Source organism: Halomonas sp. AOP12-B1-6 (genome assembly GCF_052379225.1).
Lineage (GTDB): Bacteria > Pseudomonadota > Gammaproteobacteria > Pseudomonadales > Halomonadaceae > Vreelandella > Vreelandella casei.
Genome location: NZ_JBQSYK010000003.1, coordinates 114,715 through 170,712, shown reverse-complemented (window position 1 = coordinate 170,712; position 55,998 = coordinate 114,715). Strand labels below are relative to the sequence as shown.

General features: G+C 52.4%; 54 protein-coding genes and 3 tRNA genes (2 of these 57 cut by a window edge). 44 read left to right on the top strand and 13 right to left on the bottom strand.

Annotated features, from left to right (window positions below):
* A protein-coding gene (locus ACT3TR_RS09890) for a bifunctional GNAT family N-acetyltransferase/carbon-nitrogen hydrolase family protein (RefSeq protein WP_096278934.1) crosses the window boundary here: on the bottom strand, positions 1–880 show its 5' portion. Its footprint begins 689 nt before the window's first position; 880 of the gene's 1,569 nt are visible here — the first part of the coding sequence; the start codon lies at positions 878–880; its stop codon lies off the left edge, out of view.
* A gap of 42 nt (positions 881–922) precedes the next feature.
* On the bottom strand, positions 923–1,837 hold the full coding sequence (locus ACT3TR_RS09885; RefSeq protein ID WP_444625327.1) for a DMT family transporter: 915 nt from the start codon (positions 1,835–1,837) through the stop codon (positions 923–925).
* A gap of 150 nt (positions 1,838–1,987) precedes the next feature.
* On the opposite strand from ACT3TR_RS09885, the gene ACT3TR_RS09880 reads away from it, so the two are divergent.
* Complete coding sequence (locus ACT3TR_RS09880; RefSeq protein ID WP_444625328.1) at positions 1,988–4,009, top strand: FAD-dependent oxidoreductase; 2,022 nt, start codon at positions 1,988–1,990, stop codon at positions 4,007–4,009.
* Between the two features lie 194 nt (positions 4,010–4,203).
* Positions 4,204–5,247, top strand: a complete 1,044-nt coding sequence (locus ACT3TR_RS09875) for a threonine aldolase family protein (RefSeq protein WP_444625329.1) — start codon at positions 4,204–4,206, stop codon at positions 5,245–5,247.
* Between the two features lie 39 nt (positions 5,248–5,286).
* Here ACT3TR_RS09875 and ACT3TR_RS09870 read toward each other — a convergent pair whose 3' ends face one another.
* Positions 5,287–5,802, bottom strand: coding sequence for an invasion associated locus B family protein (locus ACT3TR_RS09870; RefSeq protein ID WP_444625330.1), 516 nt, complete (start codon positions 5,800–5,802; stop codon positions 5,287–5,289).
* 304 nt (positions 5,803–6,106) lie between these two features.
* On the opposite strand from ACT3TR_RS09870, the gene ACT3TR_RS09865 reads away from it, so the two are divergent.
* Genes ACT3TR_RS09865 through ACT3TR_RS09855 form a run of 3 tightly spaced genes read left to right on the top strand, consistent with a single transcriptional unit; the run spans position 6,107 to position 10,974 of the window.
* Positions 6,107–8,029: a PrkA family serine protein kinase gene (locus ACT3TR_RS09865; RefSeq protein WP_441684746.1), complete on the top strand. Its 1,923-nt coding sequence runs from the start codon at positions 6,107–6,109 to the stop codon at positions 8,027–8,029.
* 49 nt (positions 8,030–8,078) lie between these two features.
* Complete coding sequence (locus ACT3TR_RS09860) at positions 8,079–9,365, top strand: YeaH/YhbH family protein (RefSeq protein WP_444625331.1); 1,287 nt, start codon at positions 8,079–8,081, stop codon at positions 9,363–9,365.
* Between the two features lie 43 nt (positions 9,366–9,408).
* Positions 9,409–10,974 carry a SpoVR family protein gene (locus ACT3TR_RS09855; protein ID WP_444625332.1) on the top strand — a complete coding sequence of 522 codons (1,566 nt, stop codon included), beginning with the start codon at positions 9,409–9,411 and terminating at the stop codon, positions 10,972–10,974.
* 101 nt (positions 10,975–11,075) lie between these two features.
* On the opposite strand, the gene ACT3TR_RS09850 is transcribed toward ACT3TR_RS09855, so the two are convergent.
* Positions 11,076–11,390, bottom strand: a complete 315-nt coding sequence (locus tag ACT3TR_RS09850; RefSeq protein ID WP_441684752.1) for a high-potential iron-sulfur protein — start codon at positions 11,388–11,390, stop codon at positions 11,076–11,078.
* Positions 11,391–11,787: 397 nt separating this feature from the next.
* On the opposite strand from ACT3TR_RS09850, the gene ACT3TR_RS09845 reads away from it, so the two are divergent.
* The gene (locus ACT3TR_RS09845; RefSeq protein ID WP_008958975.1) at positions 11,788–12,063 is read left to right on the top strand and encodes an Lrp/AsnC family transcriptional regulator; all 276 of its coding nucleotides are present in this window, start codon (positions 11,788–11,790) and stop codon (positions 12,061–12,063) included.
* A 73-nt stretch (positions 12,064–12,136) separates the two neighbouring features.
* Positions 12,137–13,000, top strand: coding sequence for a DNA/RNA non-specific endonuclease (locus ACT3TR_RS09840; RefSeq protein ID WP_096278953.1), 864 nt, complete (start codon positions 12,137–12,139; stop codon positions 12,998–13,000).
* A gap of 76 nt (positions 13,001–13,076) precedes the next feature.
* Here ACT3TR_RS09840 and ACT3TR_RS09835 read toward each other — a convergent pair.
* From ACT3TR_RS09835 to ACT3TR_RS09825, 3 genes are all read right to left on the bottom strand, one after another.
* Positions 13,077–13,163: transfer RNA gene (locus ACT3TR_RS09835), tRNA-Leu, on the bottom strand.
* A 45-nt stretch (positions 13,164–13,208) separates the two neighbouring features.
* Positions 13,209–13,295, bottom strand: a tRNA-Leu gene (locus ACT3TR_RS09830).
* A 98-nt stretch (positions 13,296–13,393) separates the two neighbouring features.
* Positions 13,394–13,480: transfer RNA gene (locus ACT3TR_RS09825), tRNA-Leu, on the bottom strand.
* Positions 13,481–13,729: 249 nt separating this feature from the next.
* On the opposite strand from ACT3TR_RS09825, the gene rnr reads away from it, so the two are divergent.
* From rnr to ACT3TR_RS09780, 9 genes are all read left to right on the top strand, one after another.
* Positions 13,730–16,147, top strand: a complete 2,418-nt coding sequence (gene rnr, locus ACT3TR_RS09820) for a ribonuclease R (RefSeq protein ID WP_444625333.1) — start codon at positions 13,730–13,732, stop codon at positions 16,145–16,147.
* 2 nt (positions 16,148–16,149) lie between these two features.
* Positions 16,150–16,935: a 23S rRNA (guanosine(2251)-2'-O)-methyltransferase RlmB gene (gene rlmB, locus ACT3TR_RS09815; RefSeq protein WP_444625334.1), complete on the top strand. Its 786-nt coding sequence runs from the start codon at positions 16,150–16,152 to the stop codon at positions 16,933–16,935.
* Positions 16,936–17,143: 208 nt separating this feature from the next.
* Entirely contained in the window at positions 17,144–17,521 is a 378-nt protein-coding gene (gene rpsF / locus ACT3TR_RS09810; protein ID WP_096278960.1) for a 30S ribosomal protein S6, read from the top strand.
* Positions 17,522–17,554: 33 nt separating this feature from the next.
* Positions 17,555–17,782: a 30S ribosomal protein S18 gene (rpsR, locus tag ACT3TR_RS09805; protein ID WP_007113337.1), complete on the top strand. Its 228-nt coding sequence runs from the start codon at positions 17,555–17,557 to the stop codon at positions 17,780–17,782.
* A 12-nt stretch (positions 17,783–17,794) separates the two neighbouring features.
* Positions 17,795–18,646 (top strand): hypothetical protein, encoded by an 852-nt coding sequence (locus tag ACT3TR_RS09800; RefSeq protein WP_096278962.1) that lies wholly within the window; start codon positions 17,795–17,797, stop codon positions 18,644–18,646.
* 15 nt (positions 18,647–18,661) lie between these two features.
* On the top strand, positions 18,662–19,108 hold the full coding sequence (gene rplI / locus ACT3TR_RS09795) for a 50S ribosomal protein L9 (RefSeq protein ID WP_096278964.1): 447 nt from the start codon (positions 18,662–18,664) through the stop codon (positions 19,106–19,108).
* 202 nt (positions 19,109–19,310) lie between these two features.
* Entirely contained in the window at positions 19,311–20,699 is a 1,389-nt protein-coding gene (dnaB, locus tag ACT3TR_RS09790; protein ID WP_096278966.1) for a replicative DNA helicase, read from the top strand.
* A 32-nt stretch (positions 20,700–20,731) separates the two neighbouring features.
* Entirely contained in the window at positions 20,732–21,025 is a 294-nt protein-coding gene (locus ACT3TR_RS09785) for a hypothetical protein (RefSeq protein WP_444625335.1), read from the top strand.
* A 194-nt stretch (positions 21,026–21,219) separates the two neighbouring features.
* On the top strand, positions 21,220–21,522 hold the full coding sequence (locus ACT3TR_RS09780) for a DUF6482 family protein (protein WP_096278970.1): 303 nt from the start codon (positions 21,220–21,222) through the stop codon (positions 21,520–21,522).
* Between the two features lie 18 nt (positions 21,523–21,540).
* On the opposite strand, the gene ACT3TR_RS09775 is transcribed toward ACT3TR_RS09780, so the two are convergent.
* A complete protein-coding gene (locus ACT3TR_RS09775; protein WP_441684755.1) occupies positions 21,541–21,939 on the bottom strand; it encodes a thiol-disulfide oxidoreductase DCC family protein in 399 nt (132 codons plus the stop codon).
* 196 nt (positions 21,940–22,135) lie between these two features.
* On the opposite strand from ACT3TR_RS09775, the gene hemH reads away from it, so the two are divergent.
* The 12 genes from hemH (at position 22,136) to rloA3 (ending at position 32,899) form a co-directional block, all read left to right on the top strand.
* On the top strand, positions 22,136–23,215 hold the full coding sequence (gene hemH, locus ACT3TR_RS09770; RefSeq protein WP_444625336.1) for a ferrochelatase: 1,080 nt from the start codon (positions 22,136–22,138) through the stop codon (positions 23,213–23,215).
* 219 nt (positions 23,216–23,434) lie between these two features.
* On the top strand, positions 23,435–25,786 hold the full coding sequence (locus ACT3TR_RS09765) for a putative monovalent cation/H+ antiporter subunit A (protein WP_444625337.1): 2,352 nt from the start codon (positions 23,435–23,437) through the stop codon (positions 25,784–25,786).
* Positions 25,779–26,210 carry a Na+/H+ antiporter subunit B gene (locus tag ACT3TR_RS09760; RefSeq protein ID WP_441684761.1) on the top strand — a complete coding sequence of 144 codons (432 nt, stop codon included), beginning with the start codon at positions 25,779–25,781 and terminating at the stop codon, positions 26,208–26,210. The genes ACT3TR_RS09765 and ACT3TR_RS09760 overlap by 8 nt, the downstream gene beginning before the upstream one ends.
* Positions 26,211–26,228: 18 nt before the next feature.
* Complete coding sequence (locus ACT3TR_RS09755) at positions 26,229–26,576, top strand: Na+/H+ antiporter subunit C (protein WP_444625338.1); 348 nt, start codon at positions 26,229–26,231, stop codon at positions 26,574–26,576.
* Positions 26,573–28,171, top strand: coding sequence for a Na+/H+ antiporter subunit D (locus tag ACT3TR_RS09750; RefSeq protein WP_444625339.1), 1,599 nt, complete (start codon positions 26,573–26,575; stop codon positions 28,169–28,171). Before ACT3TR_RS09755 ends, ACT3TR_RS09750 begins: the two co-directional genes overlap by 4 nt.
* Entirely contained in the window at positions 28,168–28,641 is a 474-nt protein-coding gene (locus tag ACT3TR_RS09745) for a Na+/H+ antiporter subunit E (protein WP_096278984.1), read from the top strand. The genes ACT3TR_RS09750 and ACT3TR_RS09745 overlap by 4 nt, the downstream gene beginning before the upstream one ends.
* Entirely contained in the window at positions 28,641–28,910 is a 270-nt protein-coding gene (locus ACT3TR_RS09740) for a monovalent cation/H+ antiporter complex subunit F (RefSeq protein WP_096278986.1), read from the top strand. The genes ACT3TR_RS09745 and ACT3TR_RS09740 overlap by 1 nt, the downstream gene beginning before the upstream one ends.
* The gene (mnhG, locus tag ACT3TR_RS09735; RefSeq protein ID WP_096278988.1) at positions 28,903–29,307 is read left to right on the top strand and encodes a monovalent cation/H(+) antiporter subunit G; all 405 of its coding nucleotides are present in this window, start codon (positions 28,903–28,905) and stop codon (positions 29,305–29,307) included. Before ACT3TR_RS09740 ends, mnhG begins: the two co-directional genes overlap by 8 nt.
* Positions 29,308–29,461: 154 nt before the next feature.
* Entirely contained in the window at positions 29,462–29,668 is a 207-nt protein-coding gene (locus ACT3TR_RS09730; protein ID WP_444647231.1) for a DUF2256 domain-containing protein, read from the top strand.
* A complete protein-coding gene (locus ACT3TR_RS09725) occupies positions 29,652–30,941 on the top strand; it encodes a DASH family cryptochrome (RefSeq protein WP_444625341.1) in 1,290 nt (429 codons plus the stop codon). Before ACT3TR_RS09730 ends, ACT3TR_RS09725 begins: the two co-directional genes overlap by 17 nt.
* A 92-nt stretch (positions 30,942–31,033) precedes the next feature.
* Positions 31,034–32,302: a lytic murein transglycosylase gene (locus ACT3TR_RS09720; protein ID WP_441684768.1), complete on the top strand. Its 1,269-nt coding sequence runs from the start codon at positions 31,034–31,036 to the stop codon at positions 32,300–32,302.
* A 42-nt stretch (positions 32,303–32,344) separates the two neighbouring features.
* Positions 32,345–32,899 (top strand): retropepsin-like aspartic peptidase RloA3, encoded by a 555-nt coding sequence (gene rloA3 / locus ACT3TR_RS09715; protein WP_192536250.1) that lies wholly within the window; start codon positions 32,345–32,347, stop codon positions 32,897–32,899.
* A gap of 11 nt (positions 32,900–32,910) precedes the next feature.
* On the opposite strand, the gene ACT3TR_RS09710 is transcribed toward rloA3, so the two are convergent.
* On the bottom strand, positions 32,911–33,624 hold the full coding sequence (locus ACT3TR_RS09710; protein WP_444625342.1) for a 16S rRNA (uracil(1498)-N(3))-methyltransferase: 714 nt from the start codon (positions 33,622–33,624) through the stop codon (positions 32,911–32,913).
* A 151-nt stretch (positions 33,625–33,775) separates the two neighbouring features.
* Between ACT3TR_RS09710 and phaR the strand changes: the two genes are divergently transcribed.
* The 6 genes from phaR to coq7 all read left to right on the top strand — a co-directional run bounded on the left by phaR (position 33,776) and on the right by coq7 (position 38,116).
* Positions 33,776–34,309 (top strand): polyhydroxyalkanoate synthesis repressor PhaR, encoded by a 534-nt coding sequence (gene phaR, locus ACT3TR_RS09705; protein ID WP_441684772.1) that lies wholly within the window; start codon positions 33,776–33,778, stop codon positions 34,307–34,309.
* Positions 34,310–34,375: 66 nt separating this feature from the next.
* Positions 34,376–35,662 (top strand): phosphoribosylamine--glycine ligase, encoded by a 1,287-nt coding sequence (gene purD, locus ACT3TR_RS09700; protein ID WP_444625343.1) that lies wholly within the window; start codon positions 34,376–34,378, stop codon positions 35,660–35,662.
* A 43-nt stretch (positions 35,663–35,705) separates the two neighbouring features.
* On the top strand, positions 35,706–36,146 hold the full coding sequence (locus ACT3TR_RS09695) for an acyl-CoA thioesterase (RefSeq protein WP_192536253.1): 441 nt from the start codon (positions 35,706–35,708) through the stop codon (positions 36,144–36,146).
* Positions 36,146–37,018, top strand: coding sequence for a phosphoribulokinase (locus tag ACT3TR_RS09690; protein ID WP_444625344.1), 873 nt, complete (start codon positions 36,146–36,148; stop codon positions 37,016–37,018). Before ACT3TR_RS09695 ends, ACT3TR_RS09690 begins: the two co-directional genes overlap by 1 nt.
* Before the next feature lie 30 nt (positions 37,019–37,048).
* Entirely contained in the window at positions 37,049–37,390 is a 342-nt protein-coding gene (locus tag ACT3TR_RS09685; RefSeq protein WP_096279006.1) for a histidine triad nucleotide-binding protein, read from the top strand.
* An 84-nt stretch (positions 37,391–37,474) separates the two neighbouring features.
* Complete coding sequence (coq7, locus tag ACT3TR_RS09680; protein ID WP_444625345.1) at positions 37,475–38,116, top strand: 2-polyprenyl-3-methyl-6-methoxy-1,4-benzoquinone monooxygenase; 642 nt, start codon at positions 37,475–37,477, stop codon at positions 38,114–38,116.
* 102 nt (positions 38,117–38,218) lie between these two features.
* Here the strand turns inward: coq7 and ettA are convergent, their stop codons facing one another.
* The 3 genes from ettA to ACT3TR_RS09665 form a co-directional block, all read right to left on the bottom strand.
* On the bottom strand, positions 38,219–39,880 hold the full coding sequence (gene ettA, locus ACT3TR_RS09675; RefSeq protein WP_441668515.1) for an energy-dependent translational throttle protein EttA: 1,662 nt from the start codon (positions 39,878–39,880) through the stop codon (positions 38,219–38,221).
* A gap of 184 nt (positions 39,881–40,064) precedes the next feature.
* Entirely contained in the window at positions 40,065–40,277 is a 213-nt protein-coding gene (locus ACT3TR_RS09670; protein ID WP_192536321.1) for a PA3496 family putative envelope integrity protein, read from the bottom strand.
* 184 nt (positions 40,278–40,461) lie between these two features.
* Positions 40,462–40,884 (bottom strand): PAS domain S-box protein, encoded by a 423-nt coding sequence (locus tag ACT3TR_RS09665; RefSeq protein WP_192536322.1) that lies wholly within the window; start codon positions 40,882–40,884, stop codon positions 40,462–40,464.
* Positions 40,885–41,259: 375 nt separating this feature from the next.
* Between ACT3TR_RS09665 and ACT3TR_RS09660 the strand changes: the two genes are divergently transcribed.
* The 8 genes from ACT3TR_RS09660 (at position 41,260) to ACT3TR_RS09625 (ending at position 54,018) form a co-directional block, all read left to right on the top strand.
* On the top strand, positions 41,260–41,529 hold the full coding sequence (locus ACT3TR_RS09660; protein ID WP_096279016.1) for a SelT/SelW/SelH family protein: 270 nt from the start codon (positions 41,260–41,262) through the stop codon (positions 41,527–41,529).
* Positions 41,526–42,407 carry a DMT family transporter gene (locus ACT3TR_RS09655; protein ID WP_192536323.1) on the top strand — a complete coding sequence of 294 codons (882 nt, stop codon included), beginning with the start codon at positions 41,526–41,528 and terminating at the stop codon, positions 42,405–42,407. The genes ACT3TR_RS09660 and ACT3TR_RS09655 overlap by 4 nt, the downstream gene beginning before the upstream one ends.
* 200 nt (positions 42,408–42,607) lie before the next feature.
* Positions 42,608–43,036 (top strand): hypothetical protein, encoded by a 429-nt coding sequence (locus ACT3TR_RS09650; protein ID WP_096279021.1) that lies wholly within the window; start codon positions 42,608–42,610, stop codon positions 43,034–43,036.
* Positions 43,033–43,815: a cellulose biosynthesis protein BcsQ gene (gene bcsQ, locus ACT3TR_RS09645; protein WP_444625346.1), complete on the top strand. Its 783-nt coding sequence runs from the start codon at positions 43,033–43,035 to the stop codon at positions 43,813–43,815. The genes ACT3TR_RS09650 and bcsQ overlap by 4 nt, the downstream gene beginning before the upstream one ends.
* A complete protein-coding gene (bcsA, locus tag ACT3TR_RS09640; protein WP_444625347.1) occupies positions 43,815–48,353 on the top strand; it encodes a UDP-forming cellulose synthase catalytic subunit in 4,539 nt (1,512 codons plus the stop codon). The genes bcsQ and bcsA overlap by 1 nt, the downstream gene beginning before the upstream one ends.
* A gap of 2 nt (positions 48,354–48,355) precedes the next feature.
* Positions 48,356–52,507, top strand: coding sequence for a cellulose synthase subunit BcsC-related outer membrane protein (locus tag ACT3TR_RS09635; protein ID WP_444625348.1), 4,152 nt, complete (start codon positions 48,356–48,358; stop codon positions 52,505–52,507).
* Complete coding sequence (gene bcsD / locus ACT3TR_RS09630) at positions 52,491–52,970, top strand: cellulose biosynthesis protein BcsD (RefSeq protein ID WP_441685806.1); 480 nt, start codon at positions 52,491–52,493, stop codon at positions 52,968–52,970. Before ACT3TR_RS09635 ends, bcsD begins: the two co-directional genes overlap by 17 nt.
* A 43-nt stretch (positions 52,971–53,013) precedes the next feature.
* Positions 53,014–54,018 (top strand): glycosyl hydrolase family 8, encoded by a 1,005-nt coding sequence (locus ACT3TR_RS09625; RefSeq protein WP_444625349.1) that lies wholly within the window; start codon positions 53,014–53,016, stop codon positions 54,016–54,018.
* Positions 54,019–54,021: 3 nt separating this feature from the next.
* On the opposite strand, the gene ACT3TR_RS09620 is transcribed toward ACT3TR_RS09625, so the two are convergent.
* A complete protein-coding gene (locus ACT3TR_RS09620) occupies positions 54,022–54,711 on the bottom strand; it encodes an arylesterase (protein ID WP_444625350.1) in 690 nt (229 codons plus the stop codon).
* Here ACT3TR_RS09620 and ACT3TR_RS09615 point away from each other — a divergent pair.
* Complete coding sequence (locus ACT3TR_RS09615) at positions 54,710–55,546, top strand: ABC transporter ATP-binding protein (RefSeq protein ID WP_444625351.1); 837 nt, start codon at positions 54,710–54,712, stop codon at positions 55,544–55,546. The genes ACT3TR_RS09620 and ACT3TR_RS09615 overlap by 2 nt on opposite strands.
* Positions 55,543–55,998: the start of an ABC transporter permease gene (locus tag ACT3TR_RS09610; RefSeq protein WP_444625352.1), read on the top strand. It continues 2,112 nt past the right edge of the window; 456 of the gene's 2,568 nt are visible here — the first part of the coding sequence; its start codon is at positions 55,543–55,545; the stop codon falls past the right edge of the window. The genes ACT3TR_RS09615 and ACT3TR_RS09610 overlap by 4 nt, the downstream gene beginning before the upstream one ends.

Here is a 55,998-nt window from a genome sequence, read left to right as displayed (position 1 = left end):
CGGTGAAACCGGCCAAAAAGCGAATAGCGCCCATTTGATCCTTCTGGGCATCGCGGTCTTGAAGGCCCATCAGCGGTGCATAGAACAGCTCGGGGAAGACCGCAAAATCACTCTGATAATCGGAGAGGGCATCAACAAAGTATTCGATCTGCTGAAGGGCGGCTTCTACCGAGGAGAACTCACGCATCTGCCACTGCACGGCACCTACACGCACTTGAGTCGGCTTGTTGTCGAGCACGCTGTCGGCGGGCTCAAATAAGATATTATTCCACTCCAGCAAGGTAGCGTAGCCGCGAGACTGCTCATCTTCCGGTAGGTATTTACGCAGCAAGCGTTTTACCTGGAAATCATTTGCCTGTTGGAAAGACAAAATCGGGTCATAAATCTCTTTGCGTGAGACTTTATCAATATATTGAGCGGGCGTAAGTTCATCGGCATGCTGGTGGTAGCCTGGGATACGTCCACCGGCAAGAATTGACCGCAGGTTCATCGAACGGCACAGCTCTTTACGTGCTTCGTAAAGACGTCGTCCTAGGCGATAACCCCGGTAGTCGGGATGAATCAGCACGTCTAGCCCGTACATAGCATCGCCATCCTCGTCGTTGAGGATAATTTCGCGATGACCAATAAGATCGTCATACTTGTGCGGGTTCGAAAACTCGTCGTAATCGACCTGAACCGTTAGGGCTACACCGACCAGAATACCATCATCTTCAATGGCGATTTGGCCATCAGGAAACTCCTGAATGAGCTTATCGATCGTGCGCTTTGGCCAAGCACCGCCAATATCGTGATAGACCGCGTCCATCAAGGTCTTGAGCTGATCGTAGTCATCGCTCATTAGGTTGCGCAGATTAAGATGCAGCTCTTCCAGGGACATATTAGGGCTTCCCAGCGTCAGAAATAAACGACCATTCTAGCATTATCGAGCGCGGCTCGACTTATCGGAGGTTAAATCACGTGTGAACGGACGGGTCAGCGTTTGCGCCATGATCACGCCCGCCAGAATCAGCAGCCCTCCCGTCAGATGGAAACTGGCCACCTGCTCGCCTAAAAAAACCATCGCAATCAGAGCGCTAAATAGCGGCATTAAATTGATGAAAATACTTGATTGATTGGCGCCGATTTGACGCACCGCACGCATCCATAAAAAGGTGGTAATTACGGAAGCAGGAATACCCGCATAGAGTATTAGCCCAATGTTTTGCCCATCGATGGGCGTCATTGGACCCATCAAGTACGGTGGTAGCAAGAACAAAACGGCAAAACAAACCTGCGCATAGAGCATTACCCAGGGCGGTAAGTTCATCGACCAGCGTTTGAGCATAACGCCATACAGTGCGTAGCAGGTGGCCGCCACGACCATTAGCGCATCGCCTAGCGCGACCTGTAAATGCAGCAGTGACAGCGGATTGCCACGCCCCAGCAGTACCGTAACGCCGACAAATGCCAGCAGGCCGCCGATGATGCCCCCAAGGGTGGGTGGCTCGCGAAGAATTAGTGCACTTAGCAGCACCGTTAACAGCGGCACCATTGCAGCTAGGATGCCCATATTAGTCGCGGTAGTCGTTTCTGCCGCGACATAGGCAAGCCCTTGCCATAGCCCCATACCGAGCAGCCCTAGCAGTGCAAGCTTAGGCCATTGGCGGCTAATCTCCGCGCGGTGTCGCAGCACTGTTGGTAGTACAAAGGGCGTCATTACCGCCAGTGCTAATAACCAGCGTAAAAAAGCGATGCTGCTCGGTGCAATGGCACCTACGCTAAGCTGATTAATGGTCATGTTGCCCGACCAGATGAGCACGGTAGCGAGCGGCGGTAAAAAGTAAATCAAGGGCATAGCAACGTTTCCTTATCGTTAGCCGGGTAATGTGCCGTGAATTCATACGCTGGGCAAGCGATTGGCAGACGTTAGCGGGACTATACGTGATGATCAGGATGTCATACGCTTGTTTGAATAATGTCGTCTAATAATATCTGGAGAAACCTGATGACCCGTGAACCCGCCTATCCGCATCTTTTTCGCCCGCTAACCATTGGCCATTTAACGTTGCCCAATCGCGTATTAATGGGCTCAATGCATACCAATTTGGAAGAAGCGCCTGACGGCTTTTCACGCTTAGCGGCGTTTTATGCGGAGCGGGCGCGGGAAGGGGTTAGCCTCATTGTGACGGGAGGGATTGCTCCCAACGCTGAAGGCGCGGTATTTCAGGGTGCACACGCGCTGACCCATGACGCGCAGCTGTCGGAACATCGTCAGGTAGTGGATGCGGTGCACGCAGAGGGCAGCCATTTATGCATGCAAATTCTTCACGCCGGGCGCTATGCCTATTCGCCGGATTTAGTCGCTCCTTCGGCTATTCAGGCACCGATTAATCCTTTTATGCCCCGGGCGCTGAGCAGCGACGAGGTCGAACAGCAGATAGCCGATTACGTTCGTTGCGCCCAGCTTGCACAACGGGCGGGCTACGATGGCGTTGAAGTGATGGGCTCGGAAGGCTATCTGATTAATCAATTTATCTGCCAGCGGACCAATCAGCGTGACGATGAATGGGGCGGGCCGTTTGCGAACCGGATGCGCTTTGCCGTTGAAATTGTCCGTCGCGTACGTGCTGCGGTGGGGAAACGCTTTGTGATTATCTTCCGTCTCTCGATGATTGATTTGGTTGAAGACGGCAGTACCTGGGAAGAAGTCGTCACGCTGGGGCAGGCGATTGAAGCTGCCGGGGCCGATGTGATCAATACCGGTATCGGCTGGCATGAAGCAAGGGTGCCAACCATTGTGACGAGCGTTCCGCGGGCGGCCTTTACCGAGGTCACCCGGCGCATTAAGTCGGCGCTAACGATTCCGCTCATTACCACCAACCGGATCAACATGCCGGACGTTGCCGAGCAGGTGCTGGCGCAAGGCCATGCCGACATGGTGTCTATGGCGCGGCCCTTTCTGGCGGATGCGGCCTGGGTGAGTAAGGCGCAGGCAGGCCAGGCCGAGCAGATTAATACCTGCATTGCCTGTAACCAAGCCTGTTTGGACCATACCTTTGCAGGAAAGCTGACATCCTGCTTGGTTAATCCTCGTGCCTGCCATGAAACGGAGCTAATCATTGCGCCGGCACAGGCGCCCAAGCACATCGCCGTTGTGGGTGGTGGGCCTGCGGGGCTTGCCACTGCGGTGACGGCGGCCAGTCGCGGGCATCGCGTGGTGCTGTTTGAGCGGCGTAGTGAATTAGGCGGTCAGTTTAACTATGCGCGTAAAATTCCTGGTAAAGAGGAGTTCAACGAAACGCTGCGCTATTACCAAGGCATGCTTACTAAATATGCAGTAGAGGTGCGCTTGAACACCACGGCCACGGCGCAAGCGCTAGCGGGCTTTGACGAGGTGGTGCTGGCTACGGGGGTTCAGCCTCGCGAGCTAAGCTTGCCAGGTTACGACCATGCCTCGGTGCTTAGCTACGCTGAGGCAATTGAGTCTCCTGGTCGGGTAGGGCGTAGAGTGGCGGTGATTGGCGCAGGAGGCATTGGTTTTGATGTCGCTGAGCTGTTAGCACATCAGGGGCACGCTGCGCTGGATATCGATGCCTGGTGCGACGAGTGGGGCGTTGATTTAGCCGTCGGCGAGCGAGGTGGATTAAAGGCTCCCACGCCGCCAGAGGTTCCCCGCGACATTGTGATGTTGCAGCGTAAAACGTCTAAACCGGGTAAGTACTTGGGTAAAACAACGGGCTGGGTGCATCGCGCTTCGCTTAAACAGCGTGGCGTGAAGATACTAACCGGCTGTGAGTATCTCAATATCGACGATGCTGGTTTGCATATCCGGCGAGACGGCGTTGATCAACTGCTTGCGGTGGATAGCGTGGTGGTGTGCGCCGGTCAGGAGTCCGTGCGTGATTTATTGACTCCCCTAGAGCAGGCAGGAGTGGCGGTACATATTATCGGCGGTGCTGATGAAGCCAGCGAGCTGGACGCCAAACGCGCTATTGAACAGGGCACTCGCTTAGCGGCGCTGTTATAGCAATACAAGTATGAGGGCGTATTTATAAGAAAGTGCTTAAAAAGCGCGGGTGACGTTAGCCTATAAATGGCGATAGACTAAATGATCCGTTAATAAGGGATTTCTTGGCCTATTTATTAAGCGTAACTAGGCATTAAAGGCGCTGGTGGCACCCAGCCTGCGCCGTAAGATCGCCAGATATAAGGACAAGCGTCATGACCTCGGAGTGTAGCCCGCGTTTTTTAGCCAGTGATAACACCTCAGGTATTTGCCCAGAGGCGATGGAATATTTGCTTGAAGCCAACCGTAGTGACGATCTGGCCTATGGTAACGATCTTTGGACGGCCCGTGCCGCAGACCGTTTCCGCGAGATGTTTGACTATGACTGTGACGTTTTCTTTGTTTTCAACGGCACGGCCGCCAACTCGCTGGCGCTTTCGGCAATGGGGCGCAGCTATCACAGCGTTATTTGTCATGAGCTGGCCCATATCGAAACGGATGAGTGCGGCGGCCCTGAATTTTTCTCCAACGGTGCGAAGCTGCTGACCTCGCCAGGTGCTAACGGCAAGCTAACGCCTGAAGGTATCGAGGCGCTGGTCACTAAGCGAAGCGATATTCACTATCCAAAGCCAAAAGTCGTATCGCTGACCCAGGCAACCGAGGTGGGAACGCTGTACTCCCGCGAAGAACTCATGGCCATTCGTGCCATTGCCGATAAACACGACCTGCGCCTGCATATGGATGGGGCACGCTTTGCCAATGCCTGTGCAAGCCTCAATGCCTCGCCAGCAGAGCTAACGTGGCAGGTCGGCGTAGACGCGCTGTGTTTCTCGGGGACTAAAAATGGCTTGGCATTTGGCGAAGCCATTTTGTTTTTTAATCGTGAGCTTGCCGAAGATTTCTCTTACCGTTGTAAGCAGGCTGGCCAATTGGCTTCTAAGATGCGCTTCGTATCGGCGCCGTGGCTAGGGCTGCTAGAAAGCGGCGCCTGGTTAACCAATGCCCAGCGTGCGAATGCCATGGCGCGCTATTTGTCGGAAGGGCTGCAGGCGCTGCCAGGCGTATCGCTGATGTTTCCGACCGAGGCTAACAGCGTGTTCGTTGAGTTGCCACCCCCGGCGATTGAAGCGTTGAAAGCCAAGGGATGGACCTTCTATACCTTTATTGGCGCAGGTGGCGCCCGCTTTGTCTGTGCTTGGAACACCACCGTCGAACTGCTTGATCAGCTGTTAGCCGACGTGAACGAGGTAATCGCTTAGCTCGCATCGTATGGTTTTAGCCGCCGGGCGCCGAACCGATTAGGGCGTGATCTGCTGAATGGCGCTGGTAAAGCCCATCAGTGACATGTCCATGTCAAGGCGCTGGCCGTCTGGGTCGATGGCGCTTACGGTCGCGGTTGAGCCGCCGCGCAGTTGCTGCAACATGCTCGGTTCCAGCGGCAGATCGGCGCGACAGCCCTGTTCTTGGCAGAACTGGTAGGGGAAGCCGACCGGCTCGTTGTTATCCATCTGCAGCTGCATGCCTGCCGCTAGGTTCACCCCTAGCGGCAATACAAAGGCCATCACCGGGCCATCTATCTGAGCCGAGTGGCCGACCATCGCCCGCATCAGGGGTTCATTGCTGTTTGGGTTGTTGATGATTTGGCTCATAGTGCAGCCCTGCTGCTGACTGGCTTCGGTGGGGCAGTTCACTTCCCAGTCCTGAAAGCGCTGTGTGTCGACGTTCTGGGCGTTCTGCTGGGCCAGGGCCGTTGACGTGGCGGTAGCGGCGAACAGTGGTAATAAAGCGGTCATCAGCGCGCGACGAATTTGCATGAATTCTTATCTCCTAGGATTGAACGGGCCTTCAAAAAGGGCGGCTCAAAGCGGTTGCCGTCAAGTGATTAAAGGTTACCTATATTCGAACATGTTACAAGCTCAGGGTTCCAGCGTCGCGTTTAGACGTTGGCCGCTACGTCTCGGCTGCTTTTAATCTTTTCGACCCTCTAGCGTTGAAGGTTTTAGTCATCACTTTTTGCTAATACTGACTACGCTAAAAAAGCGACACCTCGTTTGGCACGCCGTTGCGAAACACATGGCTTGGCGGTGACTGTCCGGGGATGGGCCACAGGAGAGTGCCATGAGCATCTTTGACCACGTTCAAGACCGTTTTTCCCGCGTCCAGCAAGAAGACATGAGCCTGGAAGAGTATTTGGCGCTGTGTCGCCGTGAGCCAGCGGTATATGCCAGTGCTGCCGAGCGCATGCTGGAAGCGATTGGCGAGCCTGGCGTAGTGGATACTGCTAAGGACGCGCGGCTATCGCGTATTTTTTCCAATAAAGTTATCCGCCGTTATCCTGCCTTTGCCGAGTTTCACGGTATGGAAGACGCCATCGAGCAAATTGTGGCGTACTTTAGGCATGCGGCTCAGGGGCTTGAAGAGCGTAAACAGATTCTCTATTTACTCGGCCCGGTGGGCGGTGGTAAGTCCTCGCTGGCGGAGCGCCTCAAGCTACTCATGGAGCGCATTCCGTTTTATGCCATTAAAGGCTCACCGGTTTACGAGTCGCCGCTGGGGCTGTTTTCCCCGGAAGAAGATGGCGAGCTATTAGAGAAAGAGTATGGGATTCCCCAGCGTTATTTACGCAGCGTTATGTCACCTTGGGCTGCAAAGCGCCTAAAAGAGTATGGCGGCGATATCTCTCAGTTTAGAGTCGTGCGCTTGTATCCTTCGCGTCTTCATCAGATCGCTATTTCTAAAACCGAGCCCGGTGATGAGAATAATCAGGATATCTCGTCACTGGTGGGTAAGGTTGATATTCGTCAGTTAGAGCTTTATTCCCAGGATGACCCTGATGCCTATAGCTTTTCCGGCGGCCTGTGCCGCGCTAATCAGGGGCTGATGGAGTTTGTTGAGATGTTTAAAGCGCCTATCAAGGTGCTTCATCCCTTGCTCACCGCAACGCAGGAAGGCAATTACAATCCTACCGAAGGCATGGGGGCGATCCCGTTTGATGGCGTCATCTTAGCCCACTCTAACGAATCTGAGTGGCAGGCTTTTCGTAATAACCGCAACAATGAGGCGTTCCTCGATAGGGTCTATATCGTTAAGGTGCCGTACTGCTTGCGGGTGTCGGAAGAAATCAAAATCTATCAAAAGCTGCTTGAAGATTCTTCGCTTAACGCCGCCCCTTGTGCGCCGGACACGCTGCGCATGCTGGCGCAGTTCTCTGTGCTTTCGCGGCTTAAAGCACCGGAGAACTCCAATATCTATTCCAAGATGCGTGTCTATGATGGCGAAAACCTGAAAGACACCGACCCGCGTGCTAAATCGATTCAGGAGTACCGCGACGCGGCCGGTGTGGACGAGGGCATGCAGGGGCTTTCTACCCGCTTTGCGTTCAAAATTCTGTCTAAAGTGTTCAACTTTGACAGTGTCGAAGTGGCAGCTAATCCGGTGCACCTACTCTACGTACTGGAACAGGCGCTAGAGCGCGAACAGCTGCCGTCGGAGGCATTTGAACGTTACTTAGGTTTCATAAAAGAATTTATGGCGCCTCGCTATGTGGAGTTCATTGGTAAAGAAATTCAGACTGCCTACCTCGAATCCTATAGTGAATATGGCCAGAACATCTTTGATCGCTATGTCACCTATGCCGATTTCTGGATTCAGGATCAGGAATATCGTGACCATGAAACCGGCGAGCAACTCAATCGCCAATCGTTGAATGAAGAGCTAGAGAAAATTGAGAAACCTGCAGGGATTTCGAACCCGAAAGACTTTCGTCATGAGGTGGTTAACTTTGTGCTGCGGGCTCGGGCGCAAAATAACGGCATGAATCCGAGCTGGCAGTCTTACGAAAAATTGAAAGGCGTTATTGAACATAAAATGTTCGCCAATACGGAAGAGCTGCTGCCGGTGATCTCTTTTAATGCCAAGGCTTCCCGGTCAGATCAGAAAAAGCACGAAGATTTTGTGGCAAGGATGGTCGAGCGCGGCTACACCGAGAAACAGGTTCGACTGTTATCCGAATGGTATTTGCGTGTACGCAAGTCTCAGTAAGGGGCTGCGCTTAAGAGCCGCGCTTACGTTGTACGCTTAAGGAGGTCGTATGACCTACTTTATTGATCGAAGACCAAACGCTAAACATAAAAGCGCGGTTAACCGGCAGCGCTTTTTAGAGCGCTACCGTAAGCATATCAAGCGATCGGTTGAGGAGGCCGTTAACCGCCGCTCAATTACCGACATGGAGCGCGGGGAGAAAATTTCTATTCCGGCGAAGGATATATCTGAGCCGGTCTTCCAGCATGGCCCAGGCGGTGCGCGGCATATCGTTTCGCCCGGTAATAAGGAATATATCGCCGGCGATAAGATTAGCCGACCAAAGGGTAAGGGGGATGGCAACGGAAATGGTGAAGGGGGGGCGTCGAACCAGGGCGAGGGTGTTGATGAGTTTGCTTTCACCCTTAGTCGTGAGGAGTTTTTAGAGTTTGTTTTCGATGGTCTGGAATTGCCCCACCTGCAGCGCAAGCCGCTTAAGTCATTGGAAGAAGTCAAAATGGTGCGGGCGGGGCTTTCGCGCGATGGGGTTCCTTCACGTATCAGCATTACCCGCTCGATGCGTGAAGCGTATGCCAGGCGTATTGCGATGCGGGCGCCCAATAAACGAGCGCTTAAGGACGCGGTTGAGGCACTGAATGCCGAAGAGCGTAAAGACTCAGTACTGCGCAATCCTGCCCGTATCACTGAGCTAAAAGCCGAGATCGAGCGCTTGGAAAAGCGTATTGCCAGCGTACCTTTTATTGACACTTATGACCTGCGCTATCACCAGCTCAGCGCACAGCCGCAGCCCTCTAACCAAGCGGTGATGTTTTGCATCATGGACGTTTCCGGCTCGATGACCCAAAACCACAAGGATATTGCCAAGCGCTTTTTCCTACTGCTCTACCTGTTTTTGGAGAAACACTATGAGAAAGTTGAACTGGTGTTTGTACGTCATCACACAGCCGCCAGGGAAGTAAGCGAAGAGGAGTTTTTCTACTCACGTGAAACTGGCGGCACGATTGTTTCCAGCGCGCTAAACCTCGTCAATAAAATCATCGAGAAGCGTTATCCCACTAGCCAGTGGAATCTATATGTAGCGCAGGCCTCCGATGGCGATAATTGGGATGATGATTCGAATATCTGTCGCGATTTGCTGATTAAGCAGCTAATGCCTCAGTTGCAATACTATGCCTATGTTGAAATTACTCCCCACGATCATCAATCGCTATGGCATGAGTATGAGAGCGTGGTCAATGAGTTTCCCGATCGGTTTGCGATGCGGCAAATTGTGGAAGCGGGCGATATTTATCCAGTCTTTCGCGAGCTGTTTAAGCGTCGCTTAAGCCAGTCCTAAGACCTTATATCGAGGCTAGGGACCGCGTGTAGAGGAGTGGGCTATGAGTGCGACTCGCAAACGCAGGCCGATTGCCACCGGCTCAGATTGGAACTTCGCTGTGCTGGAGCGCTTCGATGCACAGCTGGCCAGGCTCGCCGACGAGTATCGGCTGGATACTTACCCTAATCAGATAGAAGTGATCACCACTGAACAAATGATGGATGCCTACGCAAGCGTAGGGATGCCGGTTGGCTACCATCACTGGTCGTTTGGTAAGCAGTTTTTAGCGGTTGATCAAGCCTATAAACGCGGCCAAATGGGCTTGGCCTATGAGCTGGTGATCAACTCTGACCCCTGCATTGCCTATTTGATGGAAGAAAATACGCTGATGATGCAGGTGCTGGTGATGGCGCATGCCTGCTACGGGCATAACTCTTTTTTTAAAGGCAATTACCTATTTCGAACCTGGACCGACGCCTCATCGATTGTCGATTACTTGGTGTTTGCTCGACGCTACATCAGTCAGTGTGAAGAGCGTCACGGTGTGCAAGCCGTCGAGCAGTTGCTGGATGCCTGCCATGCGCTCCAAAGCTACGGTGTGGATCGCTACAAGCGGCCTTCGCCTATCTCTGCGCAAGAGGAAGCTAAGCGTCAAGATGAGCGAGAGGCCTACCTACAGACCCAGGTAAACATGCTCTGGCGCACCATTCCGGGATTGCCGGAGGGTGGCTCGCCGCTACTGGCCAGCCTGAATAGCGATGACGATCCTTTAGGCCTACATAGTGGCGGTCATTATCCTTCGGAACCCCAAGAGAACCTGCTCTATTTTATTGAAAAAAACGCGCCGCTGCTTTCGCCATGGCAGCGTGAAATCGTGCGGATTGTACGCAAATTAGCACAGTACTTTTATCCTCAGCGGCAAACGCAGGTGATGAATGAGGGCTGGGCGTGTTTTTGGCACTACACGCTAATGAATCGGCTTTACGACGATGGCGATGTCGATGAGGGGCTGATGCTTGAATTTTTGCAGTCCCACGCGGCCGTTATTTATCAACCGCCCTTTGATAGCCCGCACTACAGCGGCATTAATCCCTACGCGTTAGGCTTTGCGATTTTTATGGATATTAAGCGGATCTGTGAAGCGCCCTGCGAGGAGGATCAAGCATGGTTTCCAGACATTGCCGGGACACCCTGGCGGGAGACGCTAGAATTTGCGATGCGTAACTTCAAAGACGAATCGTTTATTCAGCAGTTTTTATCACCGAAGGTGATGCGCGATCATAAGCTGTTTCTTGTCGTGGATGATGATCAGGCTGAGACGCTTGAAGTGGCGGCTATTCACAACGAACAGGGCTACCGACGCGTGCGTGACGCGCTGGCTACCCAGTATGCGCTGTCTGTTCGCGAACCTAATATACAAGTCGCCGAAGCGGCGATTCGGGGAGATCGCTCATTGACGCTTCATCATGTGCAGGACAACCGTCGCCCGTTGGGGCGTAGCGTTTACCCCGTCATGCGCCATTTGCAGCAGCTATGGGGGTTTCCCGTTCATCTGGTTTCGCTTGAGGAAGGCCGCGTAACGCGGCGCTATCACTGGCCGATAGAGGATGAAAACAGCACTGCCTAAAGCGAGTTTTTGAAAGGTTTTTTAGCGCTGGCTCTTTAGCAGTCTCTGCCCCCATGATGAGCAGGGCAGTGTGTTATAGACGTCTCATCGGGGCCAGATGCCTAGCCTTGAGCGGTCCAGGACTGGCACCATCCGGCAGGTTCAACGCTATTCTCTGGAAAGAGCTGGCAGCCTTCATTATTAGCGCTATAGAACATGCAGTTGTCGCAGAGTTCACCCTCTTCAAAAGCCGGGTGATCACTCGCATCACTGGCAACTTCTACATAATTAAGTGCCTGCGCGTTAGGCGCTGAAGGATCAAGACGCGGAAGGCCTTGAGCAAAAGCGGTTTTAGACAGAATGCCCACACCTAGTGGAAGGGCGGCAAGCCCCAGCAGACTGTTGCGCATGAAGTCACGACGATTCTGGTTAGCCATGATTTCTCCTTATCGTCACGGTTTGACGTTTGACCACGATTGTCGGGTGGTTATCCACCTCTTGGGTCTTTTCGTTCTGTTAATTTACTTAAAACGCATCATTCAGAGCCTTCAAGTGGCTCTCAGTCAGCTTGCGGGTCATTATCGGCTAGATGCTAGCGGATGACAAAGTCTGTGCTAATAAGTCTGTGCAAATAGGTCTGTGCAAATAGGTCTGTGCAAATAGGTCTGTGCAAATAGGTCTGTGCAAATAAGGTCGTGCGCATAGAGATGAGATGGGCTAGCAATAAGCCACGCCGGCGGCAGGTGCTACGCCAGCCTTCATGTCACTGGTATACTCTGCTCGACGCCGACATTCCATTGTGAGTCGTGATTTTTTCTGTTGAGAGGGCGCACCATGCAAAACGCAGTCATTTTAATCAATACCGATAAAGGGCAAGTTAAAGCTGTCGCTGAGCGGCTGGCCGATGTTGAGGGTATTAGTGAGGTGTATTCCACCTGTGGCCGTTACGACTTGGTAGCGATTGCTCGTACCCGTGATTTTGAAAGTTTAGCCGAGCTTGTTACCGAGCGCTTAAACGCCGTTGAAGGTATCAGTGATACAGAAACACTCAACGCCATGCAGGTGCATTCGCGCCACGATCTAGAAACCATGTTTTCCCTAGGCTGGTAGGTTCTCGAAATTCACCCTTAAAATTTGCATAAAACGATAGGCGCTTTTAGGCGCTGGCTAGGGAGTAAGTCTGTTGGGAAAATCGTTTTCGCGCTGGCGTAGTAACGGTCGACGCCTGGGCATCGTTGTGCTGTTTATTGTTGCGGGTACAGGGCTGTGGGAGTTTCAGGAACGCCAACATAAAGATGCCTATACCTGGATGGGCGTGCCGACATGGGAGGCGTTTAGCCCTACAACGATGCATCGAGTGCTGCGTAACGACGGCTATTTAGTGGGCTGGTCTGATGTGCGGGTTAATCCGCTGTGGGTGAGCTATCAGGTTGAAGCGGTTGGCGACGAGACGCGAATCGGTTCGCGACCTAATTTTCAGGCGGATTGGCGCACGCTCTGGCCGATCGGCACAGGCGACTATGCGGGCAGTGGCTATGACCGAGGGCATATGGCGCCTAACTATGCCATTGCTGCTGTGCATGGCCGCAGCGCTCAGGTCGATACCTTCTTAATGAGTAACATGACGCCTCAACGGCCACAGCTTAATCGTCAGCTATGGCAGCGTTTAGAAGAAGCGGTCATGGATCATTTTGCCCCGCGTTTTGATCATTTGCAGGTTATTACGGGGCCTGTTTTTCCCGCAAATTTTATGGATAACGTGTTTAATCGTGTGGGCTTTGTAGAAGTACCAGAGGCGTTCTACAAAATTATCGTCGCGCCGCATAGTGATGCGCCATTAGCGCTGGCATTTATCATGCCGCAAGATGTCCGAGGTAATGAACCGCTTGATGATTACTTGGTGACAATTGATGAAATTGAAGCGCTTACTGGCCTTAACTTCTTTCCAGACTTGAGCGCTGACGTAGAAGCTGTTTTGGAGGGAGAGCTGCGTACGCAAGGGTGGGCGCTTGAAGAAGTATCGCGTCGGCCTGGGCGTTTTCAGTAAGTTTTAAAAAAGGGAATCTATATAGGAGGGGATGATGCGTAGTTAGGGGGGGGATGCGTACGAGACCATGTTGTCATGGTGCCCAGGAGAGGACTTGAACCTCCACGTCCATACGGACACTAGCACCTGAAGCTAGCGCGTCTACCAATTCCGCCACCTGGGCGCATCATTTACAGCTTAGATTAACGAACTACTGTTTGTGTTCGTATGGTGCCCAGGAGAGGACTTGAACCTCCACGTCCATACAGACACTAGCACCTGAAGCTAGCGCGTCTACCAATTCCGCCACCTGGGCGAACACAAAACATTTACAACAGCAATACTGCCTAGTGACGAGTACCGACTTGCTTAACACCGCACTATTTATACCAATGAATGGGTATAGAAACAGTATGGTGCCCAGAAGAGGACTTGAACCTCCACGTCCATACGGACACTAGCACCTGAAGCTAGCGCGTCTACCAATTCCGCCATCTGGGCAAGTGGCGCGTATAATACCGGGGTGATGGTTAAATGCAAGGCCTCGCAGGCGCTTTTTATAAAGCAAATTGTATAAACAACGCCTAAGACGGTTGGGTGATTGAACGCGCGGCGCTATACTGCGGCTATGACTAAACAAAACCCTATTCATTTTAGCCTCTCAAGCGCTGAAATAGCCCGCCCGCAACGCATAGCGTCTGCGCTTTTTTTACGCCTCTCGCAAATGACGTCATTAAGGATGTTGATCGCATGAAGTATTGGACGTTAAGTGATGATCCGCACGCCGAGCGCGAGGCGCACAAATACGGCAACCCAGCACCAAGCCGGGAATATCTTCTAGCCGCATTAGAAAGCTACGGCAAGCCGATTAGCCACGAAAATATGAGCCGCATGCTGGGTCTTGAAGACGAAGATCTTATCGAAGCCGTCAGGCGCCGTTTGGCCGCCATGGAGCGCGATGGCCAGGTGCTGCGCGATCGTCGAGGCGCCTACGCGCTGATTGATAAGCTCGACTTAGTTAAAGGCAAAGTGCTGGGCCATCGCGATGGCTTTGGCTTTCTGCTGCGCGATGACGGCAAAAAGCCTGATTTGGTGCTGCCGCCGCGTCAAATGCGGCGTGTTTTTCACGGCGATCACGTGCTGGCTCGCATTAGTGGTCGCGACCGTCGTGGTCGCGATGAAGCGACCATCGCCGACGTTATCGCCCGCAACACGCAAACGATTGTAGGCGTTTATCGCAGTAATACACCTGAATTTGGCATCCTGATTCCGGAAAATCCGCGCATCACGCAGGAAGTAATTATTCCTCATAGCGCCTGCGGTGGGGCACAGGATGGACAGGTGATCTCTGCCAAAATCGTTCAGCAGCCCGCTACCCGCGTACAGCCGGTAGGTGAGGTGGTTGAAGTGCTGGGTGAACGCATGGACCCGGGCATGGAAATTGATATAGCGATTCGCAGCTATGACATTCCTGCTGAGTTTTCCCCTGAGGTCATGGATCAAATTGGCGGCATTTCAGCCGAAGTGCTGGAAGACGATAAGCAGCACCGCGTTGATTTGCGTGATGTGCCGCTGGTCACCATTGATGATGAGTCTGCCAAAGACTTCGATGATGCCGTGTGCGCGTGGAAAACAAAATCGGGTGGCTGGAAACTGTTGGTGGCGATCGCCGATGTTTCCCATTATGTACGTCCTGGTACGGCGCTGGATGATGAAGGCCGCACGCGGGGTACCTCGGTCTACTTCCCTGGTCAAGTCGTTCCTATGCTGCCGGAGTTGCTTTCAAACGGCCTTTGTTCACTGAATCCGAATGTGGATCGTTTAGTGCTGGTCTGTGAGATGAATATCTCTCAGACGGGGGCGATTAGTCGTTATCGCTTTTATGAGGCGGTAATGAACTCTCATGCGCGCCTTACTTATAACAAAGTGGCGGCGATTCTTGATGAGAAAAGCGAAGAGGGCGAAGCGCTTCGCTCAGAGTACAGCGAATTAGTGAAGCCGCTGAAAAGCCTAGAAGAGCTTTACTACTTGCTGCGTGAAGCGCGTGCAGAGCGCGGCGCTATCGACTTTGATACCACCGAAACGGCGATCATTTTTAACGATGAGCGGAAGATCGAAAAAATCGTTCCGCGTAGCCGTAATAATGCCCATAAGCTGATTGAAGAATGCATGTTGGCAGCCAACGTTGCGACCGCGCGCTTCTTAGATAAGCATGATTTGCCGGCGCTTTACCGCATCCACGAGCGTCCTACACCTGAACGCCTTGATAAGCTGCGCCTGTTCCTGAACGAACTCGGCCTGTCTGTTGGCGGCGGTGATATGCCGACGCCACAAGACTATCAGGCGCTGCGTGAAGTTATTGCCGATCGTCCCGATTTCGATATCATCCAGACCGTTATGCTGCGCTCGATGAATCAAGCGGTTTATTCTCCGCAAAATGAAGGCCATTTTGGCTTGGCTTATCAAGCCTATGCGCACTTCACCTCGCCCATTCGCCGTTATCCTGACCTGTTGGTGCATCGCGCTATACGGTCGGTTATCCGCGGGCCGCGCCAGACCAACACAGTGTTACGCGTTGAGGGTGCGCCGGTTGAGCCGCCGAGCAAATGGTGCCCTTATACGTTTGAACAGATGCTTGAGCTGGGCGAGCACTGCTCGATGACTGAGCGCCGTGCCGATGAGGCCACGCGTGATGTCGAGAGCTGGCTGAAGTGTGAGTTTATGTCCGACAAGCTTGGTGAGATGTTTGAGGGCACCATTGCATCGGTTACTCAGTTTGGTCTGTTTGTACGCTTAGATGCCTTTTACGTAGAAGGGTTGGTTCACGTAACCTCGCTGCCTTCCGACTACTATCATTACGAAGCTGAAAAGCACCGCCTCAAGGGCGAGCGGACGGGCACTACTTACCGGTTAGGCGATGGCCTTACTGTCCAAGTGGCCCGCGTCGATATGGACGATCGTAAAATCGACTTTGGCCTCGGTGATGAGAAGCCTCGGCCGCGCCGTCAGCCCCGTAAGAGTCGCGGTGCAGAAGAAGGCGCTGGCTCTACAGCGGGAGGAGCGAAGGCTGCTGGTGCCAAAGCCTCTAACGGCGATCGGCCTGCTGTGCGTCGCGGCCCTCGGCGCACGCGCACTGGTCCGCGCAAGCCATCACCGAATAAGGGTTGAGCATGAAACCGGCATCGTCTCGACGGGGGCCTAAGACTCCCGATGGGTTAGATCAAGTGTATGGCGTGCACGCTCTGCAAAGCCTTCTGGATCGAGGTGAATCACCGCGTGAACTTTGGGTGCAGCAGGGCGCAGGTAGCCGCTTAAAAGAAGTCGTTGCTCAAGCTCAGGCGCGCGGTGCTCGCGTGAAGGAGCAGCCGCGAGATATGCTGGATCAGTTGACCCAGGGCGCAGCTCATCAGGGCGTCGTCGCTTTTTGCCCACCGCTGACGCCTGAGGGCGAAGAGTCGCTATGGTTAAAGCTGCGTGCCTGGCCGTCATCAACGCCGCCGCTTTTGCTGATTTTAGACGGTGTAACCGACGTGCATAATTTTGGCGCCTGCCTACGCAGTGCCGATGCCGCCGGTGCTCACGGCGTGATTGTCGCGAAAGATAAAGCGGCGCCGCTGAATGCCACCGTGCGTAAAGTGGCCTGCGGCGCTGCCGAAGTTGTTCCGGTGTACCAAGTCACCAATTTGGCGCGTACCCTCGCCAAGCTCAAAGATGCGGGCGTTTGGATAACCGGTACGGCGGGTGAGGCGGAGTCCAGCTTATTTGCAATCGATATGACTGGCCCGACCGCTCTGGTGATGGGCGCTGAAGGCAAGGGCATGCGTCGGTTAACCCGTGAAGCATGTGACAACCTCGCTAAGCTGCCGATGGCGGGTGAGGTGTCTAGCCTGAATGTGTCGGTCGCGGCCGGAATTTGTCTGTTTGAAGCTGTTCGTCAGCGGCAGCTTGCAAGTTAACCCCCGCGCCACTAAGATACACGCGCCCGTTTGTATGCAAGCGGGCGTTAGCTGTGAACAGTGGTAATTGAAATAAACGATCTGTTTGATGCTTCAGTGATTGCTTATGCGGCCACTGAACACTTCAGTTAACTCCTTGCTTCCCAGTCGTCGTTATCTGCTTTAGCAGTGGCACACTAAGGAAGCTGTCAAACCGCAAGGAGATTCCATGCGTCATTACGAAATCGTGTTTATGGTCCACCCGGATCAAAGCGAGCAGGTGCCGGCTATGGTCGAGCGCTACACCAGCATCGTTACTGAAAATAGCGGCACTGTGCACCGTCTAGAAGATTGGGGCCGTCGTCACTTGGCTTACCCGATCAACAAGATCCACAAAGCCCACTACGTGCTGATGAACGTCGAATGTGCTGGCGAGACTCTCGAAGAAATCGAGAATATCTTCCGCTTCAACGACGCCATCATCCGCAGCCTGGTTGTACGCTGCAAGGAAGCTGTTACTGAAGCTTCCCCGATGATGAAACCGGCAGAAGAAAAACGTCCGCGTCGCGAAGAAAAACCGCGCGCTGAAGAAGAAGAAACTGCCTGATTTTTTTCACTGCACGTTTTAAGGAGCTAGTCCATGGCACGTTTTTTCCGTCGCCGTAAGTTTTGCCGTTTTACTGCTGAAGGCATCAAACAGATCGATTATAAAGATCTGGACACGCTGAAGGCTTACGTCACCGAAACCGGCAAGATCGTTCCAAGCCGTATTACCGGTACCAAAGCACGCTATCAGCGTCAGCTGGCGACCGCTATCAAGCGCTCGCGCTATCTGGCACTGCTGCCCTACTCCGATAGCCACCAGTAAGCGTTTAACGTGATGCTGGCACTAGCCCGATGGCTGATGCGGGGCACGCCCTACGCTGCAGGCGTGGCGGCCCTGGCAACGCTAGTGCCTTGGCTGTTCTGGTTAGGAGCAGCCATTGCCGCGCTGATGACCTTACGTAAAGGCTTTGCGCCTGCACTACCGGTGATCATCGCAGCAGCGCTACCGGCTGGCTGGTGGTGGGCCCAGGGAGATGTGATTCCGCTTGCTAGCATATTGTTGGTAACGCTGATGGCCGTCATCCTGCGCGAAAGGATGCGTTGGGGAGAAACATTGATTGTGGGGACATTGGTCGCTGTGGTCATGGTTCAACTTGGCATTTTTTCACCGCCAGGTGGTACAGAGCTAATGCTTGAGCAATTGCGAGAAGGTTCGCAAGAAGTGGATCGCATGCTCACGGAATTTGCCAACCAAGGCTACGATACTCAAACCATTGCCGCGCTGGTAGTGGGGGGAGTTACCGGGCTCGTGGTGCTGTTGGCAGCAATAGTGTGTTTAGCGCTTGCACGAAGCTGGCAAGCTGGGTTGTACAACCCAGGCGGCTTTCGCGAAGAGTTTCACGCACTGCGCTTGAGCCCTAAAGAATTGGCCATTTTGGCCGTGATTGGGGTGGCAGGCTCGCTGTTAGGTGTCCACGCGCTGGCCATGCTTGGCTGGATTCCGCTATTGGTAGCTGGCGTTGCGTTAGTGCACGGGTTTATTGGATTAAAGGGGATGAACGGGCTGTGGCTAGTCGCATTTTATGTGCTGCTAATCACGACCTGGCCCACGATTCTCATTGTGCTGCTGTTGGGGCTGATTGATACATTCGCGAACGTTCGCGCACGCCTTGCCCGCAGCAACTGACAAGAGGTTTACGAGATGGAAGTCATTCTGCTCGACAACATTGGTAAGCTGGGCGGCCTGGGTGACAAGGTCACTGTTAAGCCTGGTTATGGTCGTAACTATTTGGTGCCTTACGGTTTAGCCGTACCGGCCACCAAAGACAATATCGAAGCGTTTGAAGTGCAGCGCGCTGAGCTCGAAGCACAAGCCGCTGAGCGTAAAGCTGAAGCTGAAGCGCGTGCTGAGCAGTTGAACGACATCGAACTGTCTTTGGTTTCCAAAGCAGGCGACGAAGGCAAACTGTTTGGTTCGATTGGTCCACGTGACCTGGCCGACGCGATTTCCTCTGCTGGCATCGATGTTGCCAAGAGCGAAGTACGTATGCCGAATGGCCCGATTCGCCAAACTGGCGAATACGACATCGCGCTACACTTGCACGCTGAAGTGGATGCCGTTGTACGCGTGGTTGTCGTCGCAGAGTAATTCTTTGCGCTGACACGTACGCCTCAAAAGGCGCGGGTTTTCCCGCGCCTTTTGTTATTTCTGGACGTTGCCTAAATTATCCAGTTCATTAGCGCCGGGTACTTTAAGGCAACATCTTGATGATGTGGGTCGTCGCGCGGTATGGGCTCGGCTAAGATAAGCATCTTTACTGGGTACGTTGTCGTATTTAAAGGAGCTTGCCATGCAGGACACGCCTTCTGCTGATAAAGAAACGGCCGCGCTAAAACTGCCGCCGCATTCGCTTGAGGCAGAGCAGTCGGTATTAGGCGGGCTCATGCTGGATAATCAGGCGTGGGATAACGTCTCTGAGCGTCTGGTGGCCGATGATTTTTATCGCTATGAACACCGATTGGTGTTCAATGTGATGATTCATTTAGCCGAATCCGCACAGCCGTTGGACGTGGTGACGATCTCTGAGGCCCTGGAAGCACGCGATCACTTGGATACCGTGGGTGGCCTGGCATTTCTGGCCGAGCTTGCGCGTAACACGCCGTCTGCCAGCAACATTCGTGCCTATGCCGATATTGTGCGTGAACGTGCCACGCTGCGTAAGCTGATCCGCGCGGCTAATCAAATTGCTGACAGCGCCTTTACGCCTCAAGGGCGTCCGGCGGATGAGCTGCTCAATGAAGCTGAGCGGTTAGTGTTCCAAATTGCTGAGGAACGCCCTAAAACGGGCGGCCCTATTGGCATGAGTGAGCTGTTAACCAAAGCCGTCGACCGTATTGATGAGTTGTTTAACCTGAAAGGTGAGATGACCGGTCTTTCGACGGGTTTTCGTGACCTGGATGATATGACCACGGGTCTGCAGCCGTCGGATATGGTGGTTATTGCCGGCCGGCCATCAATGGGTAAAACCACGTTTGCCATGAACCTGGTCGAGCATGCGGTCATCGCCAGCGACAAGCCGGTGATGGTGTTCTCGATGGAGATGCCCGCGGAATCGTTGATGCTGAGGATGCTGTCTTCGCTTGGTCGGATTGACCAAACTCGTGTTCGTACCGGTCAATTAGAAGACGAAGACTGGCCACGCTTAACCTCTGCGGTGAATCTGCTCAAAGATAAGCAGCTGTTTATCGATGATACGGCCGCATTGTCGCCCAATGAAATGCGTTCCAGGATGCGTCGAGTAGTTCGTGAGCATGGCAACATTGCGCTGGTCATGATCGATTATCTTCAGCTAATGCAGATCCCTGGCTTCAGTGAAAACCGCACCGGTGAGATTTCTGAAATTTCGCGTTCTTTGAAAGGCTTAGCGAAAGAATTTAATTGCCCGGTCGTCGCGCTTTCACAGCTGAACCGCTCGTTGGAGCAGCGTCCTAACAAGCGTCCTATTATGTCGGATCTGCGTGAGTCGGGCGCTATCGAGCAGGATGCTGATGTTATCGCTTTTGTTTATCGCGATGAAGTTTATAACCCTGACAATCCCGACAACCAGGGGATTGCCGAGTTAATTATTGGTAAGCAGCGTAACGGACCTATCGGTACGGTACATATGGCGTTTATTGGTAAATATACGCGCTTTGAAGATTTAGCCCCGGATAGCTACGGCGATTCGTTTGGCGATTAACTTGATGTGCAATGCAAAAATGGGAGTAGCAAATGGCAGGTGGATTTCGGCGCGGTAATCGGCAGCGTCTTCCTAAGCTTGAAGGTCGCGGTGAGCTACAGTCACTAGAGCGGGAAGGGCCTTTCAAAGAGTGGCTGGGTATGCCGGACCTTTATCGTTACCACCTGGTAGTGGAGGGCGAGAGATACAGCTATCAAACCGAAGACGGAGAGGTTCCCGTCACCGTGGGAGATAAAGTAGTTTTCCGCTATAAAGAAACGAAAGGCGGCAATTGGATTGATCGCAATTCACTGGGTAAAGCGATCGACCCCTCTGAATATCAGTAATTAATCGCATTTGTTGACGCTTTGGTCTGGAACTCTCTTGCACTAGCGTCGTCTTAGTTGTTGAATGTCATAAAACTGAAAGCTGTCATGAAACTGAAAGCTGTCATGACAATGTAATAATAGGGCAACTGAAATGTCATAGGGCACAGCCATGCTGTGCCCTATTTAGTATGTATCAATAACAGGAGTGAACCATGGAGTTGAAAGATCTTAAACAGTTTGTCGCCAGCCACGACAACTTCGAAATACGCGTGATTATCCATTCGGGTAGTCGTTTTTATCAAATTGAGTTAGAGGATGTTGAAGGCGAGCGCCATATGTTAATGCAGCGCAATAAGCCGATGCTGTTCCGTTCGTTAGATGATGTTTATATGGAGCTTAAGCGTGCCGAGATTCATCGTGCTTATTTAGTCCAGCACGTGCCTCACGATGAAGTCATTGGTCGCGACACGCACTACAGTGAGCCACTTACTTCGCGTATGCCGCTCGTCTTTTAACGCGTTTACGCCACCTTGCTAAGCTTTAGATTGACGTTTTTCCCACCACTGCCCGATTCGTATTCGGCGACGGGCAAAAAACCGGTAACCCGCGTTCATTAGGCCGCGTATCCCCGGCAAGCACGATATCCACACTAGCCGCCGGTAGCCCAATACTGCATACAGGGCACGGCTGGCATCCATTCCGATATACCACTTTCCCTGACTATCGTGTAAATGCAGCTGCCCCATCATGGCGGTGAATTCGCATCCGTGCGTTTGCGCGTTAAAATACTCATCCTGAATATCCACTAATGCGATGTGGTCTATGTGGTGATGTTTGGCTAGCCAGGCAATTTCTTGGCGGCAGAAGGGGCAGTGCCCATCGTGAAATAGAGTGACCGGAGGGCGGGCCTTTAATGGCGTAAAACGGTTCATAATGATTCGCCTATCGGTAGCTATTTTCAAAATAGTTATACAAGCAGTAATTGTAGTATAACTTTATGCCGACAGTATGCCGATAAGTGATAGAATTTGCGTGAGCCGCTTGGCAATTAAGTCGCCATATTTTGTGTCTTTTTATTTTTTTAATGACCTTTTTTCAATTGTTTAGGTATTTTCGGGAGTAAATGTAATGACCGAAAGCGTCGTCAAGGATCAGCCTGGGGCAGGGCGTTTAGCGCACGCGTCCAGTGATCACCCGCCGGTGCCGCGTGCCAAAGTGGGTGTTGTGCTCGCAAATCTAGGTACGCCGGATGCCACTGACTATTGGTCCGTGCGTCGTTACTTAAATGAGTTTCTCTCTGATCCGCGCGTGGTCGACTATGCCCGCTGGAAATGGCAGCCGCTGCTGCAACTGCTTGTGTTGACTAAACGCCCATTCTCGTCGGGTAAAGCGTATCGCAGTATCTGGAATAACGACAAAAATGAAAGTCCGCTACTGACCATAACTCGCGCGCAGACCGAGAAAATGACAGCGCGCTTAAAGGCGCTTTATGGTGATGATGTTGAAGTTGATTTCTGTATGCGTTATGGAAATCCTTCAACCCAAAGTGTGCTGACGCGCTTAAAAGAGAAGGGCTGCGAAAAAATCGTATTTTTCCCGCTTTATCCTCAATACGGCTCACCAACGACAGCATCGGCTAACGACCAAGCGTTTCGTACGCTGATGAAGATGAAGTGGCAGCCTTATATCCGTACGGTGCCCGCGTATTTTGACCATCCTACCTATCTTCGGGCTCTGGCTAACTCTGTGCAAGAGGCGTACGCCGAGTTGCCGACGCGTCCAACCAAGCTGGTGGCTAGCTATCACGGAGTTCCTGAACGCTACCTGAAGCAAGGGGATCCTTATCACTGCCAGTGTCAGAAAACAACGCGGCTGCTGCGCGAAACACTCGGCTTTAGCAAAGAAGAAGTGGATACCGCCTTTCAATCGAAGTTTGGCCCCGAGAAGTGGCTGGGGCCGGCTACCGTTAAGCACGTGGCTGAGTTGGCTCAACAGGGGCACAAGCACATCGCGATTATCTCACCCGCTTTCTCATCAGACTGCATTGAGACCCTTGAAGAGATAGAAGAAGAGATTCGCGATAGCTTTATGAAGGCAGGTGGTGAAACGTTTAGCTACATACCGTGCTTGAATGATCGCGACGATCATATAGAGGCACTGCTTGCCGTGATTAATAACGAATTAGCCGGATGGTTGCCTGCCCACTGATTTTTTCTAAAGCGCAATAATAGCCGTAGCGGGGGTTACTTCGCTGCGGCTATTTGCATTTAAGCGTTTGACTGGTCAGGCAAAACTGTCTGTTATAAGCTGTCTCACTTTGAAATCACTATTATTCAACGCTGGCGTTCCAGTCCAAAGGCATGGTGCCCATAGCCCTCGCGCCCGATCTAACGGTGGGGCGTTTCGTTATTTAGGAGATAATGCTAGATGCAACTTGCCATATTAATGGGTTTTTTGCTGGCTGCATCGTCGCCGTTGCTGCATCGATGGTTCGGCCAGCGCGCAAGCCTTGTGCTGGCAGTATTCCCAGCAGGGCTGGCGGCGTGGTTAGCCCTTCAGGCTCCCTATGTGATTGGCAATGGCAGCTTGCTACTCGAGTGGCAGTGGGTGCCGTCATTGGGTATCAGCCTTACGTTTTTGTTAGATGGCCTGTCGCTACTCTTCGGGCTGTTGATTACCGTCATTGGTGCTTTCGTTTTAATTTATGCCGGCGGCTATTTGAAAGATCATCCTGATCTCGCGCGGTTTCATATCGCGTTAATAGCCTTCATGGTTTCCATGCTAGGGCTGGTATTGGCCGACGGCTTATTAACGCTGTTCATCTTTTGGGAGTTAACCAGTATTACCTCGTATTTGCTGATTGGTTTTAATCATGCGGATATTGAGGCACGCAAGTCAGCGCGTCAGGGATTATTTGTGACCGTCGCCGGCGGCTTGGCGTTAATGGCTGGCCTGATACTGCTGGGCATTGCTAGCGACAGCTGGTCGCTGTCAGAGATTCTTGGTAGCGATACAGATTTACGTGAGCATGCGCTTTATACCCCCATGCTGATCTGCTTGCTGCTTGGCGCGTTCACTAAGTCAGCTCAGTTTCCGTTTCATTTTTGGTTGCCTAACGCGATGGCTGCGCCAACGCCGGTTTCGGCTTACTTGCACTCAGCCACCATGGTGAAAGCGGGTATTTATCTGCTCGCGCGGCTATATCCAGAGCTGGGCGGCACGGCGTTGTGGGTAGGGATTCTTTCCGTAGTCGGCGCGACCACGATGTTGACCGGTTCGTTCTTAGCTATTCAGCATACGAATATTAAAAAACTATTAGCCTACTCAACGATTATGGCGCTGGGCACACTGACAATGCTGTTAGGTATTGGCGGTGACTATGCGATGACCGCTTTCGTTACTTTCCTTTTGGCGCACTCTTTGTATAAAGGGGCGCTATTTATGGTCGCCGGTATTTTGGATCACGAAACCGGTACCAAGGATGTGACGCACATGGGGGGGCTACGTTCAGTGATGCCGGTAACGGCAACGATTGCGCTGATTGCTGCGCTCTCGTTAGCTGGGGTACCGCCGTTAATAGGCTTTATCGGCAAGGAGCTGAAGTTTGAGTCGGCACTCGGCGCCGACAGCTTCAACATGCTGCTGGTGATATTTGCCTTTATTGCCGCGATATTAACGATCGCGGTAGCCTTTATTATTGCGTTACGTCCTTTTTACGGCAAACGTCATCAAACACCGCTAGATCCTCATGAGGCGCCGCTCAGCATGCTAGCGGGGCCGGCGCTTTTAGCAACAGGGTCACTTTTGCTTGGTTTATGGCCTGCGACGTTAGGCGCCGATGCACTGCTGAGCGCTGCCGCGAGCTCCATTTCTGGGCAACCGAGCGACGTTTCTTTGTCGCTTTGGTATGGCGTGAACGTGGCATTAATAATGTCGATTGTCAGCCTTGGCTTAGGCTTTTTGCTGTTTAAACGCTGGGACAGCGTACGTGCCAAGTTATCCATACTGGCGCCGGTTATGCGCCATGGCCCTGAGGCCGGCTATGAGAGCGCGATGAATGGCATCGTACATTTCTCCGAGTGGCAAACGCGCATACTGCAAAACGGCTATATGCGTAATTACATTCTTATTATGCTGATTACGCTGATCGTTTTGATTAGTAACTCCATATTGCTGCGCCATTCGCCTGAGCTTGCCTTTGACCTAGACGTGCGCTTTCACGAGGCCGTTGTCGCAGGCTGTATGGTAATGGGAGCGTTGTTCGCGACCATTTCTCGATCCCGGCTTGGGGCGGTGGTGTCGGTAGGCGTGATGGGCTTCTCTATCGCGTTAATCTTTATTCTTTTCAGTGCGCCTGATCTCGCCATTACCCAGCTGCTGGTGGAAACCTTGACGGTGATTTTGCTGGTACTGGTATTGTTCCGGCTGCCGCGCTTTTCGAGTCTTTCTACCAGCCTTGAGCGTATCCGTGATGGCGCTGTCGCCGCCATGATGGGTATTTTGATTTGCCTGCTGATTATGACTTCGTGGAGTATTCAGCAGTTTGAACCTATCTCGACATACATGATTGAGAACAGCGCCCCTTTGGCCTTTGGCCGCAATATCGTCAATGTCATTTTGGTCGATTACCGGGCGCTAGATACGCTAGGTGAGATGTTTGTCTTGGCGCTCGCAGCCGTTGGCGTTATTGCCATGCTGAAGCTGCGTCATAGCGAAGGTAATGAGAATAAACCGAGTGAAAACAGCAAAGTAGCGGCTAAGGAGCCTAACAATGGTTAAGTCAGGCACCATTATCCTCAATACGGCAGCGCGTTTTTTAATGCCGCTGCAGCTGATGTTTTCCGTTTTCTTGTTGCTTAGAGGACACGATGAGCCGGGCGGCGGTTTTATCGCAGGCCTGGTGGCGGCGGGGGCATTTACGCTTTACCTGTTTGCCTTTGGCGTTAGCGCGACCAAGCAAGTGCTGCGTATGGTTGACCCCAAAGACCTTATTGGCATTGGTTTATTGCTGGGAATGATTTCCGTCGTGCCTGCCTGGTTTATGGGGCAACCGTTTTTAACCGCCCAGTGGTGGACTATTCCAATCATCGACTTTAAAGCCTCCACGCCGCTGATTTTTGATATCGGTGTGTATTTCGCGGTGCTGGGCTCAGTCACCGGTATGGTGATGACGCTGATGGAGGTCGACAAGGATGAACCTTGAGTTAACAGGAGGCTCAGCATGGAACCACTAATGGCGGTAGCCATAGGGCTGCTTTACGCAACGGCTATTTTCATGATGCTGCGTCGCTCTATCGTGAAGCTGGTGATTGGTTTAATGCTGCTTTCAAACGCGGCCAATTTGCTGATCTTTACAACGGCGGGATTGACGCGGGGCGCGCCGCCACTGATTCCTGAAGGCATAATGCAGCCGGTAGGCGCCGTCGCTGATCCCTTACCCCAAGCGGTAGTGCTGACAGCTATCGTAATTGCCTTTGGCGTGCTTGCCTTTGCGGTGGTGTTGATTCGACGTGCCTATGAAGTGGTTAAGGCTGATGATCTCGATAAGATGAAGGATACCGATACGTGAGGCCTGAAGTTGCTCTTCCCGTCCTCTTGCCGCTGCTTTCAGGGGCAATCTCTTTGTTGTTTTGGCGTTCCCGCCCCATGCAGCGCTTTTTGGCAGTGGCCGGTAATGCGGCGCTGCTGATTGTTAGTCTGTGGCTGTTCGTATCAACGCTCTCAGACGGCTACGTCACGATGCAGATGGGCAGCTGGCCCGCGCCGTTTGGCATCACGCTCATCGCCGATATGCTGAGTGCCGTCATGGTGCTGATGACCGCCGTCATTGGTTTGGCAATGGGGATCTATTCGCTGGCCACGACCGGCCGGGGGCATGAAAAATTTGGCTACTACCCTTTAATGCACCTGCTCTTAGCCGGCGTTATGGGGGCATTTTTAACCGGTGATATCTTTAACCTTTATGTGTGGTTTGAGGTAATGCTGGTGGCGTCGTTTGCGCTGCTGATTCTAGGCGGTGAGCGTGCGCAGATGGAGGGGGCGATTAAATATGTCACCTTGAATCTGCTGGCATCGGTCATTTTTTTGACCGCCGTTGGGCTTCTCTACGGGATGGTGGGGACGCTTAATATGGCCGATATTGCGCTGCGTATGGGGGAGGCTGAGCACACGGGCATGGTTGAAGTGTTGGCCGTTATGTTTATGGTGGCCTTCGGCATTAAGGCAGCCGCCTTTCCATTGTTCTTTTGGCTACCTGCTTCTTATCACACGCCGCCTGTCGCCGTTTCAGCTCTGTTTGCCGGGCTGCTCACCAAGGTCGGCGTTTATGCGCTGTTCCGCGTTTTTACGCTGATGTTTGACCAGACCATGGGCTATTTGCAGGACATTATGCTCTGGGGGGCGGTCTTTACGATGGTGACTGGCGTGCTGGGCGCGGCGGCCCAATATGAGTTTAGGCGTATTCTATCGTTTCATATTGTCAGCCAGATTGGCTATATGATCTTAGGGTTAGCGCTTTATACGCCCTTGGCGATAGCCGGTGGCGTGTTTGCCATCGTGCATAATATGGTGGTGAAAACTAACCTCTTCTTGATTAGCGGGATCACCCATCGTCTGCAGGGTACGTATCAACTCAAAAAGATGGGAGGCTTGTATCGGGAGCGCCCCTGGCTAGCCGTTGCCTTCTTTATTTCGGCTTTCTCTCTAGCGGGCATCCCGCCGCTGTCTGGTTTCTTTGCTAAATTTGTCATTGTGCGCGCAGGCCTCGAAGCTGAAGCCTATGTCGTAACTGGGATCGCGCTGGCGGTAGGTTTAATGACGCTCTACTCCATGGTGAAAATTTGGAATGAGGTGTTCTGGAAGTCGCTGCCGGAAGATAATCACGTGCCTGAAACTGTTACTCCGACAGGAGATGATGGTCGATTGTTAAAGCCAAGCCTGTGGATGATGTATTTACCGGTGATGGTGCTGGCGATGTCTTCTCTGTTGATCGGGGTATTTGCTGAGCCGATTATGTGGGTGATGACGGGCATTGGTGATCAGTTGCTTGAACCATCGGGGTATATCGAAGCCGTTCTGGGCGCTTCGGCCAGTGTAGAAGACACGTTGCTGAATTCATCAGCAGCGGACGCTGAAGAAGCGGCAACAGGAGAGGATGCGCCATGACAGGAGCTATTTGGAACTTACTATTAGGTCTGGCATGGGTCTTGTTGAGCGGTGACTTCACCGGTTTGAATCTTCTTATCGGCTTGATATTTGGCTATATCACGCTTGTTTTGATTGAGCCTCAGCTTGACTCATTGAAAGGTTACCCGGCGCGGGTGCCGCGGCTTGTGGGCTTTATCGGTTTTTTCCTGAAAGAACTGATTCAAGCCAACCTGCGCGTGGCTTTTGATATTTTGACGCCGCCTTGGCATATGAAACCTGGCGTTATTGCGCTGCCACTTTCGGCTCGTACGGAAATGGAAATCACCATGGTGGCTAACTTGATTTCGCTGACACCCGGCACACTTAGCTTAGATGTGTCTGATGATCGTAAGGTGCTGTATATCCATGCGATGTTTTTAGACGATGAAGAAGAGCTGCGGCGTAATTTAAAAGAGATGGAGCACCGGGCCCTGGAGCTATTTCGCTGATGGATACCGTTATTTTAATTAGCCAAGTGATTATGAGCATAGCGCTCATACTCACCTTCGTGCGTGTTGTACGCGGCCCCAGTTTGCCCGATCGCGTTGTAGCGTTAGAGCTTTTTTCGACCACCTTGGTAGGGTTGGTGGGGGTTTATGCGATCAAAACAGAGGTTGCTAGTTTCCTCGACGCCGCAATTGTGGTCGCACTTATGGGCTTTTTGGCGGCTATTGGCTTTGCGCGTTTTTTAGAACGAGGAGGCCCGCGCGATGATTGATTTTATAAAAGGCACGCTGATTCTTGGCGGTGCGCTGTTTATGCTGCTTGCCTCTGTAGGTTTGCTGCGTTTACCCGACCTGCTAACACGTATGCATGCGACCACCAAAGCCGCCGCACTAGGCGTGATTTTAATAATGCTGGCGGCGGCAATGCACTTTGCTGAAGTGGGAATCGTCGCGCGCTCTTTTGCCATCATATTATTTATTTTAATGACAGCACCGGTGGCCGCCCATGTGATTGGTCGTGCCGGTTATTTCGTTGGGTCCAAGCTTTGGAGCGGCACAATAAAGGATGAATTACGGCCTAACTATGATCCTTTGACCCACGAATTAAAAAGTGGCTTGGAGACCCAAGAAAATGCCAAACGCCAGCCACGAGATACCGACCCAGACTAGAGCGATCGTTTGCCGTTTTTATCCTGCCGCTAAGTCACCTACGGGTGGCTTTTTTGCGTTTGATGTTCCGCAGTGCTGACGTTTATCATCTCCTATTGATAATAATTAATGTACAACAGTTATACCGTGTAGGATCATGTGTTCATGATTAGTCATGTGCTTATTAAGAAGTGCGCCTGTGAGTATGCAACGCAAACAACACCTGCCCCAGAAAACGTGTGCTTTATGCCAGCGCCCCTTTGTTCGGCGAAAGAAATGGACACGTTGTTGGGATGAGGTGCGCTATTGCAGCGAGCGGTGTCGACGTACTGCAAAACAGCAATGCGCTGCTGGGAGGCAAGGGCATGAACCCCACCGTTGATATTGTCTGGCTGCAAGACGACCTGCGCGTGGCCGACAACCCTCTGTTGCACTTTAATGCTCCCCCCAGTCATTTACTGTGCCTTTATGTGTTGGACCAGCGGTGGTGTGCTCCTCTCATAAAAGACGATTCTGTGCCGCGGATAGGCCCAGCGCGTTTACGCTTCCTATGGCAATGCTTAATGGCGTTGCGCGGCGAGCTTTTAAAGCGCGGCAGTGATTTGCTTGTCCGCATCGGTAATCCAAGCGATGTGGTGATTGAGCTGGCCTGGTCGCTTAGTGCGCGCCATGTCCGCGTTTCTGACCACCCAGGGGTTGAAGAAATACAGCAGATTAAAGCGGTGGCCAGTGGGCTTTCCGACCAAACAACGCTGAGCTGTATTGAGAGCGGGCAGCTGATTAATCGGCAGGCGCTGCCTTTCGACGCGGATAGGCTACCGCAAAGTTTTTCGGCCTTTAGGCGCTGCGTAGAAAAAAACTGCTCACTTTCCGCGAGCCGACCTGCACCGGTAACACTGCCGCCTTGGCCTGAGGCGCCGCGTGGCTTTCCGCCGTTAAAGGCTGTCTCTGAGCATAGCGCTGTGTGGCAGCCGGATACACGTCAAGGCTATACCTACGTGGGAGGGGAGTCGGCGGCGCATGCGCGTCTTCATGACTATCTGTGGCATCAAAAGGGCGCAGAAGTCTATAAGCAAACCCGCAACGGTCTTTTAGGCGCGAATTTTTCAACACGCATTTCGCCGTGGCTTGCGCGCGGCTGTGTCACGGCATGCCAAGTTAATGATGCAGTGAAAGCGTGGGAAGCCGAACACGGCAGCAATGAATCGAGCTACTGGATCACGTTTGAACTGCTTTGGCGTGAGTATTTTATACGTGTCGCCCAGGCTGAAGGTGTGCAAATGTTTGGTAAGGTTCTAGCGGCCAAGCCGAGTGCGGCGTTTGATGCTTGGCGTAATGCTGTGACTGGCGTGCCGTTTGTGGATGCGGCCATGCTGGAACTTCATCGCACTGGCTGGATATCCAATCGCGCTAGGCAAAATGTCGCCAGCTTCTTGGTCAACGACCTGCAGGTAGACTGGCGTTTAGGCGCTTTATGGTTCGAGCATTGCTTGATTGATTATGACGTTGCCAGCAATTGGGGAAACTGGCGTTATATCGCCGGCGTGGGAAGAGGCGCGTGTCATCGTCGCTACTTTGATGTGCAGCAGCAGGTCAATCATTATGACCCGCATGGGCGCTATGTCGCCCACTGGATGACATCGCTTGAAAGATAATTGCGCCCTCTAATCAGCCTCAGCGTCTAGTATCTACTACTTTTCTAGGCCATCATTCTAGACATGCCAAGGACTGCCTAAGGATATAAACGATGTCTATTAATTTGCCTGCAGGGCGGCGTTACCGCCCCTTACTGTGTGCTTCGCTGGCGATAGCGTTGAGCACCCCCTTCGTTGGAGGCGCAGCACTCGCAAATCAGCAGCTGATGACTGAAGTCGATGCGCGTGCTGCTACACAGGTTAACTACGCTAATTTTCAGCAATGGTTGGATGAGTTTCGTCGCTATGCCGCCGGCGAAGGCATTAGCGAAGCGACATTGAGCGAAGCATTCGATGGCATACGTCACCTTGATCGCGTCATTGAGCTCGATGGCTACCAACCCGAATTTGTCAGGCCTATTTGGGAATACCTTGATACCGCGGTTTCATCTACGCGTGTTAATACCGGGCGAGAAAAGTTAGCGGCCCACCGCGATACCGCGCTGGAAATGCAGCAGCGCTTTGGCGTACCTGCCGAAATTATTGTCGCTATTTGGGGAATCGAGAGTAACTACGGAAGCAATTTCGGTGATTTCTCAACGTTAGAGTCTCTTGCTACGCTCGCTTTCGATGGCCGCCGCCGTGATTTTGCTAGAGGTGAATTGCTCGCTGCGCTGCGTATCATTGACGAGGGTGATATAGCCGCAGATCAAATGAAGGGATCATGGGCCGGCGCGATGGGCCATACCCAATTTATTCCCAGCAGCTTTGAAGCTTATGCCGTCGATGGCGATGGTGATGGTCGGCGTGATATCTGGGGAAGTATTCCCGATGTAATGGCATCGACAGCAAATTACTTAGCGCGAGCTGGCTGGCAAACGGGTCAGCCTTGGGGCGTGGAGATACGCCTACCCGAAGGATTTGATTATACTCAGACCGACCGACGCAGTAGTGCCGAGTGGCGTGATCAAGGCGTTCGAGCGCAGCAGGGCGAGCTGCCAAATTTCGATAGCGCGTCTGTAGTGGTACCTGCCGGTGCTCAAGGCCCCGCTTTTCTAGTAGGGGCTAATTTTCGCGCCATTTTACGTTATAACAATGCCACCAGTTATGCTCTCGCCGTGGCCACACTGGGTGATGCTATTGCCGGGCGAGAGGGCACCCAGCATGAATGGCCGCGAGGGGAAACGCCGCTGACCCGCGATGATGTGAAGGAACTCCAGCGCGAGTTAAACCGTACCGGCTACTCAGCGGGAGGCGCTGACGGTGTCATGGGTCCCAATACGCGGCAAGGATTACGGAACTTCCAGCGTGATCAAGGGTTAATACCAGACGGCTTTGCAACTCAGACCCTCTTAGAGCAATTGCGAAGCCGTGCTGAGTAGGCAACGTTTTATTGAAGGTTTTAACTTACCAAGGATGATGCTATGCGAGTGCTAGGAAAAACGTTATTAGGCAGTGCTGTTATTGGTGCCTTGCTATCTACTTCCACCGCGATGGCAGACGACGATCAAGTGTTTGGCTGGGTAGAAAATGCGACGCTTCAGCCCTGGGATATTACGGTTAAGGCAAAGCTCGACAGCGGTGCATTAACATCATCGCTTGACGCTCGTGACATTGAGTTGTTCGAGCAAGAGGATGAGGAGTGGGTGCGTTTTCGTCTCAAGCTGGAAGATCAGGACAGTGGTGAAGTATTCAGTGATGAAATTGAGCGCCCGCTGTATCGTGAACAAACCGTGCGCGGCGCGGGTGGCAGCGATGACCGCCCCGTTATTCTGATGGAAGTGTGCATGGGCGATACCATCTACGAAGAGCAGTTCAGTTTACGCGACCGTGAAGAGATGATTTATCCGATGCTGCTTGGCCGCAGCACGATCAGCCACCTTGGGTTGCTTGATGTGCGTAATAGCTTCTTGCAAGAACCTGGGTGCGATGAGAATTCCCAGGTCGTGCCTCACGACCCGGAAGATGATCAGTCTTAACGTATAAACGCTTAGAATAGCCGTGACAGCAGTGCCGTCACGGCTGTTTCTACGCGTAAAATTCGCGGTCCAAGGTGCATTCCCTCACAGCCTGCCGCTAGCAGTTGCTCTACTTCCCAAGCAATAAAACCGCCTTCTGGGCCTACCAGTAAGAGTGTTGGGTATTTAACATCTCTCGGGCAAGCGTGTGGCATACCAGGGTGTGCCAGCAGTCCTCGGTATTGCTTGAGTAGGCAGGGAAGCTGTTCTTCTAAGAAAGGCCTAAACCCCTTGCTAAGCGTAACGTTAGGTAGCTGCGTGTCACGGGCTTGCTCTAAACCTAGTACTAGATGCTGGTGTATTTTTTCCGCGCGTAACTCGGGAGACTGCCAGTAGCTTTTTTCTACCCGCTTGGTATGCAGCAGGGTGATGTCTTTCACACCTAGCGCAGTCACGTGCTCCAGAGTGCGTGCTAGCATACGTGGCCTTGGCAGTGCTAATGCCAAATGCACCGGTAGTGGCGCTGGCGGTGGCTCATCCATCGTTTCCAGCGTGAAATAAGCACGTTCAGCGGTGAGTTCAGTGAGCCGCGCTTTACCCATCGCTCCCCCTTGGATTCCGACGGTAAGCAGGTCTCCTGGCGTGGAGCGATGAACGTTATGCAGATGGCCCAGTCTACGCGGGTCGCTGATGCAGGCGCGGTTATCGCCGGTAAGGTCATCGGGGCTGAGTAAAATCAAATTCATAATGAGAGTCTATTGGTCACAGAATAGGCGTGTTGCGTCTACCAAATCGATCAAAGCCGCTTGCATGGGCGCGTGGTGCAGGCACAATACCAGCAACGGGAAAAAGCCCCTATCGCTTTTAAAGTCCCTATCGCTTTTAAGGAGATGCGCCGTGCGCGTGATTCGCAAGTATGCTAACCGCAGGCTGTATGATACACAGCAAAGCCGCTACGTAACGTTAGAAGACCTGCGTCGCTTAATCATCGACGAAGCGCCTTTTCGCGTTGAAGATGCTAAAAGCGGTGAAGACCTGACCCGCACTATTTTGCTATCGATCATCATTGAGCAAGAGCAGGCAGACGGAGAGTCACAAGTGTTCTCCAACGATTTGTTGGCGCAACTGATCCGCGTTTATGACATGACGTCGCCACTGCCACTGTCACGTTATCTTGAGCAGGGTACGCAGTTGATGCTGGAACAGCAAAAGCGTCTGCAAAGCCAATGGAAGCAGGCCATGCGTAACACGCCGCTGGACTTCATGCGCGAGTTAGGCGAAGAGAATATGCGTTTTTGGCAAAAGACCCTGAATCAATCTGCGCAAAGCGATGAAGCTAACGCTGGCGATCACCAAGCGTCAGAGAGCAGCGGTAAGCCTGGTGACGATGCTGGCGGAAGCAATAAAAAGAAACAGGACAAAACCTCCTGACCCCACTTGGGGCCGCGCTGTGGCATAATGCCGCCAATAACGCTCTCCCGTTTGAGAAGGATGAACATGAAGGTTTTGATGATTGGCGGCGGTGGTCGTGAGCACGCTTTAGCTTGGAAATTGGCTCAGTCGACCCGCGTTGAACACGTCTTCGTTGCACCGGGCAATGCCGGTACGGCGACGGAAGTGAAGGTTACTAACGTCGCGATTGCCGCAACGGATATCGATAGCCTGGTAGCATTTGCCCGTGATGAGCAGATTGGCTTGACGGTGGTCGGCCCGGAAGCGCCGCTGGTAGAAGGGATCGTTGATCGCTTTCAAACGGCCGGCTTGACGATTTTTGGCCCTAATCAAGCCGCTGCTCAGCTTGAGGGGTCGAAGTCCTTCACCAAAGACTTCTTAGCGCGCCATGATATTCCGTCAGCAGACTACCAAACGTTTACTGAAGTCGAGCCTGCACTTGCCTATCTGAGCAAAATGGGTGCACCCATCGTCATCAAAGCGGACGGCCTTGCAGCTGGCAAAGGCGTTATTGTCGCGATGAGCGAAGTAGAAGCAGCCGATGCCATTCGTGACATGTTGGAAGCTAATGCGTTTGGTGATGCTGGCGCACGCGTAGTCATTGAAGAGTTTTTAGAAGGTGAAGAAGCCAGCTTTATTGTCATGGTGGACGGTGAGAACGTTGTTACCATGGCGACTAGCCAAGACCATAAGCGCGCTTATGACGGCGACACCGGTCCTAATACCGGCGGCATGGGAGCTTACTCTCCGGCACCCGTGGTTACTGACGAGATTGACGCGCGTATTATGGAGCAGGTTATTTGGCCTACCGTGCGCGGCATGGCCGCAGAGGGAAATGCTTACACCGGGTTCTTGTACGCAGGCCTGATGATTGACGCCGCAGGCAATCCCAAAGTGATTGAATATAACTGTCGTTTTGGTGATCCTGAAACCCAGCCGATTATGATGCGGCTGGTGTCTGATTTCGCTGAGCTCTGCTTAGCCGGCGCACAGGGAGCATTAGCAGGACATCGCTGCGAATGGGATCCGCGTGCGGCGGTCGGTGTGGTGATTGCGGCGGGTGGTTATCCTGGTGACTATCGGAAGGGCGATGTGATTCATGGCTTGGCAGCGGCGGAGCAAAACGGCTGTAAAGTATTTCATGCCGGCACCGCGCAAAACGCTCAAGGCGAGATTACTACTCACGGTGGGCGTGTGCTGTGTGTAACGGCGTTGGGTGCGACAGTTTCAAAGGCACAGCAGTTAGCGTATCAAGGTGTTAAAGCGATTCGCTGGGACGGTGCTGAATACCGTCGTGATATTGCCTTTAGAGCAATCTCTCGCGAGGCCTAAAAATACAGCGTCATTCCTATCCAACACCGTCGAGGATGCAGGCATGGAGCGTGTCAAGCTGGACTTTCCCGCTGAAGCGGTTATTCACCGCCATCCCTTGACGGTGCGTGTAACCGATATGAATTACGGCCGGCACTTAGGGCATGATGCGATAGTGTCGCTGCTTCACGAGGCTCGTGTGCAGGCTTTTGCGGCACTGAATTTGCCCGAGTGGGACATGTGTGGGTACCCCAGCCTGGTGGCTGATTTGGCGATACAGTATCTCAGTGAAGCGCGCTGGCCTGATGCGTTGATCATTGAAACCGCCGTGCCGGCGCCTCAAGGCAAAGCGTTGACGATTTATCAGCGCATTCGCCAGAGTGAATCTCAGAAAATCGTAGCAACGGCGCGCGTAAACCAGCTGCTGATTGATCTAAACACAGGAGCCCCTGTGGATGTGCCCGCTGACGTGAAACATGCGCTTTCTCTTGCGAGGAGTGGCTAATGTCACGAGAGTACCCGGTAATTGCCGTGACCGGCTCCTCTGGGGCAGGCACAACGACCGTAAGGCGCAGCTTCGAGCGTATGTTTTTGCGTGAAGATGTGCATGCAGCGATCGTCGATGGCGATGCTTTTCATCGCTACACGCGCGACGATTTGCACCGTATTTTCCGCGAAGAGCCTGAGCGCAAGAACGAACTCTCCCATTTTGCCGTTGAGGCTAATTTGCTGGATAGGCTAGAAGGGCTGTTCGGCGAGTACGGCGAGCATGGCTCCGGTACGTTTCGGCACTATATTCACGCCGAAGATAAGCAGAAAATTGAAGCCGGCTGCCGCGTAGGCACCTTCACCGAGTGGCAGTCGCTGCCTTGTGGTACTGACCTGCTTTTCTATGAAGGTTTGCACGGCGGGCTGGTAACTGAAGACTTTGATATTGCGCGTCATGTTGATCTTTTAGTCGGCGTTGCGCCGACCATGAACCTTGAATGGATCCAAAAGATTGATCGTGACACTAAACTGCGCGGTTATTCACAAGAGGCGGTGATCGATACGATTTTAGGCAGAATGGATGACTATGTGCGCTACATTCAGCCGCAATTCTCGCGCACCCACATCAATTTTCAGCGCGTGCCTACGGTTGATACCTCGAACCCCTTTGAGGTCCAGGACATTCCTACTGACGCCGAGTCGTTCGTGGTCATCCGCTTTAGGGACCCTTCCACCGTTGACTTTCCCTGGCTGCTGGCCATGATTAAAGACTCCTTTATGACGCGCCCCCACACGCTGGTAGTGCCCGGGGCACTGATGTCATTGGCGATGGAGTTAATTCTCGCTCCTTTAGTTCGCCATTTGCTGGCACAGCGGCGTTTTCGCTAATCCTTGCTGATAAAAGTAATGGAGTAATCTATGGAATGCCTCTTTTGTAAAATCATCAATCGTGAAATTCCGGCCGATATTGTTTACGAGGATGAGCACGTTCTGGCTTTTAACGACATTGGCCCTCAGGCACCCACCCATCAGCTAATTATCCCTAAAAAGCATATCTCGACGCTGAATGATATTGAAGAAGCCGATCTAGCAACCGTTGGCCGCCTTCAGCTCACCGCCGCTAAGCTCGCCCGTGAGCAGGGTTTTGATGAAGATGGGTACCGTGTGGTGATGAACTGCAACGAAATGGGCGGGCAGACGGTCTATCATATTCACATGCATCTAATGGGCGGGCGTATCTTCACTTGGCCCCCCGGCTAGTAATTAGGCTTGAGCAAGATAAGTACGATTTGGTAATTAAGTACGCTTTAGTCGGTAAGCTTAGTTAGGCAACGGAGTGTTTCCATGGATCGTCAACAGAGTCGAGCCGATAGACTGATTCACCAGTTTGATACCGTTTTGCGTACTCTTGCCCCTCATGCGGCATCTCCGCAGCGTGTCAGCCCCGCCAAGGATGTCACCGGAGAAAGGCTGGACGATCACGAGCGCCGTCATGCCGCTGGCTTAATGCGTATTCATCACACCGGTGGGGTGTGTTTGCAAGGACTGTATCAAGGGCAGGGCATCACCGCGCAGTTGCCCCATGCACGCAAGCAAATGGAGCAGTCGGCGCTCGAGAAAATCGATCATCTCGCTTGGTGTGACGAGCGCCTTGAGCAGTTACACAGCCGAACCAGCTATTTAAATCCACTTTTTTATATCGCCGGGTTTGGAATAGGTGCAGCGACCGGTGCGGTAAGTGACCGCGTAAGCCTGGGCTTTTTGGCCGCGGCTGAAGAGCAGGCGGGTAAGTCTCTTGACCTGCATCAGCAATCGTTGCCCGCAGGCGATGCCTGTTCGCGCACTATACTGCGTCAAATGGCGATTGATGAAGCACATCATGCGCATATCGCCTTAGAGGCCGGAGGGTTGCGCTTTCCAGCGCCAATTAAGTGGCTAATGCATTTAGGCGCTAAAATGGTGACTAGGGGTGTCTATCACTTTTAATATACGGGATTGATCGGCTGCTGATATCTGCGGTTCACATTCGCTGAAAATAAAAAGGCTCCGCAGAGCGGAGCCTTTTTATAGCCATCATCTTATTTTGCGTCAGGCATCAATGCGCTTATATTTCATGCGTTTAGGTGTGTCATTGCCCACACGCTTTCTATGGTCTGCTTCGTATTCTGCGTAGTTGCCTTCGAATAAGACCACCTCAGAATCACCCTCAAATGCCATCACGTGGGTGGCGATACGATCAAGGAACCAACGATCGTGTGAAATCACCATGGCACAGCCTGGGAATGCTAACAGTGCTTCTTCCAATGCCCGCAGCGTTTCGATATCCAGGTCGTTAGAGGGCTCATCAAGCAGCAGAACGTTTGCCCCTTGCTGCAACGTTTGCGCGAGCTGCAGGCGGCCACGCTCACCGCCAGACAGTTCTGCTAAGCGCTTCTGCTGGTCGTTGCCTTTAAAGTTAAAGCGACCAACGTACGCGCGTGATGACACTTCATAGCCGTTGATGTTGAGGATGTCCTGTCCACCAGAAACAGCTTCCCACACGGTCTGTTTATCATCAAGAGCATCACGTAGCTGCTCAACGTAAGCAATATCGACCGTCTCACCAATGACTACGTCACCGACATCAGGCTGTTCTTTACCCGTTATCAGTTTAAATAAGGTCGATTTACCCGCACCGTTACCACCAACAATACCTACAATCGCACCATGTGGAATGGTGAAGGAGAGGTCTTGATAAAGTAACTTGTCCTCAAAGCGCTTGGCGACATTGCGAAACTCAATAACGTTATCGCCCAGGCGCGGCCCCGGCGGAATATAAATTTCGTTAGTTTCATTACGCTTTTGAAAGTCGCCGGACTGCATTTCTTCGAAGCGGTTAAGGCGTGCTTTGCTTTTAGCTTGTCGGCCTTTGGCGTTGCTGCGCACCCATTCAAGCTCTTGCTTGATGGCTTTCTGGCGCGAAGCCTCTTGTTTAGCTTCTTGGCCCAGGCGCTCATCTTTCTGCTCTAACCACTGCGAGTAGTTACCCTCGAACGGGATACCTTGCCCACGGTCAAGTTCGAGTATCCAGCCTGCAACGTTATCCAGGAAGTAGCGGTCGTGAGTAATCGCGACCACGGTGCCGTTATAGTCATGCAGGAAGCGTTCAAGCCAAGCCACGGATTCAGCGTCAAGGTGGTTGGTGGGCTCGTCGAGCAGCAGCATGTCGGGACTGGAAAGCAGTAGGCGGCATAGCGCTACGCGGCGACGTTCACCGCCTGATAGATTGCCTACCTTGGCATCCCAAGGGGGCAGACGAAGGGCTTCAGCGGCAACTTCAAGCTTACGTTCTAAGTTGTGCGCATCGGCCGCTTCAATAATATTCTCAAGACGTGCCTGTTCGCTAGCGAGCGCATCAAAGTCTGCGTCTGGCTCTGCGTAGGCAGAGTAAACCGCATCGAGCTTTTCCTGCGCTTCTTTGATGGCACCGAGCGCTTCCTCAACGGTGTCACGAACGTTTTTCTCGTCATCTAACTGTGGCTCCTGAGGGAGGTAGCCAACATTGATACCGGGCATCGGACGAGCTTCACCTTCAAACTCTTTATCGACACCGGCCATGATACGCAGCAGTGTGGATTTACCCGAACCGTTGAGGCCCAGCACACCAATTTTGGCACCTGGGAAAAACGATAACGAAATATTCTTAAGAATTTGCTTTTTGGGCGGCACTACTTTGCCAACCCTATTCATGGTGAAAACGTATTGCGCCATGGAGATCCGTTAGGTTGATGAAAGAAAAAGCAATAGCCGCATGCGGCTAGCTATGCACTGATGATAGAGGTCTGCGCCGGGAAAGGCTAGGCTACGAGAAGTGTTCTGCTAGCTAAGCCTACCCATAGAGCGAGAAGGCTAAGCTGGTTGATGGCAGTGCTGGCAAGCGGGGAGGAACGAATGGCTACTCTTCTTCATCCCAGTCATCTTCAATAACGCGCTGCAATCGGCGCTCTTCTAACCACGCTTCAACTTGGCGCCGAGAGCGCAAACTGTCGGCCTTACTTGGTTTGCTTTTGCTGTAATGGTCATCATTAACAGCATCTAAGCTTTCGAACTCATCTGAGTCGACGCTATCGATAGTAAAGGTTTCACGACTTAAGGGGTCACGGCTCATGATATGCCCTCCAACCCAGCCGGCGTACCGGCATCACAACGGCTTCATTGGTAAACTCGGTTAGTCTACGAAGTGAAGCGCCTAGCGCCGTTTAAGCGCCTTGTCGCTATATAACGCCAGTTGGGCTGAAGTTCAAGCCTTGTTGGTTTTTTTTGCGTTAAAAAGTGAATTTTTAGCAGGTTTCTTACTGCTTTTGTAATTCTGCCAGGGCAAGCTGTGCCTCGGTACGTTCCGTGACATCCTTCTGTACACCAATGTAATACATCAACTTATCCGCTTCGTCGTAGACGGGTGTAATGGAAAGTTCATTCCAAAACATGGTGCCGTCTTTTCGATAGTTGCGTAGCACTTCACGAGACGGCCGGCCTGCTTTTAGCGCTTTTCTAATGGCGACAAGCGCATCTTGGTCGCGGTCTTCGTTTTGTAAAAAACGACAGTCGCGATATAAAATTTCGTCAGCGCTGTAGCCCGTCAAACGCTCAAAGCCCTTATTGACGTAGATGAGGATGTTTTCATCCCCTTCCTGTTCGGCAACCACAATGCCATCTTCAGATGCATCAATAATGCGTTCGAGCAGCTCTGGGCTGATCAAGGGAGATCGTTTCATCAAAGGGTTCCTGTTGCAGCTCCTGTCCTTTCCGGAGAACATGCCGTTCGCTCTATGCGTGGTCCGAGCGGGATTTTTACTCACTTTTAGAGGCTCGATAGCCAAGGTGTCAGTCCGTAACGGCTATCGAGCTCCATCATGGCGAGCGTTGCGATGCATTGCAATCGTCAACGCACTCTTAGGATCGGACGCGAGGTGTTTTTTACGCCGACCTTAGCCGCTGGCCACTAAACGACATGCATCAAACGAAAGGGTAGCGATGTGTAGAAAGTAACGCCATTAAGACGAGCGGGTGGTTGTTTCCTGTTTCAAGCTAACTCGACATGACAGAATGGTGTTTAAAGAGGCCCTATTAACCTGACGGGAAAATTTACAATGTCACGTGTTCAAATTCGCTATTGCACGCAGTGCCAATGGCTGCTGCGCAGTGCTTGGTATGCTCAGGAGCTGCTTTCGACCTTCGGTGAAGGTTTAGATGAAGTGGCACTGATGCCATCTCATGGCGGCACTTTTGAGATTTGGTATGAGGATGTGCTGCTATGGGAGCGCAAACGCGACGGTGGTTTTCCGGATATCAAGCGCCTCAAACAAAGTGTGCGTGACCAGCTAGAGCCTGGGCGTGATTTAGGGCATATCGACCGATGAATCAGGATCGCCAAGCCATCCTGTATGGGCTAGGAGCCGTTGCGCTGTGGTCGACCGTAGCGACGGCCTTTAAAGTGGCGCTTGCTTGGATGAGTCCATTAGAATTGATGTGGCTCGCAGTGCTTGTGTCCTGGGCATTAATGGGGGCGCTCGTTATAAAGCAGGGCAATCTTGCTACGGCGCTGCGCACCGGTTGGAAGACTGCCGCGTGGGCGGGGTTAATGAACCCCGTTGCCTACTATTTGGTGCTCTTTGCTGCGTATGACCGACTTCCAGGGCAGGAGGCGATGGCGCTCAATTACACCTGGGCGTTGGCGATGGCATTCTTAGCCGTGCCCTTGCTGGGACAACGCTTAACGCGCATGGATATCATCGCTGGATTGATTGCGTATGCCGGGGTGTGGGTGATTGCAACGCGTGGCGCGGTGTTCAATGTCTCTTTTGCTGACCCGTTAGGGGTTGTTCTGGCTCTCGCTTCAACATTGCTGTGGGCGCTTTATTGGCTGCTTAATGCGCGCGACTCACGCCCGGCATTAGTGGGCCAATGGCAAAATTTTACGGTGGGTTTGCCGGTGCTAACCATCCTGTTATTACTAGGCCCTGGCTTTCAGTGGCATGGCTGGGGGGCGTTAGGGGCAGGCGTTTACGTCGGGCTGTTTGAAATGGGCATAGCATTCATTTTATGGCAGATGGCTGTCCACAAGGTGTCGCGCACTGCAAAGGTTTCTAATCTTATTTTTCTCTCGCCCCCGGTATCACTGATGCTGCTTTTTTTGGTGGTTGGAGAGCCTATTTTGCCATCAACCCTAATGGGACTGGTGTTAATACTTTTAGGGTTAGGGATGCAAACCCAGCAGAAGCAGCCAGAGGGGGGGTAGTCTGGGTAGTAAAATATTTCTTTTTGTCTTTTTTTATTATTTTAATTCTTGAAGTGAAATGTGAACTAGTATAAAAGTCAAACAAAATACTAGTTCTGAAGTATGAGTACATTTTCTTAAATAATGGAATGTGACCATAACGATACATTAATCTTCAGCTGAGCCGATAGCTACGGCTAGAGAGAGGTTATAACAAAGGCATGGAGAAGAGCATAGACATTGGTGTGTTGAGCGAGCAGTTCGGGGCGGATTTTGAGTATCAGCAATTTAGGTCTGACGAGGCTTATTCACACGATCAGCAGCGTTGGAAATTGCTTGATGGGATTGCCAAGCAAGCGCCGGGCGCCTCGCCAAAAAGCGTTGAGAGGTCTAGGCCTATTGCTGTGCCTCCGGTTTATGCCCAGGAGCGTGAACAGCCGCCGGTGCAGCAGGCGGTGCCGTATCGCCTAGAAAATAAACAACCGACATCAGGTGTTGATGCTTCTCACCAGCACCCGGTTGACAAGCCAGCAACGCAGCGTTCTTTTGGCCATTTATTTCAGTCTTATACAGATAGTAATGATGATGCTCAAAGTAATCACCGTCAGGGAACATCGCTAAAAGCGTTGATAAGGCAAATCAATAAATGACGCTTATTTGTATTGCCTCTCCTAAAGGGGGAGTTGGTAAAACAACGTTGACTGCTAATCTTGCTTACACTTTGCAACGCCAAGGTTTAAATGTCACTGTCATTGACTTTGATAGCCAAGATGCATTGAAGCTTCACTTCGGTATTGCTTTTAATGATGCTCAAGGCTATGTCGTTGAAGCCGCGTCTACTCCCTATTGGGGTGAAATGGCCCGAACAACGGCAAGCGGCATTGACGTGCTTGCCTATGGCTGTACAACTAGAGAGCAGCGCCATCACTTCGAAACGTTTCTTGCCAATGATCCAAGAGCCCTATATCAAGCGCTTAGCGGCTTTTATAACTCCCCAAACGATGTGCTGTTAGTTGACTTGCCGCCAGGGCACTCCGTAGCACTAGAGGCTGTTTGCCAGTTAAAGCCACTGTGCATCACTATGCTGATGGCCGATAGCGCCTCTTTGGCCGTTCTACCCTCTATTGAAAGTGGTGGCTTTTATCCTGATACCATTGGCAGGCATTTGTACTATGTCGCCAATCAGCTAGACCTTCGTAATGACCTAAGTCGCGACGTATACGCGCTTTTAAAAGAGCGTTTGAAGGCGTCACTGCTAGGGGCGGTTCACCGTGACGCAGCAGTGTCCGAAGCACACGCACTGCAGGTTTCTGTGCTGCAACATGCGTATACCTCTGCGGTTGTTAATGATATTGAGGCTATCGCCCATAATCTCATGCGTTTAATGCAAGATGCCGAGCTATCTCAAGTACGCAAAGAGGGTGAATAATGAAAACCCTTATGTATAAAGCCTGGATCGCTCTATTACTACTTCTTTGTACCCCTGTCATGTTAATTGTTGTTACAACGCCGATGACGTTGAATAACCAACTGGCCTTTGGGGGCGTTACCGCTGTTTTTTTATTAATCATGGGGCAGGTCGATTCTCCGCGCATACGTTTAGCAATGGCATTAGTAACCGTCATGACGGCAACTCGCTATCTCTATTGGCGGGTAACGGAAACGCTCATTACGGATGGTTTTATAGAGCCGATATTGAGCTTTGGGCTATTGGCGGCAGAAGGTTACTGCTGGGTTGTCTTGGTGCTGAGCTTCTTTCAGTCGGCGTGGTTGCTTGATCGTAAAGTTGTCCCACTGCCTAAAGACATCACTAAGTGGCCAACGGTAGACGTATATATTCCGACGTATAACGAAAGCTTAGACGTAGTTCGTGATACTGTTTTGGCAGCGCAAAATATTGACTATCCAGCTGATAAAGTAAATGTTTATCTTTTAGATGATGGTAAGCGAGCTGAGTTTGGCGCTTTCGCATCTCAGGCGGGCGTTGGATATATTACTCGCACAGATAATAAACACGCGAAAGCGGGTAATTTAAATAATGCGCTCCAGAAAACGTCCGGCGAGCTTATTTGTATTTTTGACTGTGACCATATTGCCACGCGGGCTTTTTTACAGGCGACGGTGGGCTCTTTTCTTGTTGATCAGAAGCAAGCACTTATACAGACGCCCCATCATTTTTATTCGCCTGATCCCTTTGAACGGAATTTAGTCAGTGGCCGGGAAGTGCCACACGAAGGTGAGCTTTTTTATGGTCCTATTCAAAAGGGCAATGATTATTGGAATGCAGCCTTTTTTTGTGGCTCGTGTGCAGTTATTCGGCGCAGTGCACTAGAGGAAATAGGTGGGTTTGCGGTTGAAACAGTCACAGAGGATGCGCATACCGCATTAAAACTACAAAGAAAAGGATGGTCTACCGCTTACTTAGGCATACCCCTTGCCGCTGGGTTAGCGACGGAACGACTAGCGTTGCATATTGTTCAGCGTGCGCGTTGGGCACGGGGTATGACGCAAATATTACGGCGTGATAACCCCCTATTAGGCCGAGGGTTGAGCATTCCCCAGCGGCTCTGCTATTTAAGCGCGATGTTGCACTTTCAGTTTCCGTTAGTGCGCTTTATTTTTTTAACAGCCCCGTTGGCTTACATGCTGTTTGGGCTCAATATTATTCAAGCATCGCCTCAGGCCGTTGCTGTCTATGTACTTCCTCACTTATTTGCAGCCGTTTATACCAATGCGAAGCTGGTAGGGCAGTATCGCTACACGTTCTGGAATGAAATATATGAAACGGTTTTAACCTTTCATTTGCTCAAGCCTTCCCTTGTGACACTGTTTAATCCCAATCGAGGCAAGTTTGATGTCACGGAAAAAGGAGGGCGACTCGAGCAAAGCTTTTTTGATTTTAATGTGACGCGACCTCATCTGTTTTTACTGGCATTACTGGCTGCGGGCCTAGTATGGGGTGTCGTACGCTTAGTTTGGTGGAATCCTGAAGGTGAGCAAGCAAGCGTATTGCTGTTTAACGTAGCATGGGCCTCATTTAGCGCAATTTTCCTGATGGCGGCTATCGCTGTTGGCAGCGAACAAAAGCAGGTGCGTGAATACGTACGAATCAAGCTAAGTCGGCCTGTGGTCTTACATCTCTCTGGCGGCTATACGTTGTCGTCTACGACGCAAAATTTGTCTATGGGTGGCATGCAGCTAGCTGCAGTAGCTGGCTTTTCAAAAGATGCGCGCATTGATTTTATCGAAATGGAATTCGATGGCAATCCGATACTGTTTCCTGTGCACATAGTAAGCCGTGATGCACAGCATATACGCCTGCGGTTTGGCACGTTGAATGTGGTTCAGCGCCGCCAGTTAGTGAAGCTTGTCATGGGTCGTGCTGATGCCTGGCTACAGAAACGCAAGCTCCCACACGATCAGCCGTTGCGTTCTATGTGGACTGTTATTCGTGCCGTCACAGGTCTGTTTTTCCGAAACTGGAAGGAGCGGCGTTTATTTGCCGGTGGGGGCGACAGTGCTGGCAAAGCACGCCAGGCAGACGCGCGTTCTGGTAGCTCACCACCTATGGCAACAGCTGCTACAGCGGTATCCACTCCTGTATCCACCTGGGTATGGCGAATGGTTCTCGTCGCGTTGATTATGGTAGGCATCATGTCTACCCAGCGAGCATGGAGCCAGTCATTAGATGTTCAGGCTTTGCCAAGCAACGCTAGGCCGTTAATGCTAGAGGCATTGCCTAAAGAGGCCGCGACGTTGCCTGATGTTGAAGTGAATGCACGGGGCGGTTTAGCTTTCAATATGCCCTTGGAGACTCGGGAACGAATTTATCCACTTTTGCAGCGTATAGACGAGGTCGAGCCTGAGCCTCTTCGTATTCAGGGCAACGGAGCTCAGGCGGGTATCGAGTTTTCTTTGCGTAGTGATGAAGTGTCTACCGGCGCTGTGCTGCACTTAGATATACGCTATTCAGATGCTCTTCTTGAGGGGCTTAGTCGGCTGGACGTTACTCTCAATGGCATTGTTATTGAGACGCTAGAGCTTGACCGATTTACCGCAGAGCATCTGGTTGCAGAGGTGGCTATTCCGCCAGAGCTAATCATTACCTATAACACACTACTGCTAAGTGTGGCCGGACAAACGCTAGAGCAGTGTAATAACTTGCTCAGCGAAGATATTTGGGTCGAGGTTTTACCAAGCTCGACGCTCAATGTGAATGTTCAGTCGTTGCCGCCGCTTAAGGGGCTCGCTAATTTACCTGCCCCCTTCGCTGATGCGGCCGACATGGAAAGGCTAGTATTGCCTTTCATTATGCCCTCTATGCCTTCAGAAACGCTGCTGAGTGCAAGCGCAATATTAGCCTCGTATTTTGCGATTAAAGCGGATTTTAGAGGCGCTGACTTCCCCGTTCATCATACTCAAATACCTGATCAGCATGCGGTCGTCGTAGGGACTCCCGAGCAGATGCCTTTAGGAGTAGAGCTGCCGAGAATTGATGGCCCTACCTTACTGCAACTGGCTAATCCTAATAATGCTATGTATCGCTTATTGATCGTCACGGGAGCAACAGAGCAAGACGTAAAAAGCGCCGCTGCATATCTAGCCCATTATCAAGAGCGTTTAAGCGGCGACAGTGAAACGGTAAGTGCGCCCCAGCTAGCCCTTAGAGAGGCCTATGATGCACCTAACTGGCAGGCGCTTAATGAGCCGATCTATCTTGACAAAATGGCTGGTGAGAATGAAATGGTCGGTGAGGGTATTCGCCCGTCGCCGCAAAATTATAGTTTTCGCCTGCCCCCAAACATGCATTTATGGCCGGGTGATCATGTAACCTTAGAAGTGGGCTATGAGTTCCCTCGTGGCGAGTGGCTAAACGAAGATGAGTCACGACTGGAGATTGCTCTTAACGGCACTTATCTAGCCTCCTTACCCGTTGAGAAGCGTTCTTTAGCCTGGGAAGCTTGGCGCTTTCTGGGAAATGATATTCGTAAAGAGCGCGCTACGTTACGCATTCCCCAGGAAAAGTTATACGGTAATAACCAGCTCAGCTTTTATTTTAATATGGCAGTGAATATGCCGGAAAATGGATGTGAGCTGGGCCTTCCTGATCGCATTGAAACGCGCCTGTACCCTGATTCTTATTTGGATATGAGCGATGCACAGTATTTTGCAGCGTTACCAGAGCTCTCGTACTGGCTGAGTGCAGGCTTTCCCTTTACGCAGTGGGCCGATTTATCGCACACGACGCTGCTGCTTGCCGCGGAACCCGATGCTATCGAAATTGGCACCGCGCTTGGGCTGATTGGGCGCATGGGGGCCTCTACCGGATACCCCAGTATTGCGCTGAATGTGCGCAAGGGGCTAACGCTTAACGACAACTTGTCAGACCGAGATATGCTGGTCGTTGCGCGTGCTGATCAATTGGAACGCAGTGAGCTTAATCGTTATCTTGGGCCTTTCAGTATCGAGCAGGGGGCTTTACGCGTTACGCCTTTGAACTTAATGAATAGATTAAATCTTTGGGCACAAGCCCAGTGGGGGCGAGATACCGAGCGCGCTCGCAATAGGATTGGCAGTCAGTCCCCTGAACAGATCTTACTGGGCGTTCGGTCACCGCTGAACCCCACGCGCAGCATTATCGTAGCCACTGCTTTTCATGATGAAGGCATGCGCACGCTACCGGCCGTGATTGATCAGCCCCAAGTTAGTCGTCAAGCCGTGGGGGATTTAGTCATGGTGTCGCCGAGCCAAGAGGTCAGTGCTTATCAGGTTGGGCCGCGGACGCCTCGAGGTGAAATGGTCTGGCATCGTCTTATCCGCTGGTACACCGGCCAATACATTATTCCCATGTTATTAGCTATGGGCATTGTTCTGCTTTTACTGTCCGGACTTCTTTATAGCACTCTCAAACGCCGAGCACTGCGTCGAGCAAATGCTGGTAGCAAAACGCACTCAGGCGGAGAATAACCATGCGTACGCCCGTACCAACGTTGATGAAATTAAAAAATCGGCTTTTGCTGAGTGCCTTAGTTAGCTGTGCGCCGATGACGGCAGCATGGGGACAGGAAAACTCGCAGTCGGCCTTAGAAGCTTTATTGCGCCAAGCTGATTTTTGGCAGGAAAATCAGCGTCCTGACTTAGTGCGCCAAGCGCTTGAGCGCTATCTTGCCGGGCGGCCTGATGACCCTGAAGTGCTTTACAGGCTAGCGCGCCAAGCGGTGATAGATGACCAGCCCGATCAAGTAGCGCAGTGGACGCAGCGATTGGAGCAGGCGTCACCTAATAGCCAGTACTTGATTGAGTTAGACCAATTGCAGCAGGGCAATCAATTAGACACAACGCAGTTGAATCGCGCCCGTCAGCTAGCACGCGCGAATCGCTATGAAGAGTCGGCATCGGCATATCGCTCTTTATTTGGTGGCGATACGCCTCCCCGCGGTCTCGCCGTTGAGTACTATCAAACACTGGCTGGTGGCACTGATGCCCAATGGCGAGAAGCGCGTGATGGCCTGCGCCAGTTTAGTGACGACTATCCTACTGATGCTCCTTTAAAGCGTGCATTGAGCGAAGTATTAACCTATCGCGAAGGTACTCGCCGTGAGGGTATTAGCCAACTGGCTCAGTTAGCGCGACAAGGCGGCTCTGAAGCCGTTGCTGCAAGAAGCGGCTGGCGGCAAGCGCTGCTGTGGTTAGAAGCCACGCCGGCTGATGAAACGCTTTATCAGGTTTATGCGCAGGTTAATCCAGACGATAACGACGTGCCCCAGCATTTTGAAGATTCAACTGCTCAGAATACGCGCGCCGTTGGTTTCACAGCCTTACAGGCGGGTCAGCTGGGAAGTGCCGAAGAGTCATTTCGGCAGGCGTTGGAAGAAAATCCGCAAGATGCTGAGGCGAAAGGTGGATTAGGGCTCATATTGCTGCGTAGGCAGCAGTTTGCTGAAGCCAGAGGCCTACTGTCACAAGCTATGGATCAGGCGCCAGAGCGGCGAGAGCAGTGGGCCGCCGCGTATCAAAGTGCGGCCTTTTATGCTCGCTTAGGTGAGGCGCGTCGTTTAGCGGCAGCCAACAATCTAGACCAAGCACTTGGGCAAGTGCGGCCACTTACTCAGCAGAGCGGCGATGCTGGACGCGCCGCACGCTTGCTGGAAGCCGATATTTTGCGTCGTCAAAAGCGTTTAGATGCCGCAGAACAGGCTTATCGCGCCATGCTGGAAACGCGTCAAAGCGATGTCGACGCGCGAGTAGGACTCGTTCAAGTGCTTTCTGACAAAGGTGACTGGGCGGCTGCACAACAAATAGCTCAGGCGTTGCCGGAAAGCAGGCGCGCTCAGATGAGTGGGTTAGCCACGGCCCAAGTAGAAGCGCTGCGCCTTCAAGCGCGCCAGCAAGATGATTTTGGCGCGGAAACGGCACTTCGAGAAGCACTCGAGCTGGTGCCTAACAACCCTTGGGCGCGCCTTGATCTAGCTCGTTTGCTGGCGGGGCAATCGCGCCCAGATGAAGCGCAGGTGTTGATGAGGCCCTTTCTTGCAAGTGATGCCTCGCTAGATCAGCGTTATGCCGCAGCGCTGTTTGCGTCGGAGCAGGGGCGTTGGTCGGAAACCCAGCGACTGCTGTCGAATATACCGTCAGATTCGCTAACAGTTGAGATGACGTCTCTGCAGCAACGGGCTCAGATCCAGCAGCCTCTGAATCAGGCATTAGCGCAGCTAGAGCAAGGAAATAAGTCTGCAGCGATTGCCTCACTGCAGCAACTTTATCTGCGTTCTGAAGGGGCCGGCCTTACGCCTAGCCAGGTTAGTCAAATTGCGGGGGCTTTGTCAGAAGCGGGTGCTAAAAGTGAGGCTTTACGCTGGGTAGAGCGCGATTTAGCACGTGGTATTGATGAACAAATACCCAATGATTATATCAATCATACGCTGGTGATGGCTCAGGCCGGTCGATCTGACGCTGCCCAGCAATTGCTCAATCGTTTAGCCGCTTCTCCTCAGTGGCGTGAGGATTCCAACGCCTTGGCCGCTGAGCGTGGTTTAGCCATTATTAAAGCCGATCAGTTGCGTCAGAGTGGCCGTTTAGCCAGCGCTTATGACGTGTTGGCAGAGCCGATGCAGCAGTCGCCAGATGACGAGGACTTGTTGTTGGCGATGGGGCGTTTATACGCTGAAGGTGATCGTCAAGCCCAAGCTGAGCAGATATATACCTATGTGCTCACGCGTCACCCTGAAAGTGAGCAGGCGTTGCAGGGAGCGGTGCAGACGGCACTTGCTAACAATCGCTCGCGCCAAGCAAGTCAGCTTCTGAGTCGTTATGGACCCGAGCAACAAACCCCCGATACCTTACTGCTCAGCGCCCAGGTCGCTAGGGCTAATGGCGAAAGCTTAAAAGCGCTCGCCTTACTCAGCCAAGCTCGCCAGCGGTTAAGTGGACAAGAAGACGGTGCGGCGGCCCTTGTACAGAGGCAAAACCCGTTTACCGACAGATCGCAAGGTGCGCGTGCGTCACAACGACCTAACTGGTTGCCGGGCGCTAGTCGTGAGGTCAGTTATGACATCGCAATGACTGAATCGGAAGCGTTGACGCCATCTACCAGCCAGCAGATAGATGAGCTTTCTCGCCAGATCAGGCGTGAGAGAGCGCCAACGGTGGCCACTGAATTCGCCTTTAACCTGCGTGATGGCGAGAGCGGCCTTAGTCGACAGGACCGTGTCGAAGCCCCCGTGCGCTTTTCACTAATGCCGTTTGGAGAAGGGCGTTTTGAGATAGCCGTAACCCCAACTCAGGTAACCGCCGGCATGCCTGAAGGCGATGCTTTGCGTCGCTACGGGCGTAGCGGGCTCGCGGAAAGTGCGGCTTCTCTCAATGAATCGCTTAGCGGTGTGACTCCGATTCTGGACCAAATTCAGACTACCGTTACTAATTTCTTCACGGCCCAAAGTAATCTGGATGCTGCGGTTAATGAGCAAGAGCGGGTACGCTTGGCGGCTGTGTTAGAAGAGGCTAGGCGTTTTTACGATGCCGCCCTTGAGCGTAACCCTTTGTTTGAAGCTGGTTTGACGGTCGCAAGCCTTACCGATCAGCAGCGCGAGCTTTTCAATCAATATCTAGCAGGCAATAGTGTCGATTTTGAGGCATTAAGTTTTGACGGAGAGTCGCTGAGTGCCTTTGTCGAGAGCCGCCAGCAAATAGAAATGGCCCTCGCTGGCATTCAGAGCCGGCTGCAGTCGACGGCACAGTCAGCCAGACCATCCAGTTTACGTGACAGCGGTGCGGGGCTAGCGCTGAGCTATGAGAATGGCAGTGTCAATCTTGATATTGGCAGTACGCCCCTTGGGTTTGAAGAAACTAACCTAGTGGGTGGCATTCATTGGCAACCGGAGATCGCTGAGAATACAACGCTGAATTTCACCGCGGAACGAAGGGCTGTAAAAGATAGCGTGCTGTCATATGCGGGCGCTTACGATGCCTATAGTGGTGATACGTGGGGGGGCGTTGTACGAACCGGCGGTCGCGCAGGCATTAACTATGACACTGATGAGGGTGGCCTTTATGCGGATATTGGCACCTATCGCTACGCCGGTCATAACGTCGCTGATAACCAGTCTTACAATCTCTCTTTAGGTGGCTATGCTCGCCCGGTCAATAATGAGCGCCGCCAGTTGCAAGCCGGTGTACATGTTTCCGCCATGGCCTTCGATGATGACCTGAGCCATTTCACTTATGGCCACGGTGGCTATTTCAGCCCCCAAGATTATGTCAGCGTCGCTTTTCCTATTAACTATCGTGAGAATTTCACCGACCAGCTTACGCTGGGCGGCTATGTGGCGCCGGGCTTCCAAAGTTATAGCACCGATGACAGCGACTATTTCCCGACAGACCCAGAGGCGCAGGCACTTCTTGATGTGTTTTCTGCTCTCGGGGCTACGCCGGCATCACGCTATTCAGGAGAAAGTGAAAGTGGGATAGGGCTTTCTTTTGGCGGTGCTATGGAGTACCAAATGACCCCTGATCTTGCTCTTGGCGGACGAGTGGATTTCAACAGCTTCGGTGATTACAACGATACATCCGCTAGCATGTTTATGAACTATACCTTTGGAGATAGCGGTGAACGAGCCAGATAATCATTCCAAACACATGGAGCATTATGCTCAGCGGCATTGCAGCACCCAGTGGCGGCTTTTCCTAGAACTGGTTTTTGATGAGCTTTTCAATAGTGCAGGCAAAGAAGAGTCTTCGGGTTTCTGGCGTCACATTGGCAGCCGTATGGCAATAGAAATGCCTATGGGCGAGTGCGCTACCTTAGAAAGCCTTGAGAAGGCCATTAATGAGGCATTAGATCTACTAGATTGGGGATATGCCAGCATCATTGCTGAGCATCAAAAAATGCGGATTTGCCATTCTGCATGCCCTATCCCAGGCGACTCACAAGAGCGTATCGACATCGGTTTGCTAGCAATGTCTGCCTTGTTAGAAGGATTGTATAAAGGGTGGCTAAGCCAGCAGGGTGGGGACATGGAGGTGCCTATTACCTGCATTAGCCGTAATGCTGAGCAACGTGAATGCACCTTTCTTTATGGACGTTAGCCGTTTCTGATAGTGGAACTGCGCATTTAAGGGATAACTCATTATGCTGCGTCGGCTTATGTTAAGCACTGGGCTTATTATTTGTATGTTGGCGGGTGCCTGTGCAGCTCAGGCAGATACGCCTTGGAGCGCATATAAAGAACGCTTCATCAACGCCAATGGGCGGGTCATTGACACCGGCAATAATAATATCAGCCACTCGGAGGGACAGGGGTGGGGCATGATGCTTGCTCAACATCATAATGATCAAGAAACGTTTGATCAGCTTTGGCAATGGACTCGTCGGCACTTGAGTCGGCCAGATGTCTCTCTCTTCTCGTGGCGTTACGATCCCCGCGATAAGCCTGCGGTGCGTGACCTTAACAATGCGACGGATGGCGATTTATTTATCGCCTGGGCGCTGTATCTGGCCGCAGAACGCTGGAACAACGCTAATTACGCGAGTGCCTCTCGAAGTATTCGCCGCGCGGTATTAGAAAATCTGGCTTATGAGATTGCGGGTTACCAAGTGCTTCTGCCCGCTATACAAGGATTTCGACGTGATCAAGAGGTCGACATCAACCTTTCTTACTGGTTTTTACCGGCACTAAGAGATTTTGCTGACATTGAACCTGAACAACCCTGGCAGCGCCTGATTGATGACGGCGTTGCCGTGCTGGATGAGGCACGCTTTGGTGCTTATCTATTACCCACTGATTGGGTGGTTATTAATCAACAAGGCGAGGTTGCCCCGGCATCCAACTGGGCACCTAGGTTTAGCTTTGACGCTGTGCGTATTCCGCTCTATTTTGCCTGGGGTGGACGCGATGAAGCGCGCGCCATCGGCAGTATAACTGCTTTTTGGAATGACCCTGCGCATCAACCTCCGTCAGCATGGGCCGATGTAGTGAGTGACGAGCGTGCAGAATACCCAATTTCGCGCGGCGTGGATGCGATTAGAGCCTATGCGAGCGGCGAAAAACTACCCAGCGCAACGCCCCAATCAGAAGACGATTATTTTTCAGCGACGCTTTTGCTTTTGGCGCATATGGCTGAGGACATGCGTTAGAATTTAGGACAGATGGGCATCGACTGAGGATTCTTCAAGAAGTGACTCAAGCTCAGGCCATACATTGTCTAAAATAATCGGCTGTGCTTCAGCAGTAGGATGAATACCGTCACTTTGCATCAGCTGTGCATCCAAGGCGATGTCTTCAAGTAAGAAGGGCACTAGCGCCACATCGTACTCCTCCGCCAATGAGTGAAATACGCCCGTAAACGCATCGCGGTACGCTTGGCCATAGTTCGGCGGAATATCAATGCCCAGCAGCAGCACCTGCGCCCCGGCTTCTTGACTCTGCTCAATCATGCTGGCTAGATTTGCCTGCATTTGATTAGGTGCCAAGCCGCGCAAGCCGTCATTACCGCCCAGTTCAAGTAGAACAATATCCGGCTGTCGTTGTCCGATTATGTCAGTGAATCTTTGTAGCCCTCCAGACGTTGTTTCACCGCTAATGCTGGCATTGATAACCTGTGCTTTATCGTCTAGGCGCTCGGCCAGTAAGCTCACCCAGCCTTCTTCACGCTCAATGCCGTAAGCGGCGCTTAGGCTGTCGCCCATTACCAGTAGGGTGGGGCGCGTGTCTTCACTGACAGGTTCTGCGTTGACTGAGGTTGAGGTCCAGGCGGCTACCAGTACTAGCACCCATACGGTTACCATACGGTTCAGCCCACACCAAGCTTTAGGGATGCCATGCTTCATGCCTTACTCCTCTGATCAAACTGAAAACTCAGCTGCACACGCCTCGTCAACGACCGAACACTCAAATGGTGCCCGCCGCCCTCTTACAGACACCCCCGCGGCGCATAACGTTCCTCATGGCGTTGCCGGACACCCCGTTCTACATGCCGACAGGCTCTCGAAAAAAGTCACCAGCGGAGAGCGCTCGCTGACTATTTTACACGACCTGTCGCTAAGCGTAGAAGCGGGTGAAAGCGTTGCGATTTTAGGCAAAAGCGGTGCGGGTAAATCAACGTTGTTGGGGCTGTTGGCGGGTCTGGATACACCCAGTGATGGTGAGCTTATGCTGTTCGGTCAAGCGCTCAGCCGATTAGATGAGGATGGCCGTGCGGCACTAAGAGCGGGGCGAGTGGGTTTCGTGTTTCAAAATTTTCAGTTATTACCTACGTTGAGTGCGCTGGAAAACGTCATGCTGCCATTGGAGCTTTCCCCCCGTGCCGGCGAAACACAAACCGCGACTAAGTGGTTAGCGCGCGTGGGGCTTGGCGAGCGCGTCGATCATCTCCCTAAGCAGCTGTCTGGCGGCGAGCAGCAGCGGGTGGCGGTGGCTCGCGCTTTCGTCACTGACCCTGAGCTGGTGTTTGCCGATGAACCAACCGGCAATCTTGACCCGGATACCGGCGCTCAAGTTATTGATCTGCTTTTTACCTTGAACCGTGAAGCGGGCACTACGCTCATTTTGGTTACCCATGATCACGCTCTGGCCCGTCGCTGTGACCGCTGTCTGCGCCTGGATCAAGGCAAGTTAGAACCTTTTGTGCCAGTAGCCGCCTCGGTAGATGAGGGGACGCAATGAGCGATGTGAATTGGCGCTTAGCGATGCGCAGTCTTAAACGAGACCTTCGCGCTGCCGACGTGCGCGCTCTGTTTATCGCTCTGGTACTGGCCGTTGCGGCATCGACGATGATCGCTTTCTTTTTGGACCGTTTAGAACGTGGCTTGGAGCGTCAAGCAAGCCAAATGCTGGGCGGCGACTTAGTGTTAGAGCAGCGCGATCCTTTTTCCGAAGAGCTGCGGGCCACTCTGGAAAATGCCGGCTTTACGTTAAGTGACCAGGTTGATCTCGTTTCCATGATTAGCCGCGGCGAGCGCTTTCAGCCCGCGAGCCTCAAAGCTGTCGATGATGTTTATCCTCATTACGGCGTATCACACGTAGATTTTGGCGATGGCACTGAGGAGATTGCATCAGGTCCCGCGCCCGGCGAAGCATGGGCTGACCCGCGGCTAATGCAGTTAGTCGAGATACAG

What these genes read in the sequence shown, in the direction of transcription:
- ACT3TR_RS09885 (WP_444625327.1), bottom strand. Translation starts at nt 1,837, where the DNA reads ATGCCCTTGATTTACTTTTTACCGCCGCTCGCTACCGTGCTCATCTGG.
- ACT3TR_RS09880 (WP_444625328.1), top strand. Translation starts at nt 1,988, where the DNA reads ATGACCCGTGAACCCGCCTATCCGCATCTTTTTCGCCCGCTAACCATT.
- ACT3TR_RS09875 (WP_444625329.1), top strand. Translation starts at nt 4,204, where the DNA reads ATGACCTCGGAGTGTAGCCCGCGTTTTTTAGCCAGTGATAACACCTCA.
- ACT3TR_RS09870 (WP_444625330.1), bottom strand. Translation starts at nt 5,802, where the DNA reads ATGCAAATTCGTCGCGCGCTGATGACCGCTTTATTACCACTGTTCGCC.
- ACT3TR_RS09865 (WP_441684746.1), top strand. Translation starts at nt 6,107, where the DNA reads ATGAGCATCTTTGACCACGTTCAAGACCGTTTTTCCCGCGTCCAGCAA.
- ACT3TR_RS09860 (WP_444625331.1), top strand. Translation starts at nt 8,079, where the DNA reads ATGACCTACTTTATTGATCGAAGACCAAACGCTAAACATAAAAGCGCG.
- ACT3TR_RS09855 (WP_444625332.1), top strand. Translation starts at nt 9,409, where the DNA reads ATGAGTGCGACTCGCAAACGCAGGCCGATTGCCACCGGCTCAGATTGG.
- ACT3TR_RS09850 (WP_441684752.1), bottom strand. Translation starts at nt 11,390, where the DNA reads ATGGCTAACCAGAATCGTCGTGACTTCATGCGCAACAGTCTGCTGGGG.
- ACT3TR_RS09845 (WP_008958975.1), top strand. Translation starts at nt 11,788, where the DNA reads ATGCAAAACGCAGTCATTTTAATCAATACCGATAAAGGGCAAGTTAAA.
- rnr (WP_444625333.1), top strand. Translation starts at nt 13,730, where the DNA reads ATGAAGTATTGGACGTTAAGTGATGATCCGCACGCCGAGCGCGAGGCG.
- rlmB (WP_444625334.1), top strand. Translation starts at nt 16,150, where the DNA reads ATGAAACCGGCATCGTCTCGACGGGGGCCTAAGACTCCCGATGGGTTA.
- rpsF (WP_096278960.1), top strand. Translation starts at nt 17,144, where the DNA reads ATGCGTCATTACGAAATCGTGTTTATGGTCCACCCGGATCAAAGCGAG.
- rpsR (WP_007113337.1), top strand. Translation starts at nt 17,555, where the DNA reads ATGGCACGTTTTTTCCGTCGCCGTAAGTTTTGCCGTTTTACTGCTGAA.
- ACT3TR_RS09800 (WP_096278962.1), top strand. Translation starts at nt 17,795, where the DNA reads ATGCTGGCACTAGCCCGATGGCTGATGCGGGGCACGCCCTACGCTGCA.
- rplI (WP_096278964.1), top strand. Translation starts at nt 18,662, where the DNA reads ATGGAAGTCATTCTGCTCGACAACATTGGTAAGCTGGGCGGCCTGGGT.
- dnaB (WP_096278966.1), top strand. Translation starts at nt 19,311, where the DNA reads ATGCAGGACACGCCTTCTGCTGATAAAGAAACGGCCGCGCTAAAACTG.
- ACT3TR_RS09785 (WP_444625335.1), top strand. Translation starts at nt 20,732, where the DNA reads ATGGCAGGTGGATTTCGGCGCGGTAATCGGCAGCGTCTTCCTAAGCTT.
- ACT3TR_RS09780 (WP_096278970.1), top strand. Translation starts at nt 21,220, where the DNA reads ATGGAGTTGAAAGATCTTAAACAGTTTGTCGCCAGCCACGACAACTTC.
- ACT3TR_RS09775 (WP_441684755.1), bottom strand. Translation starts at nt 21,939, where the DNA reads ATGAACCGTTTTACGCCATTAAAGGCCCGCCCTCCGGTCACTCTATTT.
- hemH (WP_444625336.1), top strand. Translation starts at nt 22,136, where the DNA reads ATGACCGAAAGCGTCGTCAAGGATCAGCCTGGGGCAGGGCGTTTAGCG.
- ACT3TR_RS09765 (WP_444625337.1), top strand. Translation starts at nt 23,435, where the DNA reads ATGCAACTTGCCATATTAATGGGTTTTTTGCTGGCTGCATCGTCGCCG.
- ACT3TR_RS09760 (WP_441684761.1), top strand. Translation starts at nt 25,779, where the DNA reads ATGGTTAAGTCAGGCACCATTATCCTCAATACGGCAGCGCGTTTTTTA.
- ACT3TR_RS09755 (WP_444625338.1), top strand. Translation starts at nt 26,229, where the DNA reads ATGGAACCACTAATGGCGGTAGCCATAGGGCTGCTTTACGCAACGGCT.
- ACT3TR_RS09745 (WP_096278984.1), top strand. Translation starts at nt 28,168, where the DNA reads ATGACAGGAGCTATTTGGAACTTACTATTAGGTCTGGCATGGGTCTTG.
- ACT3TR_RS09740 (WP_096278986.1), top strand. Translation starts at nt 28,641, where the DNA reads ATGGATACCGTTATTTTAATTAGCCAAGTGATTATGAGCATAGCGCTC.
- mnhG (WP_096278988.1), top strand. Translation starts at nt 28,903, where the DNA reads ATGATTGATTTTATAAAAGGCACGCTGATTCTTGGCGGTGCGCTGTTT.
- ACT3TR_RS09730 (WP_444647231.1), top strand. Translation starts at nt 29,462, where the DNA reads ATGTGCTTATTAAGAAGTGCGCCTGTGAGTATGCAACGCAAACAACAC.
- ACT3TR_RS09725 (WP_444625341.1), top strand. Translation starts at nt 29,652, where the DNA reads ATGAACCCCACCGTTGATATTGTCTGGCTGCAAGACGACCTGCGCGTG.
- ACT3TR_RS09720 (WP_441684768.1), top strand. Translation starts at nt 31,034, where the DNA reads ATGTCTATTAATTTGCCTGCAGGGCGGCGTTACCGCCCCTTACTGTGT.
- rloA3 (WP_192536250.1), top strand. Translation starts at nt 32,345, where the DNA reads ATGCGAGTGCTAGGAAAAACGTTATTAGGCAGTGCTGTTATTGGTGCC.
- ACT3TR_RS09710 (WP_444625342.1), bottom strand. Translation starts at nt 33,624, where the DNA reads ATGAATTTGATTTTACTCAGCCCCGATGACCTTACCGGCGATAACCGC.
- purD (WP_444625343.1), top strand. Translation starts at nt 34,376, where the DNA reads ATGAAGGTTTTGATGATTGGCGGCGGTGGTCGTGAGCACGCTTTAGCT.
- ACT3TR_RS09695 (WP_192536253.1), top strand. Translation starts at nt 35,706, where the DNA reads ATGGAGCGTGTCAAGCTGGACTTTCCCGCTGAAGCGGTTATTCACCGC.
- ACT3TR_RS09690 (WP_444625344.1), top strand. Translation starts at nt 36,146, where the DNA reads ATGTCACGAGAGTACCCGGTAATTGCCGTGACCGGCTCCTCTGGGGCA.
- ACT3TR_RS09685 (WP_096279006.1), top strand. Translation starts at nt 37,049, where the DNA reads ATGGAATGCCTCTTTTGTAAAATCATCAATCGTGAAATTCCGGCCGAT.
- coq7 (WP_444625345.1), top strand. Translation starts at nt 37,475, where the DNA reads ATGGATCGTCAACAGAGTCGAGCCGATAGACTGATTCACCAGTTTGAT.
- ettA (WP_441668515.1), bottom strand. Translation starts at nt 39,880, where the DNA reads ATGGCGCAATACGTTTTCACCATGAATAGGGTTGGCAAAGTAGTGCCG.
- ACT3TR_RS09670 (WP_192536321.1), bottom strand. Translation starts at nt 40,277, where the DNA reads ATGAGCCGTGACCCCTTAAGTCGTGAAACCTTTACTATCGATAGCGTC.
- ACT3TR_RS09665 (WP_192536322.1), bottom strand. Translation starts at nt 40,884, where the DNA reads ATGAAACGATCTCCCTTGATCAGCCCAGAGCTGCTCGAACGCATTATT.
- ACT3TR_RS09660 (WP_096279016.1), top strand. Translation starts at nt 41,260, where the DNA reads ATGTCACGTGTTCAAATTCGCTATTGCACGCAGTGCCAATGGCTGCTG.
- ACT3TR_RS09655 (WP_192536323.1), top strand. Translation starts at nt 41,526, where the DNA reads ATGAATCAGGATCGCCAAGCCATCCTGTATGGGCTAGGAGCCGTTGCG.
- ACT3TR_RS09650 (WP_096279021.1), top strand. Translation starts at nt 42,608, where the DNA reads ATGGAGAAGAGCATAGACATTGGTGTGTTGAGCGAGCAGTTCGGGGCG.
- bcsQ (WP_444625346.1), top strand. Translation starts at nt 43,033, where the DNA reads ATGACGCTTATTTGTATTGCCTCTCCTAAAGGGGGAGTTGGTAAAACA.
- bcsA (WP_444625347.1), top strand. Translation starts at nt 43,815, where the DNA reads ATGAAAACCCTTATGTATAAAGCCTGGATCGCTCTATTACTACTTCTT.
- ACT3TR_RS09635 (WP_444625348.1), top strand. Translation starts at nt 48,356, where the DNA reads ATGCGTACGCCCGTACCAACGTTGATGAAATTAAAAAATCGGCTTTTG.
- ACT3TR_RS09625 (WP_444625349.1), top strand. Translation starts at nt 53,014, where the DNA reads ATGCTGCGTCGGCTTATGTTAAGCACTGGGCTTATTATTTGTATGTTG.
- ACT3TR_RS09615 (WP_444625351.1), top strand. Translation starts at nt 54,710, where the DNA reads ATGCCTTACTCCTCTGATCAAACTGAAAACTCAGCTGCACACGCCTCG.
- ACT3TR_RS09620 (WP_444625350.1), bottom strand. Translation starts at nt 54,711, where the DNA reads ATGAAGCATGGCATCCCTAAAGCTTGGTGTGGGCTGAACCGTATGGTA.